Annotated in this window: 42 protein-coding genes and 1 CRISPR repeat array (1 of these 43 cut by a window edge); of the genes, 20 read left to right on the forward strand and 22 right to left on the reverse strand. The window is 61.6% G+C overall.

Annotated elements, in window-relative coordinates:
- The 5 genes from LQ956_RS00570 to soxB all read left to right on the forward strand — a co-directional run.
- On the forward strand, positions 1-235 hold the 3' portion of the coding sequence (locus LQ956_RS00570; protein ID WP_238629135.1) for a hypothetical protein. The gene continues 77 nt to the left of window position 1, outside the view; 235 of the gene's 312 nt are visible here — the last part of the coding sequence; its start codon lies beyond the left edge, outside the window; the stop codon is at positions 233-235.
- A gap of 14 nt (positions 236-249) precedes the next feature.
- Positions 250-1,719, forward strand: a complete 1,470-nt coding sequence (locus LQ956_RS00575; protein WP_238629136.1) for a M48 family metalloprotease — start codon at positions 250-252, stop codon at positions 1,717-1,719.
- Positions 1,720-1,889: 170 nt separating this feature from the next.
- Positions 1,890-2,357 carry a thiosulfate oxidation carrier protein SoxY gene (gene soxY / locus LQ956_RS00580; RefSeq protein ID WP_238620947.1) on the forward strand — a complete coding sequence of 156 codons (468 nt, stop codon included), beginning with the start codon at positions 1,890-1,892 and terminating at the stop codon, positions 2,355-2,357.
- Positions 2,358-2,406: 49 nt separating this feature from the next.
- Positions 2,407-2,715: a thiosulfate oxidation carrier complex protein SoxZ gene (gene soxZ / locus LQ956_RS00585; RefSeq protein WP_238620945.1), complete on the forward strand. Its 309-nt coding sequence runs from the start codon at positions 2,407-2,409 to the stop codon at positions 2,713-2,715.
- Positions 2,716-3,087: 372 nt separating this feature from the next.
- Positions 3,088-4,875, forward strand: a complete 1,788-nt coding sequence (gene soxB, locus LQ956_RS00590; protein ID WP_238629137.1) for a thiosulfohydrolase SoxB — start codon at positions 3,088-3,090, stop codon at positions 4,873-4,875.
- 4 nt (positions 4,876-4,879) lie between these two features.
- On the opposite strand, the gene LQ956_RS00595 is transcribed toward soxB, so the two are convergent.
- Both LQ956_RS00595 and LQ956_RS00600 read right to left on the reverse strand, forming a co-directional pair.
- Positions 4,880-6,535 (reverse strand): methyl-accepting chemotaxis protein, encoded by a 1,656-nt coding sequence (locus tag LQ956_RS00595; protein ID WP_238629138.1) that lies wholly within the window; start codon positions 6,533-6,535, stop codon positions 4,880-4,882.
- 286 nt (positions 6,536-6,821) lie between these two features.
- A complete protein-coding gene (locus LQ956_RS00600; protein WP_238629139.1) occupies positions 6,822-10,190 on the reverse strand; it encodes an ABC transporter substrate-binding protein in 3,369 nt (1,122 codons plus the stop codon).
- A 148-nt stretch (positions 10,191-10,338) separates the two neighbouring features.
- On the opposite strand from LQ956_RS00600, the gene LQ956_RS00605 reads away from it, so the two are divergent.
- From LQ956_RS00605 to LQ956_RS00635, 7 genes are all read left to right on the forward strand, one after another.
- On the forward strand, positions 10,339-11,376 hold the full coding sequence (locus LQ956_RS00605; protein WP_238629140.1) for a sigma-54 interaction domain-containing protein: 1,038 nt from the start codon (positions 10,339-10,341) through the stop codon (positions 11,374-11,376).
- Between the two features lie 129 nt (positions 11,377-11,505).
- Positions 11,506-11,769: a hypothetical protein gene (locus LQ956_RS00610; protein ID WP_238629141.1), complete on the forward strand. Its 264-nt coding sequence runs from the start codon at positions 11,506-11,508 to the stop codon at positions 11,767-11,769.
- A gap of 324 nt (positions 11,770-12,093) precedes the next feature.
- A complete protein-coding gene (locus LQ956_RS00615; protein WP_238629142.1) occupies positions 12,094-13,965 on the forward strand; it encodes a peroxidase family protein in 1,872 nt (623 codons plus the stop codon).
- Positions 13,966-13,968: 3 nt separating this feature from the next.
- Positions 13,969-14,862 carry a hypothetical protein gene (locus LQ956_RS00620; protein ID WP_238629143.1) on the forward strand — a complete coding sequence of 298 codons (894 nt, stop codon included), beginning with the start codon at positions 13,969-13,971 and terminating at the stop codon, positions 14,860-14,862.
- A gap of 4 nt (positions 14,863-14,866) precedes the next feature.
- Complete coding sequence (locus LQ956_RS00625) at positions 14,867-16,231, forward strand: NADH:flavin oxidoreductase (protein ID WP_238629144.1); 1,365 nt, start codon at positions 14,867-14,869, stop codon at positions 16,229-16,231.
- A gap of 1 nt (position 16,232) precedes the next feature.
- Positions 16,233-17,843, forward strand: coding sequence for a c-type cytochrome (locus LQ956_RS00630; protein WP_238629145.1), 1,611 nt, complete (start codon positions 16,233-16,235; stop codon positions 17,841-17,843).
- Between the two features lie 17 nt (positions 17,844-17,860).
- Positions 17,861-18,304, forward strand: coding sequence for a hypothetical protein (locus LQ956_RS00635; protein ID WP_238629146.1), 444 nt, complete (start codon positions 17,861-17,863; stop codon positions 18,302-18,304).
- Between the two features lie 19 nt (positions 18,305-18,323).
- Here LQ956_RS00635 and LQ956_RS00640 read toward each other — a convergent pair whose 3' ends face one another.
- The 9 genes from LQ956_RS00640 to LQ956_RS00680 form a co-directional block, all read right to left on the reverse strand.
- Positions 18,324-19,238 carry a GGDEF domain-containing protein gene (locus tag LQ956_RS00640; RefSeq protein WP_238629147.1) on the reverse strand — a complete coding sequence of 305 codons (915 nt, stop codon included), beginning with the start codon at positions 19,236-19,238 and terminating at the stop codon, positions 18,324-18,326.
- 127 nt (positions 19,239-19,365) lie between these two features.
- A CRISPR array of direct repeats spans positions 19,366-26,198; the repeat unit is 28 nt; unit sequence CTCCCAACCCCTCATGGGGTTTCAGGAC.
- 118 nt (positions 26,199-26,316) lie between these two features.
- On the reverse strand, positions 26,317-26,616 hold the full coding sequence (gene cas2, locus LQ956_RS00645) for a CRISPR-associated endonuclease Cas2 (RefSeq protein WP_238629148.1): 300 nt from the start codon (positions 26,614-26,616) through the stop codon (positions 26,317-26,319).
- Positions 26,616-27,590 carry a CRISPR-associated endonuclease Cas1 gene (cas1, locus tag LQ956_RS00650; protein ID WP_238629149.1) on the reverse strand — a complete coding sequence of 325 codons (975 nt, stop codon included), beginning with the start codon at positions 27,588-27,590 and terminating at the stop codon, positions 26,616-26,618. The genes cas2 and cas1 overlap by 1 nt, the downstream gene beginning before the upstream one ends.
- Positions 27,590-28,156: a CRISPR-associated protein Cas4 gene (locus LQ956_RS00655; protein WP_238629150.1), complete on the reverse strand. Its 567-nt coding sequence runs from the start codon at positions 28,154-28,156 to the stop codon at positions 27,590-27,592. Before LQ956_RS00655 ends, cas1 begins: the two co-directional genes overlap by 1 nt.
- Positions 28,134-30,131, reverse strand: a complete 1,998-nt coding sequence (locus tag LQ956_RS00660) for a DEAD/DEAH box helicase (protein ID WP_238629151.1) — start codon at positions 30,129-30,131, stop codon at positions 28,134-28,136. Before LQ956_RS00660 ends, LQ956_RS00655 begins: the two co-directional genes overlap by 23 nt.
- A gap of 16 nt (positions 30,132-30,147) precedes the next feature.
- Complete coding sequence (locus tag LQ956_RS00665) at positions 30,148-30,828, reverse strand: hypothetical protein (RefSeq protein ID WP_238629152.1); 681 nt, start codon at positions 30,826-30,828, stop codon at positions 30,148-30,150.
- A complete protein-coding gene (gene cas7d, locus LQ956_RS00670) occupies positions 30,828-31,835 on the reverse strand; it encodes a type I-D CRISPR-associated protein Cas7/Csc2 (RefSeq protein WP_238629153.1) in 1,008 nt (335 codons plus the stop codon). The genes LQ956_RS00665 and cas7d overlap by 1 nt, the downstream gene beginning before the upstream one ends.
- Positions 31,836-31,864: 29 nt before the next feature.
- On the reverse strand, positions 31,865-34,747 hold the full coding sequence (locus tag LQ956_RS00675; protein ID WP_238629154.1) for a hypothetical protein: 2,883 nt from the start codon (positions 34,745-34,747) through the stop codon (positions 31,865-31,867).
- 7 nt (positions 34,748-34,754) lie between these two features.
- Positions 34,755-35,429: a CRISPR-associated endoribonuclease Cas6 gene (locus LQ956_RS00680; RefSeq protein ID WP_238629155.1), complete on the reverse strand. Its 675-nt coding sequence runs from the start codon at positions 35,427-35,429 to the stop codon at positions 34,755-34,757.
- Positions 35,430-35,551: 122 nt separating this feature from the next.
- Between LQ956_RS00680 and LQ956_RS00685 the strand changes: the two genes are divergently transcribed.
- Entirely contained in the window at positions 35,552-36,394 is an 843-nt protein-coding gene (locus LQ956_RS00685) for a BrxR family helix-turn-helix transcriptional regulator (RefSeq protein WP_238629156.1), read from the forward strand.
- A gap of 178 nt (positions 36,395-36,572) precedes the next feature.
- On the opposite strand, the gene LQ956_RS00690 is transcribed toward LQ956_RS00685, so the two are convergent.
- The 6 genes from LQ956_RS00690 to LQ956_RS00715 are packed head-to-tail and all read right to left on the reverse strand — an operon-like array spanning position 36,573 to position 45,329.
- A complete protein-coding gene (locus tag LQ956_RS00690) occupies positions 36,573-39,122 on the reverse strand; it encodes a sensor domain-containing protein (protein ID WP_238629157.1) in 2,550 nt (849 codons plus the stop codon).
- Positions 39,123-39,142: 20 nt separating this feature from the next.
- Positions 39,143-39,949, reverse strand: coding sequence for a biofilm regulation diguanylate cyclase SiaD (gene siaD, locus LQ956_RS00695; RefSeq protein WP_238621960.1), 807 nt, complete (start codon positions 39,947-39,949; stop codon positions 39,143-39,145).
- Positions 39,942-40,337, reverse strand: coding sequence for a biofilm regulation phosphoprotein SiaC (gene siaC / locus LQ956_RS00700; RefSeq protein WP_255721707.1), 396 nt, complete (start codon positions 40,335-40,337; stop codon positions 39,942-39,944). The genes siaD and siaC overlap by 8 nt, the downstream gene beginning before the upstream one ends.
- Positions 40,338-40,367: 30 nt before the next feature.
- Complete coding sequence (siaB, locus tag LQ956_RS00705) at positions 40,368-40,916, reverse strand: biofilm regulation protein kinase SiaB (protein WP_238621961.1); 549 nt, start codon at positions 40,914-40,916, stop codon at positions 40,368-40,370.
- Positions 40,917-40,964: 48 nt separating this feature from the next.
- Positions 40,965-42,965, reverse strand: coding sequence for a biofilm regulation protein phosphatase SiaA (siaA, locus tag LQ956_RS00710; protein ID WP_238621962.1), 2,001 nt, complete (start codon positions 42,963-42,965; stop codon positions 40,965-40,967).
- A gap of 21 nt (positions 42,966-42,986) precedes the next feature.
- Entirely contained in the window at positions 42,987-45,329 is a 2,343-nt protein-coding gene (locus tag LQ956_RS00715; RefSeq protein WP_238621963.1) for a putative bifunctional diguanylate cyclase/phosphodiesterase, read from the reverse strand.
- 182 nt (positions 45,330-45,511) lie between these two features.
- Here LQ956_RS00715 and LQ956_RS00720 point away from each other — a divergent pair, with 182 nt between their 5' ends.
- Positions 45,512-46,339 (forward strand): class I SAM-dependent methyltransferase, encoded by an 828-nt coding sequence (locus tag LQ956_RS00720; protein ID WP_238621964.1) that lies wholly within the window; start codon positions 45,512-45,514, stop codon positions 46,337-46,339.
- A 334-nt stretch (positions 46,340-46,673) separates the two neighbouring features.
- On the opposite strand, the gene LQ956_RS00725 is transcribed toward LQ956_RS00720, so the two are convergent.
- The 4 genes from LQ956_RS00725 to LQ956_RS00740 are packed head-to-tail and all read right to left on the reverse strand — an operon-like array spanning position 46,674 to position 49,808.
- Entirely contained in the window at positions 46,674-48,158 is a 1,485-nt protein-coding gene (locus tag LQ956_RS00725) for a helicase HerA-like domain-containing protein (protein WP_238621965.1), read from the reverse strand.
- The gene (locus LQ956_RS00730; protein WP_238621966.1) at positions 48,155-48,724 is read right to left on the reverse strand and encodes a lipocalin family protein; all 570 of its coding nucleotides are present in this window, start codon (positions 48,722-48,724) and stop codon (positions 48,155-48,157) included. Before LQ956_RS00730 ends, LQ956_RS00725 begins: the two co-directional genes overlap by 4 nt.
- Entirely contained in the window at positions 48,724-49,113 is a 390-nt protein-coding gene (locus LQ956_RS00735; protein WP_238621967.1) for a nuclear transport factor 2-like protein, read from the reverse strand. The genes LQ956_RS00730 and LQ956_RS00735 overlap by 1 nt, the downstream gene beginning before the upstream one ends.
- Positions 49,114-49,118: 5 nt before the next feature.
- Positions 49,119-49,808 (reverse strand): putative metalloprotease CJM1_0395 family protein, encoded by a 690-nt coding sequence (locus LQ956_RS00740; RefSeq protein ID WP_238621968.1) that lies wholly within the window; start codon positions 49,806-49,808, stop codon positions 49,119-49,121.
- A 220-nt stretch (positions 49,809-50,028) separates the two neighbouring features.
- Between LQ956_RS00740 and LQ956_RS00745 the strand changes: the two genes are divergently transcribed.
- The 6 genes from LQ956_RS00745 (at position 50,029) to LQ956_RS00770 (ending at position 55,899) form a co-directional block, all read left to right on the forward strand.
- Positions 50,029-50,358, forward strand: coding sequence for a high-potential iron-sulfur protein (locus tag LQ956_RS00745; protein WP_238621969.1), 330 nt, complete (start codon positions 50,029-50,031; stop codon positions 50,356-50,358).
- Between the two features lie 250 nt (positions 50,359-50,608).
- Positions 50,609-52,240: a thiamine pyrophosphate-dependent enzyme gene (locus LQ956_RS00750; protein ID WP_238629158.1), complete on the forward strand. Its 1,632-nt coding sequence runs from the start codon at positions 50,609-50,611 to the stop codon at positions 52,238-52,240.
- A 30-nt stretch (positions 52,241-52,270) separates the two neighbouring features.
- A complete protein-coding gene (locus tag LQ956_RS00755; RefSeq protein WP_238621971.1) occupies positions 52,271-52,777 on the forward strand; it encodes an indolepyruvate oxidoreductase subunit beta in 507 nt (168 codons plus the stop codon).
- Positions 52,778-54,112 (forward strand): phenylacetate--CoA ligase family protein, encoded by a 1,335-nt coding sequence (locus LQ956_RS00760; protein ID WP_238621972.1) that lies wholly within the window; start codon positions 52,778-52,780, stop codon positions 54,110-54,112. It abuts the gene before it with no gap.
- Between the two features lie 27 nt (positions 54,113-54,139).
- Positions 54,140-54,577 (forward strand): ACT domain-containing protein, encoded by a 438-nt coding sequence (locus tag LQ956_RS00765; protein ID WP_238621973.1) that lies wholly within the window; start codon positions 54,140-54,142, stop codon positions 54,575-54,577.
- Between the two features lie 17 nt (positions 54,578-54,594).
- Positions 54,595-55,899, forward strand: coding sequence for a DUF3422 family protein (locus tag LQ956_RS00770; protein ID WP_238621974.1), 1,305 nt, complete (start codon positions 54,595-54,597; stop codon positions 55,897-55,899).
- An 11-nt stretch (positions 55,900-55,910) separates the two neighbouring features.
- Here the strand turns inward: LQ956_RS00770 and LQ956_RS00775 are convergent, their stop codons facing one another.
- Positions 55,911-57,560: a fatty acid--CoA ligase gene (locus LQ956_RS00775; RefSeq protein WP_238629159.1), complete on the reverse strand. Its 1,650-nt coding sequence runs from the start codon at positions 57,558-57,560 to the stop codon at positions 55,911-55,913.
- Positions 57,561-57,671: the final 111 nt, after the last annotated feature.

Raw genomic sequence — 57,671 nt, forward strand, 5'->3', positions numbered from 1 at the left:
CAACCTCTACGTGCATCGGCTCTTTGATGACAGCATGATCGCGCGCCGGACTGACGGCCCCCACTCAGGGCAGTTGTTCAAGATCCGCTATGGGGATGTGGTTCGGATTGCACGGACCATCCCGGTGGACCAGTCCAAGCGTTTCATGCTGCCGGAGGCCATGCTTATGCCGAAACTATGGGAAAACCGCACCACCATGAACGCCTACGCCTCGGCCCCCGGCCTGGGCAAGTAGCAGGCTCGCCCCCCATGCCGGACCGATCGGCCCCCAACCGCAAATCGGGAGCCGACGGCTGGCGTGGGCTCATGGCCGCGGGGCTCTGCCTGCTCCTGCTCATCATCATCGCCCCGGTCCGGGCGGGCATCAATCTGCCGGAGATCGGGGATCCCTCATCCGCCCTGCTCTCACCCTCCCAGGAACAGCAACTGGGACGCACCCTGCTCAGGGAAGTGCGCCGCACCCTGCCTCTGAGCAAAGACCCGGTCCTGCTGGGCTATGTGGAAGCCCTCGGGCAACGTCTGGTCTCCAGTGCCCCCGATGCCCACCCCAATTTCACCTTCCTGGTGGTGGAAGATCCGCGCATCAACGCCTTCGCGATGCCGGGGGGCATCATCGGCGTCAACACCGGGCTGATCGACGCCGCCCGCAACGAAGGGGAACTGGCCGCGGTCATCGCCCATGAAATCGCCCATGTCACCCAGCGCCATATCGCCCGGGCCTATGCGGGCAGCACCCGTATCGACCTGGCCACGGGGTTAGCGATTCTGGCCGGCATCATCGCCAGTGCCTATGCCCCGGAAGTGGGCCAGGCGGCCATCATCGGCGGCATGGCCGGCGGCGTTCAGGCCCGGATCAACTTCACCCGAGCCAACGAACAAGAAGCGGACCGGATCGGCATCGGCATTCTGGCGGCGGCAGACTACGACCCCCAGGCCATGCCCGGCTTCTTCGAACGCATGCTGCAACTCAGCGGCGGTGCCGGAGAGGCGGTACCGGAGTATCTGCGCACCCACCCCGTCACCAGCAATCGCATCACCGACAGTCGGCTCAGGGCCGACCAATATGAAGGCGACTTTCGCACCGATGCCCAGGCCTTTCGCATGATCCGTGCCCGGGTCCAGGCCCTGCAGGACCCGGGTCGGATCATTGATCTCTACACCCGCGATCGGAACGGTAACAGCAGTGATGCAGCCAGGGTCTACGGCCATGCCATCGCGCTCATCCAGCGCGGCCAGACCGAACAGGCCATCAAGGCACTCCAGGATGTATCAGGACAGGAAGGCGCGGATCTCTTTCTGGAACTGGCCCGGGCAGAGGCACACATGGCGGCCAGACCCGCGAACCACCGTGCTGCCCTGGAGATCCTGAAAAGACTGGACGACATCTACCCCAGGCACCTGCCGATCACCCAGACCTATGTGCAGGCCCTGATCGGGGCCGAAGAGTACAGCCGGGCCGTACAGGTGGCCGATGGCCTGCTATCGGCCGAGGCCAAGGCCCCCGAGCTGCTGCGCCTCAAGGCCGATGCCGCCTCACGCCTGGGCCGGGATGCGGTCAGTCATGAAAGTATGGCGGAATATTATTTCCATCATGGTCAATATCGTGAGACCGTCAGGCAACTGGACATGGCCCTGACTGCGCGGGATCTGACCCCCCACGCGGAAGAGCGGGTCAGGAGCAAACGCACCATCGCGTTACGGTTTGTGGACGATCGCTGAGCCGGGGCTTGAGCATTGAGGCACATCAAGCCCCATATAACCAAAAAGTACTTGTAAAAAAGATTTAGTTAGGTAGGCTGTATCCCCAGAGAGCCCGCGGCAAGACCCCGCGTCGAAACAGGGCATCTCCAACCATGTAAAGAGTCGTGAGTGTGAGTGGAGGAGACCGCATGAACAGCAAGCGTCGAGTGTTTCTCAAGGGCACCCTCGCGGCGGGCACCGTGGGTGTCGCCGTGGGCGCCGGCCTGCTGACCCCAAGTACCGTACTCGCCGACTGGCCCAAGGCCGCCTTTCAGGCCAACTCCCTGAGCGATGCCCTGAAATCCGCCCTAGGCTCGGACAGTCACAGCAGTGGTGACATCACCATCCGTGCACCGGATATCGCCGAAAACGGTGCGGTGGTCCCGATCACCGTAGAATCCAGCCTGACCGGTGTCACCGACATTGCCATCCTGGCGGTCGCCAACAATGCCCCCCTGACCTCCAGCTACAAGCTGGGTGAAGGCACCAGGGCCTTCGTCGCCACCCGGATCAAGATGGGCGAAACCTCCGATATCGTCGCAGTACTCAAGGCCAACGGCCAGCTCTACAGCGGCACCAAAGAGGTCAAGGTCACCATCGGCGGTTGCGGCGGCTAAGAGCGCCCGACAACCGCGGCATCAAGGCGAATTCGCAGGAGAAAGCACCATGTCCAGCATCCGAGTCCGAGCTCAGATCGAAGGCGGCGTCACCAATGTACGCGCCCTCATCAGTCACCCCATGGAAACCGGCCAGCGCCGCGACCAGGGGGGCAACACGATTCCGGCCCATTTCATTACCGAGGTCAAGGCCGAGTGCAACGGCAAGCACGTACTGACCGCCAACTGGGGTCCGGCCATTTCCCGCAATCCCTATCTGTCCTTCCAGTTCGAAGGAGCCGCCGCCGGCGATACCCTGACGCTGTCCTGGGTAGACAACAACGGCGAATCGGATACCACCGAAGTCCGCATCAGCTGATACACAGAATATCAGCCATAAAAAAACGCAGTACGCAGGAGGTTTGTCGCGCCAAGGGTCCCGGTCTGATCGGGACCACCACCAAAGAGGAGCAGTAGAGACCAGACCCGGGTGACCGGCACAGGTCCAAGCAGGAACACCTAAAGATGTTCTGAATAGGTCATTCCCGCGCAAGCGGGAATCCAGCCGCAGGGTGACGAGCCCTGGACTCCCGCTTTCGCGGGAGTGACGTGGAGAGCGGGAGTGACGGAAGGGAACTTGTTCAGTGCGTCCTTAAACAACACCTGCCAGATTCAGCATGCCCGGTTAAGCCGGGCTTTCTTTTGGCCGGGACCCGCCGGCCCACGTTCAATCATCGTGTGAGGAGAAGGCATGAACCTGACCCGCAGAGAATTTCTCCAGATACTGAGTGCCGCGGGCATGGCCGGCTTCGCCCTGACCGCGTGCGGCCGCGGCAACGGCAACGGCGCCGCCCTGCCGCAAGCGGATACCACCGGCAACCCCTATGAGCTGCGCCCCTACGGTAATGTCTCGCTGCTGCACTACACCGACTGCCACGGCCAGTTGCTGCCCGTGTACTTTCGCGAGCCCCACGTCAACCTGGGCATCGGCGAAATGCAGGGCCGCCCCCCTCACCTGGTGGGCCGGCATCTGCTGAATCACTACGGCCTGGAACACCCCAACCTCTGGTCCCATGCCTATACCCACCTGGATTTTACCCGTCTGGCGGAACAGTACGGGCGCGTCGGCGGATTCGCCCATCTGGCCACCCTGGTCAAGCACATCCGCGCCCAGCGTCCCGGCACCCTGCTGCTGGATGGCGGCGATACCTGGGGCGGCGGCTCAGGCACCGGAGTCTGGACCCGAGCCCAGGACATGGTGGACGCCCAACTGCTGCTTGGGGTGGACATCATGACCGGTCACTGGGAATACACCTTCGGTGCCGAGCGAGTCCAGGAGATCCTGCGGAACGACTTTGCCGGCCGCATCGACTTCGTAGCCCAGAACGTGGTGGACGTGGACTGGGAGGAGCGGGTCTTCAAACCCTATGTGATCCGCGAGATCAACGGTGTCAACGTGGCGGTGATCGGTCAGGCCTTCCCCTACACCCCCATCGCCAACCCCAGACACCTGATACCGGAGTGGTCCTTCGGCATCCGGCACCGGGAGATGCAGGACAGCGTCGATCAGGCACGCGCCGAGGGGGCCGAGGTGGTGGTGGTGCTGTCCCACAACGGCATGGACGTGGACATCAAGATGGCCGGCCTGGTCAACGGCATCGACGCCATCATGGGCGGCCACACCCATGACGCGGTCCCCGCCCCCCTGGAGGTCAGAACCCCCGACGGCGGCACCTGCCTGGTCACCAACGGCGGCTCCAACGGCAAATTCCTCGCCATCCTGGACCTGAACTTCGCCAACGGCCGGATCGAGGGTTACCGCTACCACCTGCTGCCGGTGTTCGCCGACCTGATCGACCCCGACCCGGAAATGGGCCGGTATATCGACAACCTGCGCAACCGCACCGTCACCTACGACGGCGACACCTTCCGCATGGCGGACAAGCTCGGCGAGACACTGGCCGTCAGCGACGATCTGCTCTACCGCCGGGGCAACTTCAACGGCACCTTCGACCAGCTCATCTGCGATGCCCTGATGGAACAGGTGGATGCCCAGATCTCGTTTTCTCCCGGCTTCCGCTGGGGCACCACCGTGCTGCCGGGCATGCCCATCACCTTCGAACACGTGATGGACCAGACCGGCCTCACCTACCCGGCGGTGACCCGCAACGAGATGAGCGGCGAGATGATCAAGACCATCCTGGAAGACGTGGCCGACAACCTGTTCAACAAGGATCCGTTCTACCAACAGGGCGGGGACATGGTGCGCGTGGGCGGGCTGCGCTACGCCATCGACCCCACCCGGGAGATCGGCGAACGCATCACGGCCATGGAACTGGACGGCAAGCCCGTCGACCCGAACGGCACCTACGTGGTGGCGGGCTGGGCCAGCGTGCAGGAACAGCCGATGGGTGACACCGGCCGCAAGATCTGGGACGTGGTGGCCGATTATCTGCGGGATCATCAGACCGTGCGCATCACCGACCTCAATGCACCGGTACTCAAGGGTGTGGACGGCAATCCCGGTATTGCCGCGTAAATGATCAAACCTTGAAACGCCCCACCAGGCTCTGCAGTTCCGCCGCCAGCCTGGCCAACTCGTCGCTGGCCAGGGCGATCTGATCGGAACCGGACGAAGTCTGTTCCACGGCCTGGGCGATATTGGTGATATTGCGGTTGATCTCCTCGGTCACCGCCGACTGCTCCTCGGCGGCACTGGCGATCTGGGCATTCATGTCATTGATGTTATTGACGGCGCCGCTGATGGCCTTGAGCGACTCACCGGCCCGGGCGGCCTGGGTCACGCTCTGACGCGCCTTGCCCCGGCCATCCTCCATGGCTTTCACGGCACCCGAGGCGCCCGACTGCAGCCGCTCGATCATGGCCTGGATCTCCGTGGTGGAGGTCTGGGTACGACTGGCCAGGGTTCTCACTTCATCGGCCACCACCGCAAAGCCCCTACCCTGCTCACCGGCCCGGGCAGCCTCAATGGCTGCATTCAGGGCCAGCAGATTGGTCTGTTCGGCAATGTCCCGAATCACTTCCAGCACCTTGCCGATATCATCACTGTCCTCGGACAATCGGGTAATGACCTGGGAGGCATTCTCCACCTCCCTGGCCAGGGCCTCGATGGCGCGGATCGTCTCCTTGACCTCCCTTTCCCCCGCGACAGCCTCCTGACGCGTGGAAGCGGCCGCATGCGCCGCTTCGGAAGCATTGCGGGACACCTCATGCACCGTGGCGGTCATCTGGTTCATGGCAGTGGCCACCTGATCGGTTTCAGAATGCTGCCGACGCACCTGCCCACGGGTCTCTTCCGTGGTGCTGGACAGTTGCTCTGCTGCCGCCGCCAACTGGCTGGAGGCGGCGCCTGCCTGCCGGACCAGGTCGCGGATCTTGCCGACAAATTCATTGAAGGCCCTGGCAAGGTCGGACAACTCATCCCGCCCTCTCGCCTCCAGCTGCCGGGTCAGATCACCCTCCCCCCGGGAAATATCGTGCAGGGCATCGGATAATCGGACAATGGGGCCGACGATGAGCCGGGCCAGGAAGACAGCGACCACCACGCCCCCCGCCACCAGCAACAAGATGCCCAGCACCAGGCGAGCTACCATCTGGTTCACGCCCTGACTGACGATGGCATCGATTTGCTGTCGCGGAATGCCCAGGAACAGGATGCCGATGACCTGATTGGAGGCATCCTTGATCGGTTCATAGACCGTAAGATGGGCCGCCCCCAGGATCTGCGCCTCACCGATATAGCGTTGACCTGCCGAAACCGGTGCGAACGCCGAACTGGCCTGTCCCAGTTGCGTACCCACCGCACGGCGCCCATCGGGCAGACGAACGCTGGTAGTCACCCGGGTAAAGTCCCTGCCGTCCCGGGCAAATACCGTCGCCAGTACACCCAACTCCTGACTCAGCCTGTCCACCACCTCAAGGCGATCGTTGATCGGCTGGCCCTGGGCATCCACCAGCTTTCCGTCCACCAGACGCAGCGCGCCCCACTCACTGGCAACGTGGTTGCCCGCAGACCAGATGTCCCCCTCGATCTTCATCCTCAGGGTATGGTCCACCAACGTGTATCCCATGCTGCCGGCACCCTGACTGGAGATGAACAAGACAGCGACACCGATCAGAATCAGAAGGATCACCGTAACACTGATCAAGCGCGTGCGGATGGTCAGGTTGTTCCACATGGGATAGGCTCTTCTCGGCAAGTATCGGGTATTCTTTGCGGGCTTCATTGGCCCAAAAAGGGAAATACTGAACAACCCTCCTGGCGTCACTCCCGCGAAGGCGGGAGTCCAGAACTTTCAGCCCGTGACCGGATCCCCGCTGGTGCGGGAGTGACTCACTCAAAACACCCCAGGCAGGAAACCGTCCACTGTCGTCATCATGCACGCATAGCAACCGTTTGACATTAAAATTTATATCTATTCTAAACATTCCTCCTCTGGCTAAGCGAGTGCAACACTCCCTTGGTCATGATGTTTCCGCATCCGTCGGAGACCCTCCCTCCACACCGGTATCGGCCTTGCCGGCAAACGCTGATATATAGGCATAGCAGGTATGGGCATCCTCGGCCAGTTCCAGCAGGCTGATGGTGCGCCGCTGCCACTGGCTGAAATCCGGTTCCCCGCTTGACCGGGACATGTCCTGAAACCCCATGCTCCAGTCCGAGAAGACCCGTGTACGGATATCTCCCTCCGCCACGATGTGGACATCTTCATGCCGAGGATCCAGACGGATTCGTGCCATCGTCGCCTCCACCTGTGCCCTGGGCCCCTCCAGCATCTGCATGAACTGGCCATCCTGATAGATCAGAAATCCGGTCACGCCGGACCGGGCGTTGGCTATGCGCGCAGTCCGCAAAATTGCCTGCAAGGACTCGTCACCCAACGGTTCGACGGTACGGCTGACATACAGCACGAAACTTTCCGTACCCTGATCCTCCCCATGCTCAAAATCGGACTGCGCATCCATCAGACGGACGAAATCCTCCGGCCTCATGGGAGGATGAAACAGATATCCCTGAAACAGCCCGCATCCCCCGTTCAGCAGCTCCAGATGCTGCCCCTGGGTTTCCACTCCTTCCGCCACCAGCGCCAACCCCAGGGATCGTCCCAGGCCGATGACGGCCCTGACCACGGCGCGGCTCTCATGACGGGTCTCGATCCCATCCACAAAGGCACGATCAATCTTCAGAATGCTCACCGGCAGACGGGTGAGCTGGGCCAAAGAGGAATAACCCGTGCCGAAATCATCCACGGCCAGCCGCAACCCCAGTTCCGCCAACCGGCGAAGCACCCGAAGATTGGCGTCGATATCCGCCATCAACGCCGTCTCCGTCACTTCCAGGACGATGCGCACCGGATCGGCCTCGGTTTCCTGAAGCACGCAGCGCATGTCATCCACCAGCGACTCATCGCTCAACTGACGGGCGGAGAGGTTGATGGAGACATACGGGGCCGCCGTCCCCCAGCGACGGCGCCACTCCACCTCGGCCAGACACCCGGTCCGAAATACCCAAAGACCGATGGGCAGAATGACACCGCTCATCTCGGCGATGGGAATGAAGACCGCCGGAGAGACCTCCCCTTGCGGAGGAAACCAGCGCAGCAACAACTCGGCACCGACGATCCGTCCACGATCCGACGACAGGATGGGCTGAAACCGGGCCTGCAACTCCTGATTGTCGATAGCCATCCGCAATCCCAGGGTCACATTCAGCCGCTGCAGGGCCTGATGATGCTGGTAGTCATTGAAAAACTGCCAACCATCACGCCCCTGTTGCTTGAGGGCATGCAGCGCCGTCTCCGCGCAACGCATCACGTCGTCGGCACTGTGGGTGCTGCCCTGCCCCGTGGCCACCCCGATGCTGGCGGTCACGACCACCGGCACCCCGTTGAGCTCGAACGGCTGACGCATCGCCTCATTGAGACGCTCCGCCAGACCGGCAATGGCCGCCGGCTGCCCCACCTGTTCCGCCAGGATCGCAAACTCATCCCCGGCCAGCCGAGCCACCGTATCGCCGGGACGGACCTGGTCCAGCAAGCGGCGACTGACCGCCATCAGCAGGGCATCTCCGGTCTGCCGGTCATGGCTGTCATTGATCAGCTTGAACCCATCCAGCCCCAGATGCAGCATGGCCACATTCAGGCCATGGCGGCGAGAGCGTTCCAGTGCATTTCCCACACGCTCATGCATCAGGGACCGGTTGGGAAGGCCGGTAAGTACGTCATGGGTGGCACGCCAGAGCAGCTCTTTCTCCGCCCGCTTGCGGGCCGAGATATCCAGTACGGTCACTACCAGATTCCAGACACCATGCTCATGGAACTTGGCGATGGAAGCCTCCAGGGAAAGGAAACTGCCATCCTTGTGGTATCCCGTGATTTCCGCACGTTCCGACATGCGACGTTCTTCCTCGGGACCATCAAGGAACTGCTGGTAAAACTGCGCATGCCGCTCCCGCATATGCGGCGGTACCAGCAGATGCACCGACTGCCCGACCAGCTCTCCCTCCTCATAGCCGAACAGTTCACAGGCCCGCCGGTTGACGTGGGTCAGCATCCCCTGCGCATCCGCCGTCAGGATGGCGATATCCGCCCAGGCAAGGATGTGTTGTGCCAATCCGGTATCTGCATGGCCATCAGGTGCCGGGGCGGAGATAAACTGCCCAAGCAGTGTCTGCGGCTGCGAACCGAGCAGCCGGGAAGATGTCTGGTAGCGTTCAGGAATCAACGGTGATATCCCGCCAAAGCTTTCAATGACGCTGAAGCCGCCATTGGCGTTGCAGCGCGCCAGGTAGCTGTTGACCTGGGCATGGCGAAGCTCCGGGTCCATACTCACGTCACCCTGGGGCGCCGATACCCGCACCCGCCCCAGGGCTGCGCACAATGCCTCGGGCGTCAGTCCGCCGGCTCGCTGCACCGCCTGAGCGAAGGCATGCACGCAAACGTAGACACCTTCGCCAAAGTGGGTCAGCACACCATTACCCCGAGGCCAGATGCCGGTCACATCCGGCAAGTCAGACAGGCGTTGGAGGACGTCACGGTTGGCTTGGGTATCCACCGACATGAAATAACTGTTGACGGCATAAATCCCCTGGCGTGCCTCCCGGGAAAGCTGGCCTGCCATGATTTCATCGAAATGGCCGGAGACCAGGGCCATGCGCCGATTCAGACCGATGGCCGCGCAACGTCGGAACAGCCTGACCTGATCCTGGCCGGCAAAATAGGGCACGAACACATCGGCACCTGAGCGGCTGACCTGCTCCAGCAAAATCGCCAGTTCCTGCTCACTCACGTCGAAGGGGAGGTACTCCTCCCCCACCACATCCCCACCCAATGCGAGCAGGACCTGCTTGGCAGCATCGATGGAGCCACGGGGCCACTCATAATTATGGCCCGCAAAAAACATCTTCGAACCATGGCGCCGGGCCATGAAGGGAACCATCGGCTCGATCTGTTGATTGGGCAGGACGGAAAAACTGAAGAAAAAGGGCTCGCAAATACTCCCCTCGTAGAAGGAAAAGTTCAGCAAGGGCACGCGTCGGGGCGTGGCCACCCGGCAGGCCACGGCAATACGGGAATTGGACAGGAGATTGCCGATCATGGCCACACAGCCATGTTCATCCACCAGACGCTCGGCCGCGGGCACCGCCGTTTCAGGCAGGCTACCGTCGTCCTCGATCACCAGTTCCAGAGGACGACCGAAGACACCTCCAGCCCTGTTGACCTCATCTACGGCAATCCTGGCCGCCCGGCAGATTTCCTCGCCATAAAGACCGGCAATCCCGGTCAGGGGGGCCATCAGACCCAGACGGATGGGACCAGACAGTGGTAGGGACATGGCGGATATACCACGTGATGCGCCATTACGGCAGGTACGCGCCGATGATAACCGATTCTGCCTACAATACCCGCCCAGCCATGGTTCGACCTTGACTCTCTTGGCACAGAACCTACACTCGGTAAAAGGTTGATCTCCGAGGTGGGTCATGGCGGCTGCATGTCATGTCGATCCGGCCGACCGGTTCCGGCACCTTCATCTGGTGGGAGACTCACCCCCCTTTCGCAATTTGCTGAGGGCGATGGAGCAGGTAATGCGTTCGGACATACCGGTCCTGATCCAGGGGGAGACAGGAACCGGCAAGGAACTGGTTGCCCGTGCCCTGCATTACCTTGGGCCGCGCAGGGGCGCGGGATTCATCCCCATGAATTGCGGCGCCCTGCCAACCGATCTAGTGGAATCCGAACTCTTTGGTCACGAACGGGGCGCCTTCACCGGCGCACATCAACGTCAGCCGGGGCTGGTGGAACTGGCTCACCATGGAACCTTGTTCCTAGACGAAGTCGACGCCCTGGACTTGCGCGCTCAGGTCAGTTTGCTGCGCTTTCTGCAAAACCAGGAATACCGCTTGGTGGGTGGACGGGAATTTCGCCACGCGGACGTCAGGATCATCGCCGCCGGCAATCGCTCTCTGAGTGGCCAGATCCAGGCTCATCAGTTCAGGGAAGACCTGTACTACCGGCTCAACCTGCTCACCCTATGCGTTCCTCCCCTGCGCGAGCGGGGTGACGACATCCTGCTTCTGGCAAATTATTTCCTCACCCATTTTGACGCCCAATACGAGCGACCCAGCCGCGGCATTACCCCTGAGGGCATCGAGTGGCTCAAGGGTCATACATGGCCCGGCAACGTGCGGGAACTGGAAAACGCCATGCATCGGGCCAGCCTGCTGTGCCATGAGGGTCCGATTCATATTGAAGCCTTGTGCTTCAGCAACCCGACGGCACCACCCGCCGGAGCCGCAATGCTGAGCACAAGCAATGGCAACCTGATGTCCTTCACCCAAGCCAAAAAACAGGCAATCGATCGCTTTGAAAAAGGCTATCTGCGGGACATGCTGCAGCAGGCGGGGGGCAACGTCACCCTGGCGGCGAGAATGGCAGGCAAGGAGCGACGAGCGTTTGGCAAACTGCTCAAGAAACACGGCATCTGCGGTGACCGGGTCAAGATTGCCCCAGTGGGTTAAGTTCGACCCGAGGGCTGACCGACCTGCGCGCTTCCTGGCACCCAGCTCTCCCACAGGATCAAGGCCAGGCGGAAGCTGGTGTGGCTGTTGCTTGATATCAAAGCCCATGCCCCCGAGAGGACTGCCCCCTTGAACTCATCAAGCCGTCTCTCACCCCAACTCATTGCAAAAGTCATAGAAAACTACCTGGCAGCCCATCCGGGGGCCGCCGACAACCTCCAGGGCATCATCAGCTGCTGGCTGCCACCGGAGTATCGTCATGTCTCTCCGGAGGTGGCGGAACAAGCCGTGGACATGCTCTGCAACCGGGGCATTCTCAGGGCCGAGCCACACCTCGCCGGACAAGTGGTGTTTCGCAGACCCCCGCGGGACCCGACAGACGATACCTCCTGATGGATCAAAACCCTCCTGCCCTCCCTCTCCGCATCCATTGTGCAACCGGGACAAAGTTGCCCCACCCCCCTGAACATCGATCCCATACCCAAACCAACCACATGATCTAAAAAGGTTTAAAAATTCCGGCCTGAAATTTGCTTTTCCCCTTTGGACGCGGCACCAGGGTCATCGACCAACTCCGGATCGGTCCGACTGGATTCCCGCATTCGCGGGAATGACGAGGGAGTGACGCGGGAATAACGCGGGAATAACTTGTTCAGAACATCCTTGACTAAGCCGCACACTTGGATCAACCGTCATCCCCCACATGGAGGGCGAGCGATGCGCCGAGGATCATCATTTGAAGCTCCCTGGTACGACCGATTGCTGGGTAAGTTGACCACCCGCCTGGCCCGCCGTCGACCCTGGTTTCGCTGGCCGTTCTTCATCGCCATGGCGATGATCGTGGGCCACCGGGTCAATCTCCGGCAGCACAACCTCACCGACACGCAGACTGTCCCGTCCCCGGCGCCCCCCAACCAGGATTTCGATGTGCGTGGAATGCGAACGGCAGATGGCAGCTACAACGACATGAGCGAGCCGTGGATGGGCATGGCCGGCACCCGATTCGGACGCAACATGCCCCCCGAAGCCGCCTTTGGTGAAGTCCCTCCCCGGCTCTACGAACCCAGCCCGCGACTGATCAGCAACAAGCTGCTGGCGCGGCGCGAGTTCATCCCGGTCCCCCACCTCAATGTGCTGGCCGCCGCCTGGATTCAGTTCATGGTCCACGACTGGCTCAGCCACGGCCCCAACAACAAGGACGAACCCCCTCACGACATCCCCCTTCCCGAGGGGGATGACTGGCCGGAGGGGAAGATGACGGTGCTGCGCGCCCACGCCGATGACCGAAACCCCCAGGACCAGGGACTCCCGGACGCCTATACCAACGTGGAGACAAGCTGGTGGGATGCCTCCCAGATCTACGGCTCTTCGCTGGAGCGCCAGCGAGAGGTACGCACCGATCCCACCACCGGCGCCGTCCTGGAAGACGGCAAGCTGGGCGTGCAAGCCAACGGCGCCCTGCCCATCGAAGGCAAGACCCAGCACGGCAAGCCCAGCAAGGATCTGGAACTGGCCGGCGTCAACGGTAACTGGTGGGTCGGTTTGTCGGTCCTGCACCGTCTGTTTGTCCACGAACACAATGCCATCGTGGACCGACTGCGCATCGATCACCCGGACGCCACCGGAGAATGGCTGTTCCAGAAGGCCCGCCTGGTCAATGCCGCCCTGCTGGCCAAGATCCACACCGTAGAATGGACAACGGCGTTGATGAATTCCCCGGAAGGCCGCATGGCCATGCGGGGCAACTTCTGGGGTCTGCTGGGCGAACAGTACCATCGCGCCTTCGGTCGCGTCGGGCGGGGCGAAGTCCTGTCCGGGATCCCCGGCTCCCCTGCCGACCACCACGGCGCCGCCTACGCCATGACCGAGGAATTCGCCGCCGTCTACCGACTTCACTCGCTGATGCCGGATGAGTACTCGTTTCGCAGACGTGAAGACGACCAGGAACTGCTCCACGCGGACCTGACAGGTGTTTCCGGCGGCGAGGTCACGCAGATCTACCGGCAGGTGGGCTTTGACGACGTGGTGTATTCCCTATGCACCAGTCACCCCGGCGCCCTGGTCCTGCACAATTACCCCAACGGGCTGCGCCGCATCGCCCACACAGGGACCAAGGGCGTGTTTCTGGACCTGGCGGCCATCGACGTGCTGCGGGACCGGGAACACGGGGTACCGCGTTACTGCGAATTCCGGCGCCACATCGAATGCCATGCCCCTCGCAGCTTTCAGGAACTGACAGACAACCCCCATTGGCAGCGGGAGCTTCAGGAAGTCTATCCCAGCGTGGAAGACGTGGATCTGCTGGTGGGTACACTGGCGGAGAGTCAATGCCAGGCACACGGCACACCACCGGGCTTCGGCTTCTCCGACACCGCCTTTCGCATTTTCATCCTCATGGCCTCGCGGCGGCTCAAGAGTGACCGGTTCTTCACCGACGATTTTCGCCCGGAGGTTTATACGCCCGCAGGCTTCGACTGGATCAGGGACAACTCCCTGCGCACCGTCATCGCCCGCCACTGTCCGCAACTCAGGGGGCATTTTGCCGATGTACGCAACGTGTTCTTTCCCTGGGCCAAGACGGGGGATTAGACCATGGCCCGCCGCCTGAAGCTGGCTGGTCTGATCGACCTGCTCTGGGTGGAGCAACCCCGGGAAATCCTGGAACTGGCTCAGGATCGCCGGCTGGACCGTGAATTCCTGCCCCAGGGTCCCTGGCTCAATCGACTGCTTGCTCGAGGGATTCGCCGGCATCTGCAACTGGACGGCCAGCCCTTGCCCCCGCTGGCTCCCATCGGCGACGAACGCCCCAATGCCGCCCAGATCACACTGGCCCAAAGCCTGGAAGGGCCGCCCTGTTCCCAGGCAGACCTGGAGGCACTGGCCGCCTATGTTGCCCGGGGCAACACCCTGGATGGACCCGGAGTACTGGTGCAGGGGATCGTTGGAAGGCTATTCAACGGCGACTACCGGGCAGACCCGCAAAGCTACCGGGATGCCTGTCTGCTGGACACGGCGGCTCGCACCCTCAACCCCTGGCGCCAATGGCGCTGGCGGCGTAGCGGCGACGTGGATCAGGCACGCGCCCGACTGGCGGAAAAGGTAGACAGGGACCCCGTGGCCCTGCATGCCACCGCCATCGCGGTACATAACCTGGTCGCGGCCCTGGAACGGATGCGGCGACTCGCCATGGAACGCCCCCGCACCCTCGCGCACATCACGCCCGCCGCCGCAGCCTCCCGCTGCCTGGCGGCACCGGGGACGGTGCTGCGCCAGGCCAGAACTCACGGCAACCACGCGGTAGGGTCGTTCGCCCCCGGCACCCTGATACTGTTTCGGCTTGAGACGGCCAGGGCACGCAGCCTACGCCATGACGTGGCCTTCCTTACCCACACCTGGAGCCGCTGTCCCGCAGCGGCCTGGGCGCCCCGGCTGCTGTCCGAAGCCTGGCGCAAGGCGGGGAAAATGATGCCCGCGCAAGGAGGATGAAGACATGACCACGGACCCGACACCGCCCGAGCAGGATCCGATCTTCACCCCGCTGGTCTTTCGTAACCTGACACTGAAAAACCGGATTCTACGTTCCAACATCTCGGGACGCTTCGACAATGAAGACGGCTCCCTGACCCAGACCCGGATCAACTGGGAATGCCGCTTCGCCCAGGGCGGCGTGGGCGCGATCCTCTCATCCTATGTACCGGTGGCCATGCACGGCAGGATCATCGCCGGCTATGCCACCATCCACCGCAACGACTTCATCCCCCTGTGGACCCGCCTGGGGGAAGCGGTGCATCGCCACGACTGCCGGTTCATTCTCCAGCTGAGTCATTCGGGGCGACAGATGGACCTCCCCGGCATCCACAACCAGCACCGCCCTGCCCCCAGCCCCACCCACCGCAAGGAACCCCTGCACGGATTTCTCTGCCGCGCCATGGGCGAGGGTGAGATCCAACGCCTGGTGGACGCCTTCGCCCAGGGGGCCTGGCGCGCCCGGGAGGCGGGACTGGACGGTGTCGAACTGCATGCCGCCAACGGCTACCTGTTCACCCAGTTCCTCAGCTCGGCCATCAACGATCGCACCGATCGGTACGGTGGCTCGCTCACCAACCGGGCAAGATTCCTGCTCGAGGTGATCGAGGCCATCCGTCAGCGTGTGGGGCGCGACTTCCATCTTCAGGTCAAATTGAGCGCCATCGACCACAACCAGGTGCTGCCCTGGGAGAAACCCGGCAATACCCTGGCCGACACGATCCAGGTGGCCCGATGGTGCGAGGCCACCGGCGCCGACGCCATTCACGTGTCCACCGGCGCCATGTTCCCGCACCCGCTGAACCCACCCGGCGAACTCCCCCTGGAGACCCTGGCGGTGACCTACGACGCCATGATTTCCGCCGGGGTCAACGGCTTTCGCAACTACCTGCTGTTCCGCTACCCGCTGCTGCGGCCCCTGTTCCGCTGGTTATGGCACCGCATGCAGCGGGGCCTGCCCATCGAAGGCGTGAGTCTGGACGAAGCCCGGGCCATCAAGCGGGCCGTGAGTATCCCCGTCATCACCACCGGGGGTTACCAGAGCGCCGACTTCGTGCGCGCCGCCCTGAGCGAGGGCGCCTGTGACGGCGTCGCCATCGCCCGCTCCCTGGTGGCCAATCCCGACCTGGTGCAGCAATGGCGAGCCGGCCGGAATCTCCCGGAACGCCCCTGCACCTACTGCAACAAATGCCTCACCAACGCCCCCAAGAACCCCATGGGCTGCTACGAGCAGGCACGGTATCCCAGCCGCGAGGCCATGATCGAAGAGATCATGAGCATCTATCGCACCCGGGCCGAGTTGCGCATCCCCGAAGCGGAGGGTCACTGACATGGCTGCGGATACGCATCTCACGGCCGTCGAGGCGGCCCGTGCACAACGCCGCTGGTGGACCCTGCCGCTGACAGCGATACTCATCATCGCCCTGGTGATCGGGATGATCGTCCTGATGGTGGGCACCGTGGCGCTGATACGCTATACCGGCGAATCCACCCCCCACTACCGTTCGGACCTAGCACACTTTCACTATGGCTCCATCGGTGCCGAGCGCAGCAGCGGCATTCCCGTGCGGGTCTGGAAGACCCTGCCTGTCCTGTTCCCCGACACCTTCGAACCGGCCCTATCCCAAGGAGACGGGGCCTATGCCGCGTTCGGCTTCCTCTACGAATACGATCGGCGTGGCCGCCCGGCGGACCTGCCCATCGGCCTCTCCCAACGTCGCGTCAACGGCGTGAATCTGGTCTGGTTCAACTGCTCGGTCTGCCACACCGGCACCTGGCGTGCCCCCGGACCCGGCACCCCGGACATCTTCACACCCACCGGGGAAAGACACCGGGTCAGCGGCATGCCCTCCAACAACCTGGATCTGCACCGATTCATCGGCTTTCTCGGCGAAATCGCCGCCGATGAGCGCCTGGCCCCCGATCAGCTGCTACCCGCGCTGGAAGAGACCACCGGGCCACTGGGCAGGCTGGAGCAACTGATATGGCGCCTGGTGGTCCTGCCCCGTTTACGGGAAGGGCTCCTCATGCAGGCCGAGCGGCTTGGCCCCATGATGGCCGGGCAACCCGCCTGGGGACCGGGCCGGGTCGATACCTTCAACCCCTACAAGCTCATTCAACTGAACCAGACCTGGGCTGAACTGAGCCCCGAAGAGCGCATCGGCATGGCCGACTTCCCCTCCATCTTTCTTCAAGGTCCCCGGGAAGGCATGCACCTGCACTGGGATGGCAACAATCCCAGTCTGCGTGAACGCAACCTCTCCGCTGCGGTGGGCGCCGGTCTTGATCTGACCATCGCCACGGACGCAGACCACCGGGCCATCCGGCGCGTGGCCCACTGGCTCAAAGACCTGGAACCACCCCCAAGCCCACTCCCCGGGCTGATGCCCGAGCCTGCATCCTCGCAGTTGCTGGAACACGGCAAGTCGCTGTACATGGCGCACTGCGCCGCCTGTCATGGCCATCAGGGCGACCGGGGCTATGTCTTTGAAGGGGATCGTCTGGGACAAGTGGAACCCATTGAGGTGGTGGGGACCGATCGCGCCCGTCTGGACTCCTACACGGAATCCTTCCGGCAGGCCCAGCGCAAATACCTGGGATTTCAGGATTTCGTGAAGACCCAGGGATACGCGAATCACCCCCTGGATGGCCTCTGGCTGCGCGGACCGTTTCTGCATAACGGCTCGGTCCCCACCCTGTATCACCTGCTGCTGCCCCCGGAACAGCGCCCTACCACCTTCCTGCGGGGCAGCGACATCATGGACCCGGAGCGGGTGGGATTCGTCTCCCCCCCCTGTGATCCGGGTGAACCGGACCCGCCCGGGTTTTTCTGCTTCGATACACGCCTGCCGGGTAACGGCAACGGCGGTCATGACTATGCCACCGCCAGTCTCACTGCCGCCCAGCGGGCGGCGCTGCTGGCCTACCTGAGAACTTTCTGACGCGGAGGGCTGCGATCATGGATCACACCTTGAATCTGGGCTGGACACAGGCACGGACCCATTCCCTGGAAAAGCGCTACCGGCAGATACTGGGCATTAACCTGCTCCTGCTGGTCCTGGTCGGTCTGTGGGCGATTCTGGCCCCTGCCTCCCTGGCACAGGCCGCCGGCCTGCCACTGGAAGAGACGATGCACATGTTTCGTGCCTGGGGCGGCATGGTGCTGCTGGCAGTGCTGCTCTACCTGCCCGGCTGGCTGCAACCGCTGAGAACTCGGTGGCCCAACATGATGGGTATACTGGGGCGATTCGGCATGGGGACACTGTTCCTTCTCATGGCCCTGTTCGGCGGTGCCGCCCTGCGCGGGTTGCTATGGTTTGCGCTGTTCGACCTGATCTTCGCCACGGCCCTGGCAATCCTCTATTTCCGCCTTGCCGAAGCGGAACTGATGTCCCGACCTTGAGGGCTTAGACTGTTTTCTCTCACGCCGTGAATGGCGGCGGTCCGCGGCGCTGGATCTTCTCTGCATACATGGCCTTGTCCGCTCGATGCAGCAAGGCTTCGACGCTCTCGTCCGACTCCCAGATCACCGTGCCGATGCTGGGTCCCATGTAGTCGATGACCGCACCGTCCAAGTCGAATGTTCCCATAAGGGCAAGACCGATACGGTCCGCAAATTGCCTCGCTTGAAGTTGAGATTCCATGTCGTCGCCTGATCCCGGGGTTACCGCCAAGACGACGAACTCATCACCTCCATAGCGGGCGGCAAAGTCACCCTCCCGCAGGGCCGCGCTCAGACGCCGGCCAAACTGCACCAGAAAATGATCGCCGCTACGGTGCCCGAAGCGATCATTGATCTGCTTGAAACCGTCCAGATCGATGAATAGCACCACCACCGACTCCCCCAGTCGAGCAGTCTGCGACACCAGGCGCTGGGCCGTCTCGAACAGATAGCGGCGATTGGGCAGTCCCGTCAGAGGGTCATTCAACGCAAAACGGGTCAGTTCACGATTGGCGGCCTGGAGCTGTTCGTAGTCCCGTAGCCGGATTGCCAATAGGGAAAGGTAGTTGGACACGGCAATCAGTAACTGACCATCCCCACCGATCGGGGCCACCGGCTCATCAGCAAGGATCAGATTGACCAACAGGCGCTCATCAGCCAGGGCACGGCTGCAGAGCGTGTCTTCCCAGGGAGGCGACATACCTGCAAGGATCTGCAGCTGGTCGGTGTTATGAGAGAACAGGACCGTCTGAGTGCCCTTGGAAATCCGGGTGAGGAACACAGACTCCAGACCGGTAACTCGCTGCAGGATGCCCAGCAGGGGTTGAATGGTCGCCTTCACACCGGGCACCGTGGTGGCCCCGGCCGCAAACTGTTGGATCTCTTGCAGCCACATTCCGCAAGTATAGGCCGAAATTTATTATCTGATCGAGGGTGCGTTCCGGGTCATTCAAGGAACGGAGTCGATCCTGTGAGTTTCAGGACGCTTCACGCGTCATAGCCGGTCACGAGCACTTCGGTGTCTCCCAACCCCTCATGGGGTTTCAGGACGGGGATGACAAAGATGACCCGACTCAATCCGTGCTGCTCCCAACCCCTCATGGGGTTTCAGGACGCTGTCCAGCAGCTCGCCCAGTCTGAACCGGATACCCTCCCAACCCCTCATGGGGTTTCAGGACTGACCGCCCAAGGAAATCGACTCGTCTGCATGCTGCTCTCCCAACCCCTCATGGGGTTTCAGGACTGTCGTCTCCCTGGGGTACGACAAGCAGCGGGCGACGCTCCCAACCCCTCATGGGGTTTCAGGACCCGCTTCGTCACCTTCGCCGAAACCACCAAAGACGTCTCCCAACCCCTCATGGGGTTTCAGGACCGTCCAGGTTTCAAACAGGTCGGGCAGCACTTCCTTCTCCCAACCCCTCATGGGGTTTCAGGACATAACGAGAGGGCCAGATCTCCTTGGGAGAGACGCCCTCCCAACCCCTCATGGGGTTTCAGGACTGGTATCGCAGGCCCAGAGCCTGGACTTTACTCCTCTCCCAACCCCTCATGGGGTTTCAGGACGCCTTCGGCCCCCGGCCTAGAACCGGGGACAGTGTTCTCCCAACCCCTCATGGGGTTTCAGGACACCTGCAGACCGGCAAGACCAGGCTGCGCCGGATTCTCCCAACCCCTCATGGGGTTTCAGGACGCTGACCGTGACGTACAAGCGCAACCCGCAGCACCTCTCCCAACCCCTCATGGGGTTTCAGGACACCAGCGAGCAGTGGGACGCCTACCGACAGGCAAAGCTCCCAACCCCTCATGGGGTTTCAGGACCTGTCCTGCCCCCACTGCAACACGCCGCTATCCCTGCTCCCAACCCCTCATGGGGTTTCAGGACTGCCGCTGCGCTCATGGCCGCCGTGGCCCGGCTCAACTCCCAACCCCTCATGGGGTTTCAGGACGCTGAAATGCGCCGTGGCTACGCCATCCGCCACACTCTCCCAACCCCTCATGGGGTTTCAGGACGGTCGGGCACCTGGTCGGGAACCTGGTCGGGAACCTCTCCCAACCCCTCATGGGGTTTCAGGACCGGCGGCCTCACGTTCCGGGAGTACCGGGCCACCGTCCTCCCAACCCCTCATGGGGTTTCAGGACGCCGTCTGACGTCTGGCCGAAGGCTCGCCCCGCATGCTCCCAACCCCTCATGGGGTTTCAGGACGATGAGAGCCAGTTTTGATCAATAATGAGCCACCCTCTCCCAACCCCTCATGGGGTTTCAGGACTTCCGACGCCGTGCTGGTCATGGTCCGAAACCACGGTCTCCCAACCCCTCATGGGGTTTCAGGACGCATCACGCAATGCATCGCCAGCTCGCCGGAGTGATCTCCCAACCCCTCATGGGGTTTCAGGACAATCTTGATCAGCTGATCTTCGTACTCTTCTGCGCTCTCCCAACCCCTCATGGGGTTTCAGGACCGGATCTCGCCATGCGGATCTCCGCCCTGGAGCGTGACTCCCAACCCCTCATGGGGTTTCAGGACGGCATCACTCTGCCGCGCAGCGACGACGTGGTGGAACTCCCAACCCCTCATGGGGTTTCAGGACCCATGAGGTCGTCTTGGGAGGCGGTGCGTCCGGCAGGCTCCCAACCCCTCATGGGGTTTCAGGACCGGGCAGCGGGTGTGCACGTTGGCGGGCAAGGAGGCTCCCAACCCCTCATGGGGTTTCAGGACAACACCCTCTCCTTCGTCACCCCCGTCTTCCGTGACGACTCCCAACCCCTCATGGGGTTTCAGGACCCCCACCCGGATACCGGCGCCGGTGGCCTCGTCGGTCTCCCAACCCCTCATGGGGTTTCAGGACTCGGTGAGGGTGTCGGCGCCCTTGTAGACGCCGGTCTCCCAACCCCTCATGGGGTTTCAGGACGGTGTAGCCGTCGGTGACGGTGTCGCCCTGGGCGTCCTCCCAACCCCTCATGGGGTTTCAGGACGGCCGGGCCGCCATCGACGTGCCCGAGTCCCAGGCGCTCCCAACCCCTCATGGGGTTTCAGGACTGAAGTTTGGGACACGCCGGAGGCGTTGTACTTCTGCTCCCAACCCCTCATGGGGTTTCAGGACACGAGATGAGTATGACGGCCAACAAGTGAACGAATGTCTCCCAACCCCTCATGGGGTTTCAGGACCCTTTCAAAGGTCCCACGAAATACGGTGTCCTCTCTCTCCCAACCCCTCATGGGGTTTCAGGACGTGCGCGCGCTTCACGGCCTCCAGCTCCTATTCCAGCTCCCAACCCCTCATGGGGTTTCAGGACGCGTCACCGCCATCCAGGGCGACGCCAACCTGGACCACTCCCAACCCCTCATGGGGTTTCAGGACCACGCCGCCCACCTGCTCGCTCACCGCTTGCAGGATCTCCCAACCCCTCATGGGGTTTCAGGACGATGGTGGCGCAGCAGAGGCGAGGCTTAAGCGCTTCCTCCCAACCCCTCATGGGGTTTCAGGACTCGGCACGGATGATCACTTCGTCATCCTCCGGCTGCACTCCCAACCCCTCATGGGGTTTCAGGACGAACTGCTCCACCAGCAGGCGCAGGGTCTGGCCGTTCTCCCAACCCCTCATGGGGTTTCAGGACCTTGGAGCATGGGCGGGACAAAAAAAATCTGTCGGTGCTCCCAACCCCTCATGGGGTTTCAGGACTAGGACCTGTGGGGCCGGCGGGGCCGAAGGGGGACCTCCCAACCCCTCATGGGGTTTCAGGACTAGGACCTGTGGGGCCGGCGGGGCCGAAGGGGGACCTCCCAACCCCTCATGGGGTTTCAGGACGAAGTTCGATACGCCAGAGGCGGCCATCATGGCGTTCTCCCAACCCCTCATGGGGTTTCAGGACCGCCGTCATCCGTCAGGCCCACCACTTCCCCGGCTTCCTCCCAACCCCTCATGGGGTTTCAGGACTTGGGCGGTGAGGCCGGCGGCGCCGCCGGTGGACTCCTCCCAACCCCTCATGGGGTTTCAGGACTGAACTGCTCCACCAGCAGGCGCAGGGTCTGGCCGTTCTCCCAACCCCTCATGGGGTTTCAGGACGCCTGCTGTTCACCCTGGCTCTGGAGACCGCGATGCGCTCCCAACCCCTCATGGGGTTTCAGGACGAAGGTGCCGGAGGTCAGGCGCACGAAGGCGCCCTGCTCCCAACCCCTCATGGGGTTTCAGGACTGCGACGTGACCCGCGAGCCTATCGACTGGTGGCACTCCCAACCCCTCATGGGGTTTCAGGACTATCACCGGCAGGCCCGGCTGGGCCTGCGGGGCCCGCTCCCAACCCCTCATGGGGTTTCAGGACAAGAGCCCGGTGACTCTCCCTCGTTCGGCTGTCATTCTCCCAACCCCTCATGGGGTTTCAGGACGATCTGGCTTTCGACAAACTGGATGTTCTGTTCCTGCTCCCAACCCCTCATGGGGTTTCAGGACTGGTGAATGGTCTGGTCTCCGTGCCGATGGAGGAGCCTCCCAACCCCTCATGGGGTTTCAGGACAATGGAGGGGGTTCAGAACTACGGACCCGGGGTGAGCTCCCAACCCCTCATGGGGTTTCAGGACACCACCGGCGAACGCCAGCCCTTCGTCACCGTCAACCTCCCAACCCCTCATGGGGTTTCAGGACACGGAGACCAAGGCTGACCGGGAACCGTGGGTGAACTCCCAACCCCTCATGGGGTTTCAGGACCATCGCCTTGAGCCTGCAGAATGCTGAGAAGCTGCTCTCTCCCAACCCCTCATGGGGTTTCAGGACGGGGGAGAGTCAAATTATCCAGTTTGTCGAGAATCCCTCCCAACCCCTCATGGGGTTTCAGGACCGGCAATCCGTCAAGGTGGGGCCGCATGGACAACCTCTCCCAACCCCTCATGGGGTTTCAGGACTACGTACTGGGCCATTCTTGGCGACTCGAAAGTTGGCTCCCAACCCCTCATGGGGTTTCAGGACCGCCTGGCGACAACTGGGCGCGCGGATCCACATCCTGCTCCCAACCCCTCATGGGGTTTCAGGACCTCTGTGCCTGGTCCAGCAGGAGGGCCAGCCCGCAGACTCCCAACCCCTCATGGGGTTTCAGGACGCTGGCGGCCACATCCTGAGCCTGCTTGGAAGGCGCCTCCCAACCCCTCATGGGGTTTCAGGACTGGCGGCGGTGAGGTCGCCACCGTCCACGTTGGCCATCTCCCAACCCCTCATGGGGTTTCAGGACGCCCAGGAGCAGGGCGCCAATGTGGGTGAGGATCAGCTCCCAACCCCTCATGGGGTTTCAGGACCGGAGACCCCACCGTCTCCATGCTGGGCCTGGCCAACTCCCAACCCCTCATGGGGTTTCAGGACGATGACTTGGAAGTAGTTCAGGTTAAGTATGACGCCCTCCCAACCCCTCATGGGGTTTCAGGACAAATTATGGGCGGTAATCTGATCGCAAAAAAGCAATCTCCCAACCCCTCATGGGGTTTCAGGACGCGAACGGGATGTCGTCGTCGAAGTCGCTATGCGGTCTCCCAACCCCTCATGGGGTTTCAGGACCCTCCGCACCCGCGCCGTGACGCTCTCCAGTGCCGTCTCCCAACCCCTCATGGGGTTTCAGGACTCAGGGTCCAGTCATCGCAAGGTGGCAACGGAAAATGTCCTGCTCCCAACCCCTCATGGGGTTTCAGGACCAGTCGGACGGGTCGGGAAACTACCGTGTTGAACTCCTCCCAACCCCTCATGGGGTTTCAGGACCCATGACATGAGCGGCCAGGACCACGACAAGAAGAATCTCCCAACCCCTCATGGGGTTTCAGGACCGCCTAATTGATGTAGTGCATTAGTGACACCAAAAACTCCCAACCCCTCATGGGGTTTCAGGACCCTCCGGCTTTGTGGGTGTCGCCCTGTTCACGCATGCCTCCCAACCCCTCATGGGGTTTCAGGACCTCCTCAGTGCCAGCAGAAACAGCAAAAAGAACCTCCCAACCCCTCATGGGGTTTCAGGACCGGCCTGTGCCGCATCTGTTACATTCACTTCGGCGCCCTCCCAACCCCTCATGGGGTTTCAGGACAGTCGATCAGCCCCACCAGATTACCCAGCACGATGCCTCCCAACCCCTCATGGGGTTTCAGGACGGCCTCTTGCTGAATGTCCGCCGCTACTGCTTTGCACTCCCAACCCCTCATGGGGTTTCAGGACGCCTGGCGACAACTGGGCGCGCGGATCCACATCCTGCTCCCAACCCCTCATGGGGTTTCAGGACGGCAAAACCGGCCCGCATCCGGGCGGCGGGGTCGGTCTCCCAACCCCTCATGGGGTTTCAGGACCCTTGCGGGGCTTGGGCCCCACCAAGATCCGGCCAACCTCCCAACCCCTCATGGGGTTTCAGGACGGTGTTGGCGGCGCATCCAGGCGCCACCGCCCCACTCTCCCAACCCCTCATGGGGTTTCAGGACCTCAGGGTGGGTCATGACGGATTTTGACCAAATGTCCTCCCAACCCCTCATGGGGTTTCAGGACGACTTCTTCTCGGGCTGCTGGAACTCGTCCGGGATCTCCCAACCCCTCATGGGGTTTCAGGACGGCGAACCCCGGCATGCCCAACCTCTCCTCCGGCGTCTCCCAACCCCTCATGGGGTTTCAGGACGTGCAACCCCAAATGGATTACCCAGCACCCTTTTCTCTCCCAACCCCTCATGGGGTTTCAGGACCATGCAACGTCTTGGCGCTCTGGCTAAATCCTGCGGCTCCCAACCCCTCATGGGGTTTCAGGACGCCGTGGCGAACTCGACAGACAGGGGGAGGTACTTCCTCCCAACCCCTCATGGGGTTTCAGGACTCACTTTGTCTATAGCTTTACGAAGGGTTTTCGCCTCTCCCAACCCCTCATGGGGTTTCAGGACGCCTCATCACGGTAGGCGCGAGGGAGGTAGGGCATGCTCCCAACCCCTCATGGGGTTTCAGGACACGACTGCGGCTGCATTGCCCTGGAAGGGCATGGTCTCCCAACCCCTCATGGGGTTTCAGGACAAGGACTACAGCGCCCAGAAGCTTCAGTTTGAGCGGCTCCCAACCCCTCATGGGGTTTCAGGACCCATGAGGTCGTCTTGGGAGGCGGTGCGTCCGGCAGGCTCCCAACCCCTCATGGGGTTTCAGGACGGCGGACACAAAAACCTGATCCCTGAAGTCGGAGTCCTCCCAACCCCTCATGGGGTTTCAGGACCACAAGCCGCCGGGCGGGCCGCCCCCCGCTCACCGTCTCCCAACCCCTCATGGGGTTTCAGGACGCCGACCCGAAGGCGCGTCAGAGTCGGGCCGGGCAATCTCCCAACCCCTCATGGGGTTTCAGGACTTCGACGCCGGGTCATCCTGAGTGAGGGGGTGGAAATCTCCCAACCCCTCATGGGGTTTCAGGACAAGCCAGCCCAACATCGTCCGCCCAGCCGCGCAGAGCCTCCCAACCCCTCATGGGGTTTCAGGACGATCACGCGAGGCAGCCCGTCACGGGTGAACGCCGGCTCCCAACCCCTCATGGGGTTTCAGGACGGGAAAAATGATTGACCCGGATTTCACCACGGGCGTCTCCCAACCCCTCATGGGGTTTCAGGACAATGAAGTCCGGCGCGCTCGTCGAGACACTGGACGACTCCCAACCCCTCATGGGGTTTCAGGACTATGGGCACTGGCAAGACTCGGGTCACTATCGAGCTCTCCCAACCCCTCATGGGGTTTCAGGACGTCATCACCAGCGGCCTCCAGTTGCTCCAGGGCATCCTCCCAACCCCTCATGGGGTTTCAGGACACATACAGGAAGGTCCGGGCACGCAACGAGGCGATTCTCCCAACCCCTCATGGGGTTTCAGGACCCCTTTTTCCATCAACGTTTTTTGCCTTAAAGAACCCAGAAAAGACTTGAAAACAGATGAAAAACACATGATTTCTACTACGCACCTCCCCGTTTCAGACACGATCATGGACAGTAGCTCAGATAATGGTAGCGTTCATTGAGTGGTGGATAAGTGATTTCTCCTCCAGTGCGCCGTTTCCGGCATTTTTCGACAGGATGGCAGCCTCGATGTTGTGACGGTTTCTAGCCTTGAACTGCAGAATACGATCTTCTGGTATGGCTATTTTTAATAGCCCTGCGACAAGCTTTCGATACTCGGACTCCGTGAGATCCCCGGCAAAAACTGAATTTTGCTCGTGAGTTAAATATCTCAATAGAAAACGCTTATAGAGCTCCGTTCGATCAGCCCGAACATCGTAAGTAATGAGAAGGAACATCAGATTTTCCTCCGCCAAGGGCGGTACTCGGAAAGGCCGAGTAGATCTCTTTCAATCGCCAGAGCCTCCTGTCTCACGATTTCACGGAAAGAGCATTCTCCCTGGACGCGCTCTTCTGTCTTGCGTACCCATAGTTGCAATGTCTCAGCCCGGCCTTTTTCGGCAAGCCGGCACACCCCTTCTTCCTGATGGAACCAATCCGGTTTCATCTGGTTACGCAGGACGGCTTCGAAAATAATCGTGTCACAGATGGCCGGCTTGAAGATTTCCGCAAGATCCAATGCGAGTGATGAACGTGCTTCTCGGGTGGCATGCAAGAAAGAGATGCAATCATCGAGATGTGTCTTTGCGATTTCATTTCTGACCATGGAGTAGGCTAGGCCATTGAACCATGAAATCAGACAATTCAATGGGTTATTGGGTGGTCGGCGACGACGTGCCCCAAAATCCAGTCTGGAATCGATCCGTGCCCAAGCTTCGTAGTAATAGGCCCGGATCTGACCTTCGATTCCCATGAGGCTTTCGACGCAGCCCGCAGTGGGAATCTGCCCCATCAACAATTCGATCGCCGAAAGCTGGAGCTCGATATCGTGATTCCCGCGGTAGGTGCGATATTTCAAATTTGCCCGGATATTGCGGGCCGCACCGAGTACGAAGGCTCGGGCAAATCCCAGCCTACGTTCGGGATCAAGAAATGCGGCTGCCTGTAACACACGTACCTTTCCAGCCGCTGGCGAGCCTTTGGGTTCGAACGTGCCGGTGACATTGCCATGCCAATCCAGAATCGTGACTCGAACTTCGCTACGCCCACATAGGCCCAGTACAGCCGTTGTGAGCTGAGCCTCACCAGCGACAATGACATGCTTGAGCCCTGAGATCGGCACGCGTCTGCGTGGTCCTGCGGCGGGTATCACGACGAGCGTGGAATGCTCACGCGCGATCTTGACATCCTTCGTGAGATAAAGGGTTTCCATCACTCGAATCCGCACAAATAACGGTAAGAGCAGCTCTTGCAGACAGCCTTTTTTGAAGCTGGGGGAGCAAGGTTGCTCTCGGCAAGAACCGCGAGCTGTTCTGCCATGTCCACCATGTCCTGGATGTGGTGACGTTCAATGGCAACAGGGAGTTGTTTGCGGCCACCAATGATTTCATTCGCTGCAGACCAGCGCTGTCCGGTCGCAGCCATGAGGAGCAGGGCATAGAAACGGGTTTGCATGGATACAGCCTCCCGCGCACCCGCTGAACCCTTGGCCTCAATGACTTTCCTGTACTCCCAGTCAATCCGATCCGGAGCAACGCCGATCAGTCCAGTGACGGAATGATCTCGTGGTCGATGGATTTCGTGGGATACCGCGCCCAGCCGCATGCGTTCATCGAGATGGGCGTAGTCGATCCGGTTCATGTGAAACCAGGCGCGGCGCTCACATAGTTCGAGGTGCTGAAACAGCAGCCCATGCAGATGGAAATTCTCGGCAAGATCACGAAAGCGGTAGACCAACTCTTCCCAGTCGCCGAGCTCAGTCGATGAGAGTGGCGCCATCGGCCATAGCCCCCTCGGAGGCGGTGGGTACAATGCCTGTCAGTCGGACCAGTGTCTGTGCCGCCTGCAGTACCCGTTCCTGTTCATCAGAAAGTCCGGGGTCCTTCAATTCATTTTCCGCTGCACGATTCCAGGCATCCCGTATTCCCTTCAGACTGAGGGTGTGGGTACGACCGGAATGGGGAAACAGGGTCTCCTCGAAACGCTCAACCCAGAGCGTGCCTATTTCGGTTTGAATGGTGCTGAGGGGGCGAGAGACATGAATCAGGATTGAACCATCGTCGGCGACCGTGGATGGCGAACGCACCAGTTCATCGGTTGAGGCATACAGATGCCAAGACAAGGATCTCTTTCGGCCCGATGGGTCCATGAGGGCCACTTTGGGCAGGATCATTCGCAGTCGCTTGGCTTCATGAAGGAATGTCCTTGCCCAGTCCTTAGCTGTGTCGAGTCGGCTACAACAAAGGATTTTCACCTTTGCCTCAATGAGAGAAACCTGACTCGGACGGAAATGAAACAAGGTATCGCGCATGCCCTTGTAGCGGGCCGAGCGTTCCAGTGCGACCCAGAATAGCCTGGCCGCCCAGATCGCCGACTGGGGCATTCTGCGGAACATGCCTTCCTCGACCTCCAATTCCTTTTCGCTCACATGGAAACGCTCACGCACAGCGGCCAGCACGGATTCGGTAAATTGATCCACCGGTATGCACTGGCCCCGGGCAGGCAGATCTCTCAGAAGCTGACGCAACCAGGCATGTCGATCCAGTGCGGCCGTTGTGACATGTACGATCACTTGACCGGGCAGATCACCTCGCGCAGCACGCCCGATCCTCTGGACGAAGGAAGTCGCGTCATGGCCGGGTTCCATCAAGATCAGGCCCGCCTTGAAAGTGACCCCCATTTCAACGCTGGATGTAGCCACCAGCACCCGAAAGTTTCGGGGATCGTATTTGCGCCCCGTGGTGAAAAAGCCGTCCATTTCCTGATCGACACTGTCATCCCATGAATTGATGGCTAGGCGCTCATCAGATCCGATACCGATGCCGTCCAGCCAGGCCGAAAGGGCAGGTTTGTCCTTGAGGAGTTGCCGGACGGAATCGTAGATCAATACCACCTGGCGGCCATCATCCTGACGGTCCAGGGTTTCAAGGATCTGGGCTCGGTGGGGTTCCAGCGCCTGCAGCAATCCCTCTCCCTGCTCGATGACGATCTCCACATCGCCATGGATGGCCCGCATCCCCGTGGTTTCCTCAGCGGAGCCGGTGATCACGGCTTCCTGGGCCACTTCGATCCGGTCTGCGGGGATGCCAAAGCCGACCAAGGTGGTTTTCAGATCAATGGGAGTTGCCGACAGGAAGGTGATTTTGGCGGTTTGCATGACCTGCCAGGCCAGGGTGGCCAGAGCACAGGACATGCCCATGCCCCGGGCCTCAATGGTATGGAATTCGTCAAACACCACATGGGTCAGCCGCAAGATGTCGAGAAGATTTTCCGGGTCCATGCCGTCTTGGCGCAGGGCAGGATTGAGCAAATACCATGCGACACTCTCGGGAGTAGCCACGATCATGAAACCCCCACTGCCGGTTCCATTCTCAGCCCGGACCTGACGAATACGCCGATCCCGAGTGCGAATCTCCGGCTCCACCTCTTCCTGGCGCTTGCGCTCATCCGATGTCCACATGAAAACCTGACCGAGGGCTTCTTCCTCGCTTACCCCCTCTTGCATCAGATCTGAAACAAGACCTTCCGCAAGGTTCTGGGCCAGGCGACGGGTTGGCACGATAAAGAGGACACGATCACCCCTGTCGCGCACGCCCCTCTGGAAGGCATAGCTCTTCCCCGCCCCTGTCGGGGCGGAAAAGATGCGGATCGGCAAATCACTTTGGAGCATCCGGGCTTGGAGAGGGGAAAGTCCGGTGTCACGATCCGAAGGAACGGCATGACGGGGAATGGTAAAGCGAATGAGCTCGGTCATTTCAGGTTCCCTTTGATCAAAATGTACGCCAACGACTGACGATATCGGCAGCTTTCAGAGGCTCCATGGCGTGTGTGAGCTGAATGTCGTAAAGGGCAAACACATCAACACGCATATCCGGGTCTTGTGCCGGATCGGCACCGAAAAGATGTGCCGTATGAGCATTGAGGCGGACACGAATCGGTTCATCCGTACGAGTAAGGGAAACGATACCGCCGAGATGGCGGCCGGTTCGCACGATGATTTCATCCACTTCGCGCCCTTCGATCTCTGAGGCCATGCGGAAGGGATCAGGACCGAAGATTGCACCGTCATACCGAATGCCGGGAGGCACTTCTTGTATGTAGAACCAGGTTTTCAGGTTTCCGGTGCCGGTGGCATCCATGATTTTTTTGGGGTATCCCCCCTCAGTATCCAGATTGAGTCGTTTGCCAATGGCGGGCATAAGACGAGGGTTTCGTGCCTCAAAGGCTGAGCAGAGCCAGGGCAGTGCTTCAAGATCACGCCGATAGTCCTTCTTCTGTGGCAATGCCGCAGATGGTGCAAGGGCACCCATGGCCCCCGCCAATGCATAGGACATCGAACGATCCGCAAGGAATGCAGCCAGGGTGGCGGTCCCCGAAGGGACCGCAAGACTGTGGTAGTGCAAAGGGGTCAGGGTGAGTGCCCGGACCAGAGTGACGTCCGGGGTACCCATCAGCCAATCCCCTCAAACCAGGCATCGAAATACTGGCCTACCTGGGTGGCAGTTTTCCTGTAGGCTTCACGCAATGCGGGGTCCTCAGCCTCCAGGCGGGTGATCAGGTCCTGTTGCAGGCTCACCAGGGTTTCTCCTGATATCTCAACCGGCCATGCGGCGCGATAGCTGGCCTGTAATGCTTCGCGGACGGCCGCCAGATTCATCGTATCCGTGTCGGTTTGACGAACCTGATCGATAGCGACATAGGGGCTAGCCAGATCCCGTTCCAGGTGGCCCGCATAAAACCCCACCAGATGATTACGCACGTTGACACCGTAGATGGACGTTGCGCCGCCATAGGCCCCTGCCAACCCGATGCTCAGCAACAGATGTTCGACGGCTTCCATCGGCGCCACCTTGCCGTTGAAGGCGATGGTCTGGAGGAGCAAGGCGCCCGGCTTGACGAAGTGGCGTTCAAACAGATTGCTTGAGTTTTCCTTGCGCTGCGCATCCCAGAGGGAGCCATCTTCCGATGCCCGGTTATGGAAAGTGGTATCCACCACATCCGCGTAGTCCTGTATTGAAACGGCATCGGAATACTGGGCCGCCGCCTTGACCGACAGGACCTTATTAGCGGCCGTATTGGCACTGTCGCCAAATACCAGGGTATTCAGATCGTACTTGTCAGAAGGTTTTTCACCCTTGTAAAAGGTGGTCTTGTTCTGTGCGGCGGCACCACCTGCATTGAAAAATCGCAGAACCTGAAGGCCGCGGGCACGTTCGCCGAACTTGAACTTGTTGGCCACAGCGCGGACGTGACGCCGGCCGTTGACGTCGATGTCCGTGATTTCAGACTCCGCGTTCCGGAATGAGGCCGGGGAGATGACCTCACGCAGGACCACCAGTACCGCCGAGCCCAGATTTTTCAGTGCGGGCTGGGCGTAGGATTTCGTTTCATCAGTCTGCGTGATGGTGAGCATACTGCCGATATCACCGACGTAGGGTTTGATCGCTTCAATGGTCATGGGATTTTTCTCCTTGTACTGGAATTGAGTCAGAGCTCGGCTTGCTCGGGGGTGGTCGCATCGGGAGCCTGCTCACGTTTGCGGTAAGACTCGTTTTCAAAAGCAACCTGATAGACGGCCAAAGCGATACGGCGTGCCTTCGAGGCTGGGGGACGACTTTGAAATGCGATCGGCCAGACCTTCTCCACAAAGAGGGTGGCGGCTTCAAATGCGGCCTTGCGCGGAAAATGAAGTCCTTTATCCTTGCCACGCCACGCTAAACGGGATGAACGCTCGAATTCGTTTTCCAGCCCGCCAGCGATGGCGGCAATCAGTGTTTCGGTGCCCGTTTGGTGGATCTCACCGGCGCAGCTCTCAATGGCGTCAAGGGCGACCTTTAGCCCCAGGGTACGCTCCGAATTGCTTGCATTGCGCGAGGGGGCGGCCTGAACGCGGGTCATGGCCCGTGCAAAATCAATCAACACATTGTCGGTGGAGGTCATGGGCGTATCCGGGCTCCTTACGATGGATTTGAGGGTCATTTTCAGGTGGGCAAGCTGTTTCTGCTTGTCTTCTGGCAGCCTGTTGATCACGGCCAATGCTTCGCAGGCGGCGGCGAAACGGGTAGCGGGATCGGCGTAGCGCAGGGTGACTTCCAGACCCAGGTTGGGTATTGCGATCATCTGTTCGAGGATACGAAGACGATCAATGGCGTCGGGTATCTGCTCAAGACGCAGTGAGCGCCCCCCAATGCCACGCTCCACGGCACCTGGCAGGAAATCAAAATGCACATAGGCGTTCTCGGGTGTCGGTAATCCCTTGAAGACATGCACCGGACGCGATAGACGTAACGCGGATTGCATCATCATCCGGGCCAGTGCGATGACTTCCTCCGTTTTAGCAGGGATCGTTACATGCCGGGCAAACATGATGCGTTGCCCGTATGTTTGCGCTTCCGGCCAGACGGTCTTCCCGGGTTTGATTTCCTGTCGCATCAGGTCGTAATGATTGATCTGGAGAAAATCTGCATCCGCCTTCATATTCAGACTGGCGAACAGCCCCATCATGGTCGGTGACGAGATATAGGCGGGCACCTCGCCACTGCGTCCCTCGCCCATGAGCGTTCGTAGACGATGTTCCGCAGCTGCCGCAGGCGAAACCAGGGTCTGGGATCTGGAGCTTTCGTATGACTCTGGTCTGCCTTCACGTCCCGAGAATGCGCTGGTCTTGATGCCGTCCAGCCCGGACTTGGTATCAATGCGTCGTTCAAGCCCCACGGGTATGTTGGTGAAATGGCAGCGACCTCCCGCCGTCTCATCCGCTGAAAGGAACTGCCCTTTCATACAACCCCGTAGCCATGTCATGGCCGCATCGATGAAGGCGGCCCCCGGATCTCCGAGCTTGGCAAGCAATCCCGCTCTTTCTTCGCCATCACCACATAACCAGAGATGGAGTAATCCTTCGAAGCCAAACACCCGTTCCCGCAAGTCCTCATCCCGTTCTGCCAGCCCTGCAGCAAGAGCAGACAACAGGGTTTGACGGCTCAGTTTGTGGCCCACATCCAGCAGCCATTCGGGCACTTCCTGCCCGGACTGCCTGATGACTTCCAGCAGCTCCGACTCACGGCAAGTCGAATCAGGAACCTTGGACGCAAGCTTCTTATCGTCGGGCTCGGCACACCCGAGACCGACAGCAATCGCAGCAGCGTCACGACGCAATGCGGCCACCAGGATCTCATTGTCATCACCCCGGCAGGGCCAGGCCTGATAATGCTTGCCACCAAATTTATTCAAGCCTGCATAGTCGGGTGGAAGACCCATTGGGGTCAGGAGTGTGTCGATTTGCTCACGAAGTGATCCCTGACCTGTCAGAAGATCCACATGCAAGAACAGGGCTTTGGATGCTTCACCAGGATCTCTGGCCAGTAGGTCCAGAAGGTCTTCCGGGCCAGAGCCACCATCAAGGATATTTCGCGTTCCTTTCGGGTTGGTCATGACCCGCATACCAAGCCTGAGGGGACGGGTTGCCCTGGCAAGGGCAGCATCAATGATCTGATCGGCAGCCGATTCAGGAATGACGGCTAAAAACTCCCCGTCATGATGAACTTCAATCAGCGGCGGCATGCTTGTCAGATTCTGGGTTGCCGCCGAAAGACCGCGCTGGAGGGCATTGAGCAGAAAGGGGGTATGTGCCGAACGCACGGTTACCGCCCGCCAGCCATGAGAAAAGACCTGGCTACGAAACCCGCCAAATTTTTCCAGCTCTTTGATCAGTGCCTCAAGTCCGGCCTCGGAGTTGAGAAACAGTCCCTCAAGCCGGTCAGCAAGCCGAGCATAATGGCAATCCCCGGCTTCCTCGGCAGAGAGCAGACGCATGCCAGAACGTAGGGATCCGGATCGGCTCACTTCAACACCATGGATCATCGATAGCAGATCTTCGGGACTGATCTCGACACCTGATGCCTTCAGAAACTCGTCGATCCGATAACGCTGCAGAAGCTGTGCAATATCATCAGACGTAATTTCTTCGACTCGCTCCCTGCCAAGAATCTTGTCCGCATCATGCAGGAACCCGACCGCTATCAGTATGGCGAGACGTGGGCGAATCCTGTCTTCTGAAACACCCATGGCGCGCAAATCAAGTTCCGCAAAGACGCAGGCACCACGGGCAACGGAGACCAGATGATCGAGCAGGCTGACGTTTCGGAACTGCAGGCGTTTGATGACTGAGGGACCTTCCACATGCCCGCCTTTCCCGGACACCCGGCACAGATAAGGTGTGCGGTGGTCGATACGTTTGCCGCTGGTGATGTCCTTTTGGGTCTTTTCGGCCAGTGGCCCGGTACCCAGCGTACGTTCTTCGTTGGAGAAAGCACCGCCGATGACAGCGGTGCGCATGAAACTCTCGAACAGGTCTCGTGAGATGTTCAGCATTTTGACCTCACTGCATGAGGGTGGGGCAGCCGTTTCCATTGCGGGTCTTAGCCCCCAGTCCGGCCAAGTAGGCAAAACGGACATCTTCAGGCGTTCCGCGTAGCGTCATGGGGACGATAAACCCCGGCAGAATCATCTTCTTGCCCGACGGAAATCTGCGGATATGCACGAGGTGCTTGCGGCGCCCATCGGTTGCAGCACTCAGCGGATCAATGGCAATGCTGAGATCAAGCGTGCGCTTTGCGCGTCGGTCGAGCCCCATCTTGAGTGCGGTCGGGACTTCAGAGATGGGGAGTTCTTCATGGAAGCGTGTCTTGGTGCGTCCATCCTTCTTCACGGGCAGTAAAAAGGGACTGATGAAACCGATCATGATTTCGGATGCACCCGGTGGGAGGTCATCACATGTCAGCAGGCGCGCGCTGGCGCCATTGATGACGTCGCCGTTGCAGGAGGTCACGCTAATATCGGCAGGATTGATGCGATTTGCCGCTTCAGCGAAGCGTTTGGAGGGCGACGAGAGCACAACGGAGTGAACTCGCCGTTTCCGGCCAGGACGTGAATAGGCTTCCATGCCGAATGTCCAGGGCTCAGCGGTTTCACCCACAACCTCTTCCGGGCGCAGACCTGCTGCCACTAAGGCCGAGACCAGCGCCGCGTTCATGCTGTCGGTGAACTGGACCATCTGGGGGGTATTCCCGAAATCAATCCTGAAACGCATGGTGGCTCCTGCTTGTTGTGTTAATTGAAGTGTTCACCAGAATACTGCATCATTCAAGACAAATACATGTGAGAAATTATCACCTCATGAAAAAAAGCATGATGAGATATTCCTGGCTAGAGTACCTGGCCTACTGGGAGGGCCGGCTGTCGGCATCAAAACTTGGTCGGATTCTTGGGCAATCCCGTGAGCATGTGCAGCGAGACGTCATTTCTGCATACAGGCACGAGTTTCCCGGGGTGCTTGCGGGGGGACCGGGCAGAAGTCAGTCGATTGATCGGCATGAAGACCTGCATTTCGCCCCAAGTGGCGCGCATAGGCTGGTCGATCTCCTGCGTGGAGAAGCAACCCTTTCCGAGGCCCTGGGAGAGCCGGCCCGTTTTGGTATTCCGGTTGAGGATGTTGGGACTATCGCCTTCCGAGAGACGGAGCCGGAGATCTTCAGGTCACTCTATCGTGGATGCGTGCAGCGACGTTGCGTGCTTGTTGAGTACCTGTCCAAGAATCGGGTCGCTGTCATGAGGTTCAGCCCGCACGCGCTCGTTCGCGATGTGGCACGCCTCCATTTTCGTGGCTATGCCTCCTGGACTCAGGACCACAGAGGCTATTACATCGACCTGGTGCCGTCGCGAGTTCGGCGGATTTACGATGATGTGGATCGTTGGAACTATGTGCCGGACACTGATGATCGGGAGTGGCACGAGCGGGTAAACCTGACTTTTCGATTAAACCCGGATCTTCCCAAGAATATCCGCCAGATCCTCATCCTTGAATATGAAGGAGAAAAAGCGCGAGAAGATTTTACTCAACTCGTCATTCCCGATGTCCGTCTCGCCATGACGAGATATGTCGAGAGAACAATGAAGTACCGTTTTTTTGGTGAAGAAATGCACCATGTATGGATGCTTGGGGAAAGAAAAAAATCATGACCTTTCGAGTGCCCGTCGAGGCCCACCCCAAACCGCTGATCACCACCTGATTCTGAGCGGATTACCCCCCGTTGAAAGGGGTCGAAGTGGTGGTCGAGTGTGGCGTGGGTCTGGGAGCAAGTGATCAGATTGATCGGAACTGGTAGGTAGAAAGAGAAACCCCAAGTCGCCCCCCCCGTCACGCCCTTCCCCCACCGACAACCCCCACCCTCAACAACGGTTCCATCTCCTCGGCCGGCACGGGACGACTGAACAGATATCCCTGCCCCTGACAACAGCCATGCTCGATCAAAAAATCCCGCTGCACGTGATTTTCAACCCCTTCCGCGATCACTGCCATGCCTAATGTCCGGCCCAGCCCGATGATGGCCCGGATGATGGCGGCGTCCTCCGGATGGGCTGCCGGGTCGTCCCGCATGTCGGAAACGAAGGATTGATCGATCTTGATGGCATGCACCGGCAGGCGCTTGAGATAGTTCAGGGACGAATAGGCGGTGCCGAAATCATCAATGGAGACGCGCACGCCCTGATCGTTGAGTTGGGTCAGCGTGCGGATGGTCTGGTCGATGGAACTCATGGCGGCGCTTTCGGTGATTTCGAGCTCCAGATCGCTGGTTTCGAGTCCTGCCGCGGCCAGTGCTCCCATGATGCGCTCGAAAATATCCGGCTGTCGGAACTCGTGCGCCGACAGGTTGACCGCCACGGGCACGATGGGGATGCCACGGGCTTTCCAGGCACGTATCTGCTCGCAGGCCTGTCGCAGGATCTCCGGCCCCAGCGCCTGAATGAATCCGGTCTGCTCCGCCAGGGGAATGAAGCGGCCCGGCGATATCATGCCCCACTGAGGATGTCGCCAGCGCACCAGCGCCTCAAGACTGAGCACGCGACCACTGACCAGATCCACGCGGGGCTGATAAACAAGGTGGAATTCGCCCTGTTCCAGCGCCTGCCGCATGGCCTGGTCCAGTTCCATTCGCTCCTGCAGGGCTGTGTCCAGTTCTCGGGTATAGAAGTGATAACAGCGGCGTCCCTCGGCCTTGGCACGGTACATGGCCGCATCGGCGTGACGCACCAATTCCTCGGGGCGATCACTGTCGGCAGGATAAAGGGCGATGCCGATACTGACAGTGACACATACCCGCAGGGAGTCCAGAGTCACCGGCCTGCTCAGTGCCTCCTGGAGTTTTTCGATGACGGAAATGACACCCTCCACATGGGTCAGCTTGGATAGCAGGAGGATGAATTCATCCCCCCCGAACCGGGCCACCGTATCCCCCTCGCGCAGCAGGGCGCACAGGCGCTGGCTGATCTGTATCAGCAACTGATCGCCCTGGGCATGTCCCAGTGAATCATTGACCACCTTGAAATCATCCAGGTCGATGAACACCACGGCCAGGGTATGGCAATCCCGCCGCGCCTGAGCCAGGGCCTGGCCGATGCGATCCAGCATGAGGGTACGATTGGGCAGTCCGGTCAACGGATCATGGAAGGCGAGATATTCCAGACGCTCGGTCAAGGCCCGCTTATCGGAAATGTCCTCCGCCAGCTTGATATAGTGCGTCACTTCTCCCCGGGCGTTACGAATCGGTGAGATTCTCGCCATTTCCCAGTAAGACTCCCCTGAGCGTTTGCGATTGTTGAATTCCCCCTCCCAGGTCCCACCGTTCCTGATCGTCTCCCAGAGCTGTCTGTATTTGTCTGCGTTTTTCCCTTTGAAGCTCAGCATCCCCGCTCGCTGTCCCTGCACTTCATCCCGGGAGAAACCCGTGATGTCGCAGAAATGCTGGTTCACATATTCGATCACTGCATCGGTATTGGTGATCACCACCACACTGGGGCTTTGTTCCACCGCAAACGCCAGCCGCTCACTCATTTCCTCGGCCCGCTTGCGCTCACTGATGTCCAGACTCGAACCCAGGATCTTGATGAGTTGCCCGTCCGGGCCATACACGGGGGAAGCCTGATACAGAATCCAGCGCCAGCCATCCGTCTTGTGACGCATCCGGATTTCCACACGAAACCGCCCTTCGGGCTGATGCGTGTATTGCTCGAACAGCCGAATCCCGGCATCCCGTTCATCGGGGTGGATCAGTGAGCGCCAGACTTCCATGTCACTGTCCATTTCATCATCCTGATAACCCATCTGCGCCTTGAGTTCCGGGGTCAGGTAGACCTCTCCATTGGGTCGCCACTCGAAAAGGCCCACGTTGCCGCCACGCACTGCCTCCCAAAGCCGCTCCCGGTCCCGACTACCTGTCGTGATGTCCACATCTATGCAGTACAGGCGCAGGTCGCCTTCGGCATGCTGAACCATGACATGAGAGGAGTGCACCGTGATCAGGTGACCCTGCCGATGACGCAAATTGAGAATCTCGGACGGCGGGAGCCGCCCCCCGTTGTCCCGCAGTTGCTGCATGCGCCGGGAAAAGGCTTCCCGGTCATGCTCGGGGATGATGAGATCCTCCAGATTGGCGCCCAATGCCTCACGGGCAGGATAGCCATAGAGCCGTTCACTGGCCTCGTTCCAGTAGAATGCAGTGCCGTCCAGACGATATCCCTGGATGGCGACATCCGGTATGTTATCCAGTAACCGGGTGAGGGCCGACTCGTTGCGCCTCGATACCTCCTCCGCCTCTCGGCGCGCCGTGATATCCCGGTCGTCTCCCGCCACGGCGGCGTTATCCCGCAGGAAGGCCCTGGCCTTCTCGCGTAGACGCTTCATATCCATGCTGACTGTCCGGTCAAGAATCAATCCCCCAATACCACCCGGTCCCGCCCCTCTCTCTTGGCCTTGAACAAGGCATCATCAGCCCGCTTGAGGGCGTCGTCCACGTCCTCCCCCGAACGCAGCAGGGTAACGCCGAAACTGGCGGAAAGCCGGATGGCGGGGTCATCGCCGCCCACGGTGAGGGCGGTGATGGTCTGTCGAATACGCTCCAACACCATGACCGCTTCCTCCGGGTCGGCATCGGGCAGCACGAGCAGAAACTCCTCCCCACCCCAACGGCCGTACACATCGTAACGCCGCACTTCCTGACGGACCGCGCCGGCGATCTCGCACAGGGCCACATCGCCCACCTCATGGCCGAATCGGTCGTTGACCTGTTTGAAATGATCCACGTCCATCAGGGCAATGGCGAGGCGACTGCCCTTGCGGGCGGCACGTTGGGTCTCTTCCTTGAGGCGCTCCATCAGAAACCGTCGGTTGGCCAAGCCGGTCAGGGGATCCTGGTTGGCCGCCTGGCGCAGGGTTTCGGTGACTTCCCACAGGTTGCGCTGGTACTGGTCCGAAATGCGGGCGAGCCTTTCCATACGCTTGATCTGTTTGTCGCAGCGCTCGGACAGGGTCAGAGCCTCGTTGTGTTCAAGCAACTGGTAGCCGTCCGATATCCTCAACAGCCGTTCCATGCGCTGATTCTGGCTTTGGATGTGATCGTTCACTTCCTGCAGCACAGCTCTGAGGGGATTATCGATGTGGGCGGGGTCATCCAGCAGAGCCTGGATGCGCTCCAGCAGGACCTTGCCGTTCTTGATGACCCCGGACTCCCTAGTCATCGGCGGTGGGGAGGATGTGGAACGGGAAGGTATAGTCCTCGCGGAATTCCTCCGCCATTTCCATGACCCGTTCATTGCGGGGGTCGTAGTACCAGTTCACCCGGACTTCCCGGGATTGGGCATGGGCCTCTTCGAGCATGTCGAAGACGTCCATCATGGCCTTCACACTGCTGGTGTTCATGTAGATGAGACCCAACTCCAGGTGCAGGGCGGCATCCGTCCCATCCAGGTACTGCTGAATCCAGGCAAAGACCTGCGCAAAGAATTCAAAGGAATTCTCGGGATAGGAATTGCCCGTCATGTGCAGACGTCCCCGCGCCCAATCGGTGGTGATGGTGGGGGTGGACTGGCTACCGGGTATTTCCAGTTCGTTGATCACTGAGGACATGAGTAAGAATCTTTTTCAGAAAATAATAGTTCAGATGACGGCGCGCAGGCTGAAGAACACCCGATCGTTTCCATCATTGACCGGCGAAATCCTGGCGCACACCGGCTCCAGCGATTTGCGCGCCACATCCACCAGCCCCAGGCCCGCGCCACTGAGCACGCTTTCATCACGGGGTTTACGCAACTGGGCCTTGTAGGCCGCCTTGAGCTCCACCTTGTCCATGGCCGCCAGTTCCTCCACCCGGTTTCGCAGCAGTTCGCCGTCTTCCCGTTCCACCAGGTTGCCGGCCATGATGACGTAACGCCCGGTCTCATTACGGGCGACGATGACGGTGGCGGAGCCGTCGCGTTCGTCGTAACCCATGCGGGTGACGTAGTGGCGGATGTTCTGGGTCAATTCAATATAGATGCCGAAGACATCCATCGCCGCGCCGGGGAGTGCATTGTCCGCCTCCAGGTAGTTTCTCAGTGCGTTGCCGATCTCTTCGATCAGACTGCGGGAGATGGGACCGTTGAAGCACAGGAGGATCTGATCCTCATTGAACTGGCGGCGCAGGCTGAACAGATCGATATCGGACATAACGTGTATTTACCCCATTGCGTGTTGTCTTGCCGGCATTGCACTGAGTCAAGGCTGGTCAACGCGAAAGGCCAGCACCGTGACGTCATCCCGCTGATCATGCTCACCACGGTAGTCATCCAGGGCCTGATCCAAGGCCGCGGCCTGCTCGGCCATGGGGCGGCGGGCGTGTTCCATGAGCAGGGCCTTGAAGCGGCTCTGCCCCAGCCCGAAGCCGAGATCGCCCCCGGATTGGTCCAGGTACCCATCGGTCACCAGGTAGTAGGTAGCAGTCGGGTCCAACCTGAGCTCGGTGTCTTCATACTGCCCCACCCGACGGTCCCCCAGAGCCCGACGCCCGCCCTTGACGGCCGCCACGTCGTGGCCGTCGCTATGGTAAAGGCTGATGCGAGCCCCCGCATACCGCAGGATACCCCGTTCCCGGTCCACAAACACCATTCCCACATCCATGTGGGTGGCAATGGCCTGGGTGGTCTCCGCATCTTTGAGCATCTCGCGCACGATGCCGTCCGCGTGACGCAGCACGACCGCCGGGGACGCCATGCCCAAGGTATTGATGGCCTGATCCAGGGCGGCCCGGGCCAGCATGGTCATCAGGGCCCCGGGCACGCCGTGTCCGGCACAGTCCACCACACCGATCAGGTAGCGTTCGCCGTCGTTGTGGAACAGGTAGAAGTCTCCTCCCACCACATCCCGGGGACGCCAGAGCACGAAGTGATGCAGCCCCAGTAGATCGGCCATGCGGTTGTCCGGCAGGATGGCCCGCTGGATGAGGCTGGCGTAGTCGATGGATGCCTGGATCTGGCGCTGGGCGGTGGCCATTTCCTGGTTGGCCTGCCGCAGTTTTGCGGTGCGTTCCTCTACTCGCCCCTCCAGTTCATCGGTATGGGTCTTCACCTGCTCGGCCATGCGCCCGAAGGCCCGGCTCAGATCCCCGAGTTCGTCCTTGCCGGGCCTGGGCAACTGGATGTCGTAGCGCCCCTGGGACATGGCGGTGGCGGATTGCTGCAGCTCACGCAGGGGGCGCAGCACGATCCGGTCCACGACCAGACCGAAACTGATCAACAAAATCAGCAACAGCAGGACAACCATCAGCAAACCAACCCGCAGCCAGTTCTCCTGAATCACCCCGGCCGCCGCCAAGTCCACGGCGGTGACCACGTACCACTGGAGTTCGGGGAGGTAGGCCAGGGCCAGCAACTGTTCCCGACCATCCAGGGTCAGCGACAGCAGGGGCACGGTATCGGTCAGCTCCCGGGCCTGTTTCATGGCCTGGGCCAGTTGGGTGCGCTGCAGGGCGTCCGGCAGGCGCTGGGCCAGGGTGTATCCATTCACGGCATGGGTGGTGGTGGAGGCGAAGCTGATCAGTGTCGGGTCCGGATGGGCCTGGATGGCGCCACCGTGATCCAGGATCATCGGCGTCACGCCCACGGGTCGGGTCTGGATGAAATCCTGCAGGAACCCGCTCAGGTCGAGGCCCGTTCCAGCCAGGCCGATGCGGCGTTCGCCGTCCGTCACCAGCACATTGAGCCAGACCCGGGTAGTGCCCAGCGCCACATCCGGATTGACGTTGATGTTGTAGGTGGCTGCCTGCTCCAGGGTATTGAAAAACCAGGCGTCGCTGGGCTTGTCCGGGTCCAGGGTGTAACGGGGCTGATCACTGAAAGGCTGGCCGGCACTGTTGAAATAGTAGTGACCGGTCAGAGCACTGATCAGGAAATAGGAGCTGTCGCGGAAGTCACGGCGATACCCTTCCGCCTCAAGGAAGAACATCGCCCGTTTTTCGCCATCGTCTTCATCCAGCAGCCACCGACGAGACAGTTCCGAGTCAGCCAGACGCGTGGACAGGGCCAGGTCGCGGGAAACGGGGGCCAGAATCTGCTCGCGGTTCAGACGCGTGTAGTGTTCGGCAAAGGCCTCGCCGAAGTACTGACGCACCCCCTCCAGCAGATGCCAGCCGATGATACCGGCCGGGACCAGGGCCATCAGGCAGGCCAGCGCCAGGGCCAGGATGGACTTGGCCCTGAGGCCGAGGGGGTGTTTCAGCATACGGTATCTGCTCCGAAGACTTCAGGGCACATCAAAACCTCCCCGTTTCTGCATCAGGGACAGGCACTCGGCAGCCGGCATGGGGCGGGCGTAGAGATAGCCCTGGGCCTGGAGACAGCCCCGTTCACGCAACCACTTGGCCTGGTAGTGGTTCTCCACGCCTTCCGCCACGGTGGTCAATGACAGACTGCGGGCCAGGGCCAGCACGGCCCCGGCGATCAACTCGGCCTCCCCGCCCATTTCCAGCTCCTTGACGAAACGCTGGTCGAGCTTGAGGCAGCTCACCGGGAAACGGCGCAGGTAGGCCAGCGAGGAGTAACCGGTGCCGAAATCATCCACCGACAGGCTCACGCCCAGCGCACACAGGGACCGCAGTATCCGCTCCGCTACCTCCATGTCTTCCATGAGGCAACTCTCCGTCAACTCCAGCTCCAGAGCGTCGGCGGGCAGTCCGGAGTCAGCCAGGGCCCGCTCCACCTGCTCGATGAAATTGGCCTGGTAAAGCTGGACGGCAGAGAGGTTCACGGCCATGGTGAGGTCTTCAAATCCCCGCTCGCGCCATGCCTGACATTGCAGGCAGGCCTTGCGCAGCACTTGCTCACCCAGAGGGATGATACTGCCGTTGGCCTCTGCGCGGGGGATGAAGACGTTCGGCGGGATCGCCCCCCGATCAGGATGGTGCCAGCGCAGCAGGGCCTCGACGCTGACGATCGCGCCGGTGGCCAGATCCACCTTGGGCTGGTAGTACAGCTCGAATTCGTCATGCTCCAAGGCCCATTCCAGGTCGCGATCCATCTGCAGCAGTTCGCTGTGGCGGGACATGATCACGGGCTCGAAGATGCTGTGGCGATGCAGCCGGTCGTCCTTGGCGTTCTGCACGGAAAAGGCCAGATAGGCCAGCAGTTCGGAGGCATCATGGGGATAAGGCGGGCACAGGACGATGCCGATGTTGCCCTTGACCTCGATGCGCCGGGGACCGATCTCCACCGCGGGCCTGAGGGCCCCCAGCAGATCCGCCGCCAGGCGTTCAGGGTTATCCAGGCGGGAGGAATCGAAAAACACCACGCCGAACTGATCACCGTAGATGCGGGCCATGAGGGCGTCCGGTCCCATCAGTTTGCAGAGGCGCGCCGATATCCGGCACAGCAGCTCATCCGCCACCGACTCGCCCCAAATGCGGTTGATGTCGGTAAAACCTTCCAGGTCCAGGAGGAAGACCCCCAGGGTCCGCTTTTCCGATCTGGCCAGAAACAGTAACTGGTTCAGGTGTTCCTTGAAGTGGTCCCGGTTGGGGAGGCCCGTGAGGGCGTCGTGAGAGGCCAGAAACTGAATGCGATGCATGGCCTCCGCATGCTGGCGATGACGCAGCAACAGGCTTCTGGCAACGGTCATGGACAGCAGGAGGGTGAGTATCAGCAGGGCCACGGTGATGCCGAGCAGATTCAGCCATTGACGCTGGCTGTCGGCCTTGATTTCGGTGCCGGTATCGAGGATGTCCCGCACCAGCGCACGTTCCAGTTGATGCAGCCCGTCAATCCGCTCCGACGTCATCTGAAACCAGCGCAATCCACTCAGACCGGCCGGTTTTTGCGTCTCACCCTGCAGGGTGATGGTGGCACGGGCAATCATCACTTCCTGATGGGCCGGCTGTTGCTCCAGGCCCCGGAGCCTGTCCACATAGATCTCGGGCGCAAGCTTGAGAAACTGGCTGCGCTGCAGTTCCTGGATGGCCACCCGCTGCAGATAATTGCGAAAGATGACCGGATCCGGGGTCCGGGCGACCAGCCAGGCGCTGCCCAGGGAACGCTCCCGGGCGGCCTGCTCCTTGAGCATGAGCAAGGATCGGTAGGCGGCCAGAAGACTCAACATGCCCGGGGTGGCGCCGGCATCGGGCGTGGAAGAAGCGATCAGGATCAGGGGGTCAATCAGACGACCATAGGACTCGGTACTCTCGAGGGGATGAAGCGCGTGCCGATCAACCCGCTCGCGGTGGGTCTCCAGACGGGCGGCCCCTTCTTCCAGTTGCCGTCGGAATGCACTCAGGTCGGCACCGGTCACCAGCTGATAGATGGCTTCATCCCGTTGATAGCGACGCAATGCCTGATCCGTGGCGTCCCGGTGATCATCCAGGATCGCACGAAAGTCATTGTCCAAGGCGCTAAGATAGCCGACCGTGCTGCCCCGTTCCGCCTGCAGCGCATGGATCAGGGCCTTGCCGTCCAGGGCCAGTTGCGCCACCTGCACCATACGGGCCCGCTCCTCGTGGCGCTGATGATGCTCTCCGAGGGCAATGGTCGCCATGATCATGAACGCCGTCATGGGTATTGCCACAGTGGCAGCGATGCGTAGCCACAGTCTGTCCATGCCTCCCCCGAATAGTGATAAAACCGCTTGATTCACATGGTACATAATCGCAGCATATCCGAACTATGAATTCACCTTTTCACAACCGTTTATCGAAGAACCTTCGCCACTGGTCAAAATGGGCACGGCGACGGGGCATTGAGTGCTTTCGAATTTATGATCGGGATATCCCGGAGTTTCCCGTGGCGGTGGATGTGTATGCGGGAATCCCCCATGTGCAGGTCTACGAGACCCGCTGGGAGGCGGATGACGCGGCCTATGACACTTGGCTGGACGAGGTCCGTGAGACGGTCGGGGGCGTTTTCGGGCTGTCGCCGCAGGCGCCGGCGATCAAGGTCCGGCGGCGTCAGAAAGGCGCCGATCAGTACGAGAAGACCGGCCTTGAGGGCGAGGAACTGATCGTGCGGGAGGACGGGCTGAAGTTCTCGGTGAACCTGTATGCCTATCTGGATACGGGGCTGTTTCTGGATCATCGTCAAACCCGGGCGATGGTGCGGCAGCGCAGCCAGGGCAAGCGGTTCCTGAACCTGTTTGCCTATACCGGTAGCTTTTCCGTACATGCGGCGGCGGGTGGCGCCTCGGAGAGCCTGACTCTGGATCTGTCGCGCACCTATCAGGAATGGTCATTGCGGAATTTCCAACTCAACGGACTGGATCAGGATCGTCACCGGCTGGAGCGGGTGGATGTGATGCAGTGGCTGGAGGAGGCGCCCCGGCTGGGCCGGCGTTATGACCTGATCGTGATGGACCCGCCCTCTTTTTCCAATTCCAAGAAGATGACGGCCACGCTGGACGTGCAGCGGGATCATGCCTGGATGATCAACCGCTGCCTGGGCCTGCTTTCGGCCCGGGGGGAGTTGTTCTTTTCCAACAACCGACGCGGCTTCAAGCTCTACGAGGACGAACTGGCGCCCTGCCGGGTAGAAGAGATCACCCGGCAGACCGTGCCCGAGGATTTCGGCCGCGGACGCCCCCACCGATGCTGGATCATCCGGCGGTTGGAGGGCTGAAGTTCTGCCCCTCCCCCCTACCGTCACTCCCGCGCCCTCTTTACCGTCACTCCCGTCCCCCCTCTACCGTCGCTCCCGCTCCTCATCTACCGTCGCTCCCGCTCCTCATCTACCGTCACTCCCGCGAAAGCGGGAGCCCAGGGCTCTGAGCCCCTCACTGGATTCCCGCTTGCGCGGGAATGACGGAACGGGTCACAACAAGGAAGTTGGCAGCACCGCTGGATTCCCGCTTGCGCGGGAATGACGGAACGGGTCACAACAAGGAAGTTGGCTGCACCGCTGGATTCCCGCTTGCGCGGGAATGACGTGATCAATCGCTGAGAGGCTCTGCAAATCAGCGCCGTTTTCCCGTCAGGGAACCCAGCAGCCCCCGCACGATCTGGCGCCCGATCTGAGTGCCCACCGCCCGGGCGGTGCTCTTGGCAGTGGCCGCGAGCACGCTGTCACCTCGCCGGGATGCACCACCGCCACCGCTGCGACGACTGCGCGCCGCCTGCTGGGTGCTGACCGTCGCGGTGGGTTCGCTCAGGGCCGTCTCCGCCTGACGCTGCAGGATCTCGTAGGCGGACTCCCGGTCCACCGGGGCGTCGTAGACACCCGCCAACGGCGAGGCCTGGATCAGCGCACGGCGCTCGGCCTCGTTCAGCGGCCCCATGCGGCTGGCGGGGGGACGGATCAGGGTAAGCTCCACCGGCGTGGGCTGACCCCGCTCGTCCAGCACCGAGACCAGGGCCGAACCAGTGCTCAGCTCCATGATCATCGCTTCCGTATCCAGGCCCGGCTTGGCCCGGAAGGTCTGGGCTGCTGCACGCACCGCCTTCTGGTCCCGGGGGGTGAAGGCCCGCAGGGCATGCTGGATGCGGTTGCCCAGCTGGCCCAGCACCGGCTCGGGCAGGTCCAGGGGGTTCTGGGTGACGAAATATACCCCGACCCCCTTGGAACGGATCAGGCGCACCACCTGTTCGATCCGGTCGGTCAGGGACTTGGGCGCATCCTTGAACAGCAGATGGGCCTCGTCGAAGAACAGGACAAAACGGGGCTTGTCCGCATCCCCCACCTCCGGCAACTGCTCGAACAGCTCCGACAACAGCCACAGCAGCAGGGTGGAATACACCAGGGGACTGGCCCGGTACAGACGCTCCGCGTGCAGGATGTTGACCACCCCCCGCCCCTGCGCGTCGGTCTGCAGGAAGTCCTCCAGGGTCACCGCCGGCTCACCAAAGAACTGCTCCGCACCCTGGGACTCCAGGGTGAGCAGGCTGCGCTGGATGGCGCCCAGACTGGCAGGGGCAATGTTGCCGTAGGTGCGGCTCAGGGCCTGACGCTGCTCCCCCACCCAGTTCACCATGGCCCGCAGGTCCTTCAGGTCCAGCAGCAACCAGCCGTTGTCGTCGGCCACCCGGAACACAAGCTGCATCAGCCCGCTCTGGGTCTCGTTGAGATTCATCAGCCGGCTGAGCAGGGTCGGCCCCAGATCGGCGATGGTCAGGCGCAGGGGATGGCCCTGTTCGCCGAAGACATCCCAGAACACGGTGGGGGCACCGTGCATCTCCAGGTCGTCCAGACCCACCTGCCCTGCCCGTTCCCGTACCCGGTCGTTCATCACTCCGGGGGCGGCGATACCGGAAAAGTCACCCTTGATGTCCGGCACGAACACCGGCACTCCCAGGTCCGAAAAGGACTGGGCCAGCACCTGCAGGGTGATGGTCTTGCCGGTACCGGTGGCGCCGGCGATGAGGCCGTGGCGATTGGCCATGCGCGGGGTGATGGCCACCGGGTGGCCGTCTGCGGCACCGATCAGCAGGGGGTGTGCGTTCAAGAGCGGTCTCCTTGTTCATGGGTCACGTAGATCAGTCCGTCCACGTCGTAATCCAGTTCCCGGGCCAGCTCGACCAGCCGCCGGACCACATCGGGGTCCAGCTCGGGGCTGCGTGCCAGGATCCAGAGATAAGAACGGGTGGGACCGGTCACCATGGCGTACTGGTAGTCGTCCTTGTCCAGGGCAACGATGTTGTAAGCGCCATGAAACGGTCCGAAGAAGGATACCTTGAGGCGGCCCACGGTGGGAGACTCGATGAAGCGGGCGACCCCCCGGGCCTCCCGCCAGACCTCCCGATCCGGGTGATAGCCCCGGTTGAGCACGCTGATGGCCCCGTCTTCACGCAGTTCGTAATGGGCTGTGACATCGGTCAGGCGACGCTCAAAGGAGTGGTCCAGCCGGGCGATGGAATACCAGGTGCCCAGATAGCGCTCGGCCTCCAGGCCCTGGACCGGCTCCACGCCCTTGGGGATGCCGGTACAGCCGGTCAGCAGGAACAGAAGCGCCAGGAACAGGCACAGACGTGCCCACGCAGACAGGGGGATTCGGGAATGCCCGGGATTCATCAGTTTGCCTCGCTTTCGAACAGGATGCGGTAGGGATGGGCATCGAACAGGGCCTCGATCCTTGCAATGCGCCCTTCCCTGACCTGCGCCCACTGAACCACGTCGACCTTCATCTTTTCGGAGATCTGGACATGGAACACCATGAAATGGCACACGTCGGGGCCATCGACGAACTGCTTGCGGATCTCGATGCGCTGCAGGATACCGCCGGTGAGGGACATGTGTTCGATGAAACGTTCGGTATCATTGAAGCGACTGATGGGGCTGATGTAGCAGAACCCCGGTTCGACCAGACAGTGGCGCGCACGCTCATAGTCATGCCCTTCAATGGCCTGCAGATAGCGACTGACCACCGTTTCCGGGGCCTGATGTTCGGTGGATACCGTCATTGGGTTCAGGCGACCTCAAGCAGTACCGGGGGACGGGACGGCTGGTCCACCTCGGCCAGGTGCCGGGCTAGGCGATCCCGGGCCGCCATAGGGTCATCATCGGCGTCATCGCGGGCCGACCGACGTTTCTCGACGACGGCCTCGGCGGCAACCCGGGCCTCTTCCTGACGCTGGGTCCGTGCGTCGCTACGGGCCTGGGATTCCATCACCCTGGCCTGGGCGGCAACCCGATGATCCTGGGGTGATGGGTCGGCCGGGGCCATGGCGGCGGCGAAGATCACCCGCGCCTTCTGGATCGCCTCTTGCGGGTCGGCAGGACGGGATGTATCAATGGAAACCTCACCACCCACCGCATAGCGGCGACCGTCCGGTCCGGTCTGATAGTCATAGCTGGCGCCGCTGGTCACATAGCGGCCACCGGCAGCCACATGGGCCTGCTCATGGGCGCGGACGTCGCGATCCCGCTGCTGCAGCTCCCGGACCATCTGCTCCTCTTCCGGGGTGAGTTCCGTCACGCCCCGGGGGCGCTCACGCTCGGTCCCGGCTTCTTCGGTGTCCCGGGTCTCTTCCACCGGGCCATCGGGGCCTGCCCGTTCCTCCACCGCATCGAACGCCTCCGGCGGACGTTGGACATCCGGCCGGGTACTGACCCCGGTGGGGACCATGGCGGCGCTGAGGGCGTTGTTGACGTACATGTGAAAAGTCCGGGTACCGGTCTATATAGGGACGCTATCCCGGGCACCCGGGGGTGTCAAGGAAGCAAGGCCCGACCCGCGTGTCGGGCCCGACATGCGGTCTTTGTCTCGTTCATGTTGTGTTCAGGCATTCAGGAGGAAACTGTGCCCGAGGCTGGAGGAAAGATCAGCATCTCCCCGGCCGGTACTTCCGAAACTTGTAGCGAGAAGGAGAATAATCATGAAGACCCTGAACAACAACGTGAGCCGCCGCCGTTTTCTGCAGTTCGGGGCCTATGGTCTGGTGGCCGTCCCCCTGGCAGGCGCCCTGGGCTGGGCCACCGCCGCGCAGGCCGCCGACAAGGTGGATGAGAGCTCGGACACCGCGCAGGCCCTGGGCTATCGCCATGATGCCGCCGGTGTGGACCATCCGGCCTTCGTGGAAGGCAGCAACTGCGCCAACTGTCTGCTGTACACCGATACCGGTGGCGACTGGGGTCCCTGTGCCGTGTTCCCCGGCCAGCAGGTGGCCGCCAAAGGCTGGTGCACGGCCTGGGTGGCGCGGTCGTAGTCGGCCCGTCTCCCCTCATCTCCAACCCTTCTCCCCAAGGGGAGAAGGGAACTCACCATCAAGCCCCTCTCCGCTCGTGGGAGAGAGGCTGGGGTGAGGGGGAGAGAAAAGGATTTGAGGACAAACCGATATTGACCCACCCAAGGGTGGCTCCACACGCTGAATCATGTAGACTTCCGGGCTGTCTGCCCGCCTTTCCGGCCTGCCGGACACGGGGTGGGGCCCCAATGTCTACATAGAGCAGCTAACCATGGCATCAACCGAACGTCTTTTGTTGAGCGGCAACGAGGCAGTCGCCCTGGCCTCCCTGCACGCCGGTGTGCGCCTCGGCACCGGATACCCGGGCACCCCCTCCACCGAGATCCTGGAAGCCTTCTCCCTGATCGGCGGACCTGCCCAGTGGTCCCCCAATGAGAAGGTGGCCCTGGAAGTGGCCCTGGGCGTCTCCTTCGGCGGCGGCCGCACCCTGGTCACCATGAAGCACGTGGGCGTGAATGTGGCCGCCGACCCCCTGTTCACCGCCGCCTACATCGATCTGACCGGCGGCCTGGTGCTGATCTCCGCCGATGATCCGGGCATGGCCTCCAGCCAGAACGAGCAGGACAACCGCCACTATGCCCGCGCCGCCATCGTGCCGATGCTGGAACCTGCCGACTCCCAGCAGGCCTACGACTTCACCCTGGCCGCCTTCGAACTCTCCGAGCGCTGGCGCATCCCGGTGATCCTGCGCATGACCACCCGCATCTGCCACGCCAAGACCGAAGTGATTCCGGGTGAACCCCGGCCGTCCGCCATGGAACCCCATTTCGAGCGTGACATCCCCGGCCGGGTGATGATCCCCGCCTATGCCCGTCCAGCGCACCACAAGATCCGCGCCAAGATGGAAGAAATCGCCCGCTGGAACGAAGAGAGCGGTCTGAACCGCATCCATCCCGGCGACAAGTCCCTGGGCATCATCGCCTCGGGCATCTCGGTAATGCATGCCCGCGAGGCCGCGCCCGACGCCACCTTGCTGGCCCTGGGACTGACCTGGCCGCTGCCCATGCAGATGATCACCGACTTCGTCAACAGCGTGGATCGCTGCATCGTCATCGAGGAAGGGGATCACCTGCTGTACGAAGCCCTCACGGTGGCCGGCCTGAAGGTGGAAGGCAAGCCGGAGATGTACCGCTTCAGTGAGCTGAACGTGTCCCGGGTCCGCCGCATCATTGCGGGTGACGTGACCCCCGAGGCGCCCCGTCCCCGCGGCAAGCCCCCGGAACTGTGCCAGGGCTGCTCCCACCGGGAGGTGTTCGAGGCCCTGAGCCGCCTGAACTGCATCGTCGCCGGCGACATCGGCTGCTACACCCTGGGCGTGCTGCCCCCGTTCGAGGCCATGGACACCTGCGTATGCATGGGCGCCGCCATCGGCGTGGGCCTTGGCCTGCGTCATGTGCTGCCCGAGGCCGAGGCCCGGCGGGTGGTCAGCGTCATCGGTGACTCCACCTTCGTGCACTCCGGCCTGACCGGCATCGCCGAAATGGTGTACAACCCGCCGCCCACCGGCCATGTGGTCCTGATCGTGGACAACAGCACCACGGCCATGACCGGACGCCAGGAACACCCGGGCACCGGCCGCAGCCTGAACCATGAGCCCACCAACCGGATGGATTTCGTGGCCGTGTGCAAGGCCATGGGCGTGAAGAATGTCGAGGTAGTGGACCCGCAGAAGGACGAGGCAAAGTTCGAAGAGATCCTCAAGGACATGATGGCCCGGGACGAGCTGTCCGTGCTGATCGCCGAGCGGCCCTGCATCCTGGCGGCACCGCTGATCCGCAAGCTGGAGAAGGCCGAGGAAGAGAAGCGCTGCGCCGCCGGCTGCGCGGCGGCACCGGTGGAATGACGTATCAACCGATTCTGTAGGGGATCATCAATGGCAGTTACCAACGTAGTGCTGGCCGGCCTGGGCGGACAGGGCGTGGTCAAGGCATCCGACCTGCTCTCCACCACGGCCTTCGCCGGCGGGTTGCAGGTCAAGAAGAGCGAAGTCCACGGCATGAGTCAGCGGGGCGGCTCCGTCACCACCGACGTGCGCTTCGGCGAACAGGTCCTGAGCCCCATGGTGCCCATGGGCGAGGCGGACTTTCTGATGGTGTTCGAATCCAGTCAGGTGGACCTCAACCTGGGCTGGCTGCGTCCCGGCGGCGTCCTGATCACTCCGGCGCTGATCCCGGAAGGCGCGCTGAAGAACCGCAAGAGCCTCAACGTGGCCCTGCTGGGCGCCGCCTCCATGGTGATGGATTTCGATGAACAGGCCTGGATCGACGCCATCCATCGGTGCCTGCCGGAAAAACTTCATGCCGTCAATGAACAGGCCTTCGCCCTGGGGCGCAGGCTGGGGGCGGAGCTGTCCCGCCCGGAAGTGATCGAGGGGGTTTGAATGCTGAGCGAACGCTGGAACGACGTGGAGGGTGGCTTCCACCCCGCGAGCGCACCCGATTATCTGCCCGTGGAACGCCTGCGGGAAGTACAGCTTAGGCGCCTGCGCGCCGTGGTGACCCGTGCCTATGACAACGTGGCACTGTTCCGCTCCCGCATGCAGGAGCGGGGCCTGACCCCTGCGGACATCAGGACCCTGGAGGACATCGGCCAGTTGCCCTTCACCGTCAAGGTGGACCTGCGGGATACCTATCCCTTCGGCCTGTTCGCCAGCCCCATGAGCGAGATCGTGCGCCTGCACGCCTCCTCCGGCACCACCGGCAAGCCCATCGTGGTGGCCTATACCCGAGAGGACCTGAACGTCTGGGCCGAAGTGATGACCCGCACCTTTGCGTCCTGCGGCCTGCACCGGGGCGACATCGTGCAGAACGCCTTCGGCTACGGCCTGTTCACCGGCGGCCTGGGCGCCCACTACGGCGCCGAGGCCCTGGGGGCGACGGTGATCCCTGTTTCCGGCGGCAACACCGAGCGCCAGTTGATGGTGATGAAGGACTTCAACGTCAGCGCCGTCTGCGCCACTCCCAGCTATTTCATCCATGTGATTGAACGGGCCCTGGACATGGGTCTGGACCTGCGGGAACTGCCTCTGCACACCGGCATCTTCGGTGCCGAGCCCTGGAGCGAGGAAATGCGCCGGCGCATCCAGGAAGGGGCCGGCATCAGAGCCTACGACATCTACGGCCTGTCGGAGATCATCGGCCCCGGGGTGGGCAGCGAGTGCGAACACCAGGACGGCCTGCACATCTTCGAGGATCACTTTTATCCCGAGATCATCGACCCGGAGACCGGTGCGGTACTGCCCGACGGGGAGGAAGGCGAACTGGTGCTCACCACTCTGAGCAAGCAGGCCATGCCCATCATCCGCTACCGCACCCGCGACATCACCCGCATCATCACCGAGACCTGCGCCTGCGGCCGCAGCCTACGCCGCATCCGCCGCGTGGGGCGCCGCTCGGATGACATGTTCATCATCCGCGGCGTCAACGTCTTCCCATCCCAGGTGGAAGCGGCACTGCTGGCGGTGGAAGGCACCCTGCCCCACTACCAGATCATCCTCACCCGCGACCACGGCCTGGACCAGATGGCGGTGGAAGTGGAGGTGACCCCCGAGGTCTTCAGCGACAAGGTCCGTGCCCTGGAGGATGTCCGCGCCGAACTGGCCAAGGCCATCGAGCAGATCATCGGCATCCGCGTGGCCCTGCGCCTGGTGGAGCCCCGCACCATCGCCCGCAGCGAAGGCAAGGCCAAGCGGGTGATCGACAAGCGTGCCATCTAGCCGGTCCGCATCAAGGAGTATCGTTACATGAAGCTGCAACAGCTTTCCGTGTTTCTGGAGAATCGTCCCGGACATCTGGCCGAACCCCTGGCCCTGCTGTCCCGGAAGGGTATCAACATCCTGAGCCTGTCCCTGGCGGATACCGCGGACTTCGGCATCCTGCGCATGATCGTGCGCGACTGGGAACAGGCCGCACAGGCGCTCAAGGCCGACGGCTGGGTGGTCAAGCTCACCGAGGTGGTGGCGGTGGACGTGGAAGATCGCCCGGGCGGCTTGGCCGAGGTGCTGCAGGCGGCAGGCAAGGCGGAGCTCAAGATCGAGTATATGTACGCCTTCTCCCTGCGACGCAACAACCGGGCCGCCCTGATCTTCCGCTTCGAAGAACCGGATCGGGCCATCGACGCCCTGTCGGCCGCCGGCTGCCATGTGATCGAGGCCGAAGCACTCTTCGCCGCAGTGGAATAAACAGGACGCTCACGGCCATGCCGCTGCCCTTCAAGGAACACCCGCTACGTCATGCACTCACCACCGAACTGCATGCCCGTACCTTTGAGCCCATCAAGGCACCGGCCAGAGTCTCGCACCTGGCCTTCATCTGCGGGGAACGGGGCAGCGGCCGCAACACCGAGCATCTGATCAAGCTGCTGGAACATTTCCGCGCCCCGGTACCGGAGTCCGTGGGCCAATACCATGTGGCGGATCTGGGGGGCATCCGGCTGCACTGGGAACGCCACACCGAGTTCGTCACCTATACCTTCACCGAACCCGGCCCCTACCGTCATCCCTTCGGGAATCCGGTCATCGAGCGCCTGCCGGCGGAATGGCTGGCGGCCTCGCCTGGGGAACTGGTCAGCGCCGTTTCCGTGGCGCTGGAGTCGAAGGACATGCCCGAGCGCAGCCTGCCCGAGCTGTACGAACTGTTCGAAGACAACATCGTCATCGGCTCCGAGGTGGTGGGAGGCCTGGGAAGGGCCTGGTCGGACCTGCGCATTCACAACGATGGTTACGCCCGCATCCTGCTGCGCAACGAAGGCCTCACCGATGCCCAGGCCGGGCGCATGGTCAAGCGGGTGCTGGAACTCAATGCCTACCGCGCCATGACGCTGCTGGCCCTGCCCATGGCCCGCAAGATCAGCCGTACCCTGGACATGGCGGATCGTCGTCTGGCGGAGCTGGCCGCCGGCATGGTGGAACAACCGACCCAGACCCCGGGCCAGCCGGTGGAAAGCCGACTGCTGGCGGAACTGACCGGCCTGGCGGCGGAAATCGAGTCGGCGGCGGCCCAGACCACCTTCCGCTTCGAGGCCTCCAAGGCCTATTACCGGGTGGTCAAGCAACGTTTGGAACAATTGCGTCAGCGGCGTATCGTCGGCCTGCAGACCTTCACCGAGTTTCTGGATGCCCGGCTGGCGCCGGCAGTGGCCACCTGCGAATCCGTGGGCAGCCGGCAACGGGACCTGGCGGAGCGGGCGGCCCGTCTCACCGCCCTGCTGCGGGCCCGGGTGGAGGTGAGCCTGCAGGCCCAGAACCGCAACCTGCTCGAATCCATGGACCGCCGCGCCAAGCTGCAGCTACGGCTGCAGGAGACGGTGGAGGGCCTGTCGGTGATCGCCATCGGCTATTACGGCGTGGGCCTGGTGGGGTACCTGCTCAAGGGCCTGGAATCCCAGGGCCTGCCCATCAATGCCAACCTGGGCATGGGGATTGCCATGCCCATCGTGGTGCTCAGCGCCTGGTTCTTCCTCAAGCGGGTGAAGAAGCGCCTGATGCAGGGTCACGGTGAATAGAACCTGACCGTTCAGTCTTCCTGAGCGGTCAGGTATTTCTCCCGCAGGGCCACCTTGTTGGTCTTGCCCACGGAGGTCTTGTCCACCTGCTCCACGAAGCGCACCTTCAGCAGGATGGACTCCTTGGGCAGCATGCCCTTGTCCACGAATTCGCGCACATGGTGGCTCAGATCGCGCTCACCCGGCTCGCTGCCGGCGCGGGGCACCACCAGGGCCAGGGGGATCTCGCCCCAACGCACCGCCGGCTGCCCGATGACCGCCACCTCGGAGACATCCGGGTGCTGCATGAGCACATCTTCCAACTCCAGGGAGCTGAGCCATTCCCCGCCCACTTTGATCACGTCCTTGGTGCGATCCGTGATGCGGATGCTGCCGGTATGGTCGCGACAGGCCACGTCGTGGGTATGCAGCCAGCCCCCGGCCCAGAGCCGCTCAGACTGTTTCTCGTCCTTCAGATAGCCCTGGGTCAACCAGGGTGCCCGGACCTGCACCTCGCCCGGCGCATGATCATCGCTCGTCACTTCCCTGCCCTCGGCATCCACCACGCGCAAGGCCACCAGCGGCAGGGGCTGACCGGTGCGTACCCTGCGGTCGATCTGGTCATCCATCTCCAATGCCAGTTCGGCATCACGCAACTGGGATATGGTGAGGATGGGGCAAGTCTCGGACATGCCATAGCCGGTATAGATATCCACGCCACGGTCTATGGCCTGACGGCATAAAGCCTTGGGCAGACTGGCGCCGCCGATCAGCACCTTCCAGCGCGACAGATCACGGTCCGCATTCTTCGGATCGTTGAGCAGCATGTGCAGGATGGTGGGCACGCAGTGGCTGAAGGTGACCGCTTCCGTATCGATGAGCCGGGCAAGCTGGTGGGGGATGTACTTGCCCGGATAGACCTGCTTCACCCCCAGCATGGTGGCCATGTAGGGGATGCCCCAGGCATGCACGTGAAACATAGGCGTGATGGGCATGTAGACGTCTTCCCGGTGGAAACGCCCCTGGGTGCCGTTGGAAGCCAGGGTCAGCAGGCCGGCCAGCGCATGCAGCACCAGCTGGCGATGGCTGAAATACACCCCCTTGGGCAGACCCGTGGTACCGGTGGTGTAGAAGCAGGTGGCCCGGGTGTTCTCGTCCAGGTCCGGGAAGGTCTCCAGGGGCTCTGTCGTCTGCAGCAACTGCTCGTACTCACCCACGAAATTCAGGCCCGCGGGATCGATACGGTCGACCACCTCATCAGACGGTTCATCCGTTAGCCGGATGAACTTCTGCACCGACTCGATCCGGCCACGAATCGGGGCCAGCAAGGGGATGAACTCATCGTGGATCAGGATCAGATCATCTTCGGCATGACTGATGGTATAGACCAGTTGCTCACTGGACAGGCGCACATTAACGGTGTGCAACACGGCCCCGATCATGGGCACGGCAAAGTAGCATTCCAGATAGCGGTGGCTGTCGTAGTCCATCACCGCCACGGTATCCCCCGGCCCGATGCCCTGGGCCTTGAGCATTGCCGCCAGTCTTGCGACCCGCTGCCGGAACTCGGCGTAACTGACACGACGATCCCCCCTGTAGACGATCTCTTGTGCCGGATCGTAATGAACGGGAGAAAACAGCAGGTGCTTGATCAACAGGGCAGGCAAGGAACCCATGGGCATGACATAAACTCTCCTTTTGGGCAACATTGTCTGGGAATATACAGGATGAATCCACGCCGGTTGTCGGACGTTCACTGCCGATAATGGGGCTCAATGACAAAACTCAAAGCC

Origin of the sequence: Ectothiorhodospira lacustris (assembly GCF_022227845.1) — a bacterium.
GTDB lineage: Bacteria > Pseudomonadota > Gammaproteobacteria > Ectothiorhodospirales > Ectothiorhodospiraceae > Ectothiorhodospira > Ectothiorhodospira lacustris.

Bases quoted from the DNA above. Each gene is read 5' to 3' on its own strand.
- LQ956_RS00745 (WP_238621969.1), top strand. From the start codon at position 50,029: ATGAAGACCCTGAACAACAACGTGAGCCGCCGCCGTTTTCTGCAGTTC.
- LQ956_RS00760 (WP_238621972.1), top strand. From the start codon at position 52,778: ATGCTGAGCGAACGCTGGAACGACGTGGAGGGTGGCTTCCACCCCGCG.
- LQ956_RS00690 (WP_238629157.1), bottom strand. From the start codon at position 39,122: ATGGATATGAAGCGTCTACGCGAGAAGGCCAGGGCCTTCCTGCGGGAT.
- LQ956_RS00755 (WP_238621971.1), top strand. From the start codon at position 52,271: ATGGCAGTTACCAACGTAGTGCTGGCCGGCCTGGGCGGACAGGGCGTG.
- siaD (WP_238621960.1), bottom strand. From the start codon at position 39,949: ATGACTAGGGAGTCCGGGGTCATCAAGAACGGCAAGGTCCTGCTGGAG.
- LQ956_RS00740 (WP_238621968.1), bottom strand. From the start codon at position 49,808: ATGTACGTCAACAACGCCCTCAGCGCCGCCATGGTCCCCACCGGGGTC.
- LQ956_RS00770 (WP_238621974.1), top strand. From the start codon at position 54,595: ATGCCGCTGCCCTTCAAGGAACACCCGCTACGTCATGCACTCACCACC.
- LQ956_RS00715 (WP_238621963.1), bottom strand. From the start codon at position 45,329: ATGGACAGACTGTGGCTACGCATCGCTGCCACTGTGGCAATACCCATG.
- soxZ (WP_238620945.1), top strand. From the start codon at position 2,407: ATGTCCAGCATCCGAGTCCGAGCTCAGATCGAAGGCGGCGTCACCAAT.
- siaA (WP_238621962.1), bottom strand. From the start codon at position 42,965: ATGCTGAAACACCCCCTCGGCCTCAGGGCCAAGTCCATCCTGGCCCTG.
- LQ956_RS00635 (WP_238629146.1), top strand. From the start codon at position 17,861: ATGGATCACACCTTGAATCTGGGCTGGACACAGGCACGGACCCATTCC.
- soxB (WP_238629137.1), top strand. From the start codon at position 3,088: ATGAACCTGACCCGCAGAGAATTTCTCCAGATACTGAGTGCCGCGGGC.
- LQ956_RS00615 (WP_238629142.1), top strand. From the start codon at position 12,094: ATGCGCCGAGGATCATCATTTGAAGCTCCCTGGTACGACCGATTGCTG.
- LQ956_RS00735 (WP_238621967.1), bottom strand. From the start codon at position 49,113: ATGACGGTATCCACCGAACATCAGGCCCCGGAAACGGTGGTCAGTCGC.
- LQ956_RS00660 (WP_238629151.1), bottom strand. From the start codon at position 30,131: ATGACCGAGCTCATTCGCTTTACCATTCCCCGTCATGCCGTTCCTTCG.
- LQ956_RS00575 (WP_238629136.1), top strand. From the start codon at position 250: ATGCCGGACCGATCGGCCCCCAACCGCAAATCGGGAGCCGACGGCTGG.
- cas2 (WP_238629148.1), bottom strand. From the start codon at position 26,616: ATGTTCCTTCTCATTACTTACGATGTTCGGGCTGATCGAACGGAGCTC.
- LQ956_RS00625 (WP_238629144.1), top strand. From the start codon at position 14,867: ATGACCACGGACCCGACACCGCCCGAGCAGGATCCGATCTTCACCCCG.
- LQ956_RS00685 (WP_238629156.1), top strand. From the start codon at position 35,552: ATGAAAAAAAGCATGATGAGATATTCCTGGCTAGAGTACCTGGCCTAC.
- LQ956_RS00655 (WP_238629150.1), bottom strand. From the start codon at position 28,156: ATGGCGCCACTCTCATCGACTGAGCTCGGCGACTGGGAAGAGTTGGTC.
- siaC (WP_255721707.1), bottom strand. From the start codon at position 40,337: ATGTCCTCAGTGATCAACGAACTGGAAATACCCGGTAGCCAGTCCACC.
- LQ956_RS00680 (WP_238629155.1), bottom strand. From the start codon at position 35,429: ATGGTCCAGTTCACCGACAGCATGAACGCGGCGCTGGTCTCGGCCTTA.
- LQ956_RS00775 (WP_238629159.1), bottom strand. From the start codon at position 57,560: ATGCCCATGGGTTCCTTGCCTGCCCTGTTGATCAAGCACCTGCTGTTT.
- LQ956_RS00595 (WP_238629138.1), bottom strand. From the start codon at position 6,535: ATGTGGAACAACCTGACCATCCGCACGCGCTTGATCAGTGTTACGGTG.
- LQ956_RS00665 (WP_238629152.1), bottom strand. From the start codon at position 30,828: ATGGGTACCCCGGACGTCACTCTGGTCCGGGCACTCACCCTGACCCCT.
- LQ956_RS00730 (WP_238621966.1), bottom strand. From the start codon at position 48,724: ATGAATCCCGGGCATTCCCGAATCCCCCTGTCTGCGTGGGCACGTCTG.
- cas7d (WP_238629153.1), bottom strand. From the start codon at position 31,835: ATGACCATTGAAGCGATCAAACCCTACGTCGGTGATATCGGCAGTATG.
- LQ956_RS00640 (WP_238629147.1), bottom strand. From the start codon at position 19,238: ATGTGGCTGCAAGAGATCCAACAGTTTGCGGCCGGGGCCACCACGGTG.
- LQ956_RS00765 (WP_238621973.1), top strand. From the start codon at position 54,140: ATGAAGCTGCAACAGCTTTCCGTGTTTCTGGAGAATCGTCCCGGACAT.
- LQ956_RS00600 (WP_238629139.1), bottom strand. From the start codon at position 10,190: ATGTCCCTACCACTGTCTGGTCCCATCCGTCTGGGTCTGATGGCCCCC.
- cas1 (WP_238629149.1), bottom strand. From the start codon at position 27,590: ATGGAAACCCTTTATCTCACGAAGGATGTCAAGATCGCGCGTGAGCAT.
- LQ956_RS00750 (WP_238629158.1), top strand. From the start codon at position 50,609: ATGGCATCAACCGAACGTCTTTTGTTGAGCGGCAACGAGGCAGTCGCC.
- LQ956_RS00675 (WP_238629154.1), bottom strand. From the start codon at position 34,747: ATGCTGAACATCTCACGAGACCTGTTCGAGAGTTTCATGCGCACCGCT.
- siaB (WP_238621961.1), bottom strand. From the start codon at position 40,916: ATGTCCGATATCGATCTGTTCAGCCTGCGCCGCCAGTTCAATGAGGAT.
- LQ956_RS00620 (WP_238629143.1), top strand. From the start codon at position 13,969: ATGGCCCGCCGCCTGAAGCTGGCTGGTCTGATCGACCTGCTCTGGGTG.
- LQ956_RS00605 (WP_238629140.1), top strand. From the start codon at position 10,339: ATGGCGGCTGCATGTCATGTCGATCCGGCCGACCGGTTCCGGCACCTT.
- LQ956_RS00630 (WP_238629145.1), top strand. From the start codon at position 16,233: ATGGCTGCGGATACGCATCTCACGGCCGTCGAGGCGGCCCGTGCACAA.
- soxY (WP_238620947.1), top strand. From the start codon at position 1,890: ATGAACAGCAAGCGTCGAGTGTTTCTCAAGGGCACCCTCGCGGCGGGC.